General features: G+C 61.4%; 37 protein-coding genes and 2 pseudogenes. 19 read left to right on the plus strand and 20 right to left on the minus strand.

The genetic code is table 11. The annotated features are described in order from the left end of the window. Positions 1-122: 122 nt before the first annotated feature. Positions 123-360 (minus strand): annotated as a pseudogene (locus JJD66_RS21925) (DUF6124 family protein). 450 nt (positions 361-810) lie between these two features. Between JJD66_RS21925 and JJD66_RS21930 the strand changes: the two are divergent. Both JJD66_RS21930 and JJD66_RS21935 read left to right on the plus strand, forming a co-directional pair. Further along, positions 811-1,554 carry an ABC transporter permease gene (locus JJD66_RS21930; protein WP_200649019.1) on the plus strand — a complete coding sequence of 248 codons (744 nt, stop codon included), beginning with the start codon at positions 811-813 and terminating at the stop codon, positions 1,552-1,554. After that, positions 1,554-2,267 (plus strand): AAA family ATPase, encoded by a 714-nt coding sequence (locus tag JJD66_RS21935; RefSeq protein ID WP_198716469.1) that lies wholly within the window; start codon positions 1,554-1,556, stop codon positions 2,265-2,267. Before JJD66_RS21930 ends, JJD66_RS21935 begins: the two co-directional genes overlap by 1 nt. Positions 2,268-2,634: 367 nt before the next feature. Here the strand turns inward: JJD66_RS21935 and JJD66_RS28300 are convergent, their stop codons facing one another. The 4 genes from JJD66_RS28300 to JJD66_RS21950 all read right to left on the minus strand — a co-directional run bounded on the left by JJD66_RS28300 (position 2,635) and on the right by JJD66_RS21950 (position 6,854). Continuing rightward, a complete protein-coding gene (locus tag JJD66_RS28300) occupies positions 2,635-2,763 on the minus strand; it encodes a hypothetical protein (protein WP_267911480.1) in 129 nt (42 codons plus the stop codon). A 27-nt stretch (positions 2,764-2,790) separates the two neighbouring features. After that, entirely contained in the window at positions 2,791-4,308 is a 1,518-nt protein-coding gene (locus tag JJD66_RS21940) for an ArnT family glycosyltransferase (protein WP_200649020.1), read from the minus strand. Between the two features lie 28 nt (positions 4,309-4,336). Next, positions 4,337-5,992 (minus strand): lipid IV(A) 4-amino-4-deoxy-L-arabinosyltransferase, encoded by a 1,656-nt coding sequence (gene arnT / locus JJD66_RS21945; RefSeq protein WP_200649021.1) that lies wholly within the window; start codon positions 5,990-5,992, stop codon positions 4,337-4,339. Between the two features lie 181 nt (positions 5,993-6,173). After that, positions 6,174-6,854 carry a histidine phosphatase family protein gene (locus JJD66_RS21950; protein WP_034128177.1) on the minus strand — a complete coding sequence of 227 codons (681 nt, stop codon included), beginning with the start codon at positions 6,852-6,854 and terminating at the stop codon, positions 6,174-6,176. Positions 6,855-7,128: 274 nt separating this feature from the next. On the opposite strand from JJD66_RS21950, the gene JJD66_RS21955 reads away from it, so the two are divergent. The 7 genes from JJD66_RS21955 (at position 7,129) to JJD66_RS21985 (ending at position 14,900) form a co-directional block, all read left to right on the plus strand. Beyond that, entirely contained in the window at positions 7,129-7,797 is a 669-nt protein-coding gene (locus JJD66_RS21955) for an ABC transporter ATP-binding protein (protein ID WP_200649037.1), read from the plus strand. 1 nt (position 7,798) lies between these two features. Further along, positions 7,799-10,261 carry an ABC transporter permease gene (locus tag JJD66_RS21960; protein WP_200649022.1) on the plus strand — a complete coding sequence of 821 codons (2,463 nt, stop codon included), beginning with the start codon at positions 7,799-7,801 and terminating at the stop codon, positions 10,259-10,261. After that, entirely contained in the window at positions 10,251-11,315 is a 1,065-nt protein-coding gene (locus JJD66_RS21965; RefSeq protein ID WP_200649023.1) for a lipocalin-like domain-containing protein, read from the plus strand. The genes JJD66_RS21960 and JJD66_RS21965 overlap by 11 nt, the downstream gene beginning before the upstream one ends. A gap of 137 nt (positions 11,316-11,452) precedes the next feature. Next, positions 11,453-12,445 carry a hypothetical protein gene (locus tag JJD66_RS21970; RefSeq protein WP_200649024.1) on the plus strand — a complete coding sequence of 331 codons (993 nt, stop codon included), beginning with the start codon at positions 11,453-11,455 and terminating at the stop codon, positions 12,443-12,445. A 2-nt stretch (positions 12,446-12,447) separates the two neighbouring features. After that, complete coding sequence (locus tag JJD66_RS21975) at positions 12,448-12,828, plus strand: hypothetical protein (RefSeq protein ID WP_034128173.1); 381 nt, start codon at positions 12,448-12,450, stop codon at positions 12,826-12,828. 126 nt (positions 12,829-12,954) lie between these two features. Further along, the gene (locus JJD66_RS21980; protein ID WP_105229158.1) at positions 12,955-13,311 is read left to right on the plus strand and encodes a hypothetical protein; all 357 of its coding nucleotides are present in this window, start codon (positions 12,955-12,957) and stop codon (positions 13,309-13,311) included. 152 nt (positions 13,312-13,463) lie between these two features. Beyond that, positions 13,464-14,900 carry a hypothetical protein gene (locus tag JJD66_RS21985; protein WP_200649025.1) on the plus strand — a complete coding sequence of 479 codons (1,437 nt, stop codon included), beginning with the start codon at positions 13,464-13,466 and terminating at the stop codon, positions 14,898-14,900. Between the two features lie 65 nt (positions 14,901-14,965). Here JJD66_RS21985 and JJD66_RS21990 read toward each other — a convergent pair whose 3' ends face one another. Next, positions 14,966-15,637, minus strand: coding sequence for a sterol desaturase family protein (locus tag JJD66_RS21990; protein WP_198716477.1), 672 nt, complete (start codon positions 15,635-15,637; stop codon positions 14,966-14,968). Between the two features lie 294 nt (positions 15,638-15,931). On the opposite strand from JJD66_RS21990, the gene JJD66_RS21995 reads away from it, so the two are divergent. From JJD66_RS21995 to JJD66_RS22020, 6 genes are all read left to right on the plus strand, one after another. Further along, positions 15,932-16,855 (plus strand): substrate-binding domain-containing protein, encoded by a 924-nt coding sequence (locus JJD66_RS21995; protein ID WP_200649026.1) that lies wholly within the window; start codon positions 15,932-15,934, stop codon positions 16,853-16,855. A gap of 63 nt (positions 16,856-16,918) precedes the next feature. Continuing rightward, positions 16,919-18,427: a sugar ABC transporter ATP-binding protein gene (locus tag JJD66_RS22000; protein ID WP_200649027.1), complete on the plus strand. Its 1,509-nt coding sequence runs from the start codon at positions 16,919-16,921 to the stop codon at positions 18,425-18,427. Continuing rightward, positions 18,393-19,385, plus strand: a complete 993-nt coding sequence (locus tag JJD66_RS22005; protein WP_054897444.1) for an ABC transporter permease — start codon at positions 18,393-18,395, stop codon at positions 19,383-19,385. Before JJD66_RS22000 ends, JJD66_RS22005 begins: the two co-directional genes overlap by 35 nt. 25 nt (positions 19,386-19,410) lie before the next feature. Beyond that, entirely contained in the window at positions 19,411-20,490 is a 1,080-nt protein-coding gene (locus JJD66_RS22010) for an alcohol dehydrogenase catalytic domain-containing protein (protein WP_200649028.1), read from the plus strand. Position 20,491: 1 nt separating this feature from the next. Continuing rightward, positions 20,492-22,024: an FGGY-family carbohydrate kinase gene (locus JJD66_RS22015; protein WP_198716480.1), complete on the plus strand. Its 1,533-nt coding sequence runs from the start codon at positions 20,492-20,494 to the stop codon at positions 22,022-22,024. 41 nt (positions 22,025-22,065) lie between these two features. Further along, entirely contained in the window at positions 22,066-22,791 is a 726-nt protein-coding gene (locus JJD66_RS22020) for an SDR family oxidoreductase (protein WP_200649029.1), read from the plus strand. Here the strand turns inward: JJD66_RS22020 and JJD66_RS22025 are convergent. The 14 genes and pseudogenes from JJD66_RS22025 to JJD66_RS22090 form a co-directional block, all read right to left on the minus strand. After that, a complete protein-coding gene (locus tag JJD66_RS22025; RefSeq protein ID WP_054897430.1) occupies positions 22,788-23,792 on the minus strand; it encodes a LacI family DNA-binding transcriptional regulator in 1,005 nt (334 codons plus the stop codon). The genes JJD66_RS22020 and JJD66_RS22025 overlap by 4 nt on opposite strands. 58 nt (positions 23,793-23,850) lie before the next feature. Then, the gene (locus tag JJD66_RS22030) at positions 23,851-24,714 is read right to left on the minus strand and encodes a LysR family transcriptional regulator (RefSeq protein ID WP_200649030.1); all 864 of its coding nucleotides are present in this window, start codon (positions 24,712-24,714) and stop codon (positions 23,851-23,853) included. 545 nt (positions 24,715-25,259) lie between these two features. Continuing rightward, positions 25,260-26,663 (minus strand): amidase, encoded by a 1,404-nt coding sequence (locus JJD66_RS22035; protein WP_200649031.1) that lies wholly within the window; start codon positions 26,661-26,663, stop codon positions 25,260-25,262. After that, on the minus strand, positions 26,660-27,928 hold the full coding sequence (locus JJD66_RS22040) for a Zn-dependent hydrolase (protein ID WP_200649032.1): 1,269 nt from the start codon (positions 27,926-27,928) through the stop codon (positions 26,660-26,662). Before JJD66_RS22040 ends, JJD66_RS22035 begins: the two co-directional genes overlap by 4 nt. 13 nt (positions 27,929-27,941) lie before the next feature. Continuing rightward, positions 27,942-28,637 (minus strand): ABC transporter ATP-binding protein, encoded by a 696-nt coding sequence (locus tag JJD66_RS22045; protein ID WP_003192343.1) that lies wholly within the window; start codon positions 28,635-28,637, stop codon positions 27,942-27,944. After that, complete coding sequence (locus JJD66_RS22050) at positions 28,637-29,386, minus strand: ABC transporter ATP-binding protein (protein ID WP_014719039.1); 750 nt, start codon at positions 29,384-29,386, stop codon at positions 28,637-28,639. The genes JJD66_RS22045 and JJD66_RS22050 overlap by 1 nt, the downstream gene beginning before the upstream one ends. Continuing rightward, positions 29,383-30,393: a branched-chain amino acid ABC transporter permease gene (locus tag JJD66_RS22055; RefSeq protein ID WP_096143775.1), complete on the minus strand. Its 1,011-nt coding sequence runs from the start codon at positions 30,391-30,393 to the stop codon at positions 29,383-29,385. Before JJD66_RS22055 ends, JJD66_RS22050 begins: the two co-directional genes overlap by 4 nt. A gap of 1 nt (position 30,394) precedes the next feature. After that, positions 30,395-31,255 carry a branched-chain amino acid ABC transporter permease gene (locus tag JJD66_RS22060; RefSeq protein ID WP_003192337.1) on the minus strand — a complete coding sequence of 287 codons (861 nt, stop codon included), beginning with the start codon at positions 31,253-31,255 and terminating at the stop codon, positions 30,395-30,397. A gap of 57 nt (positions 31,256-31,312) precedes the next feature. Then, positions 31,313-32,515, minus strand: coding sequence for an ABC transporter substrate-binding protein (locus tag JJD66_RS22065; RefSeq protein ID WP_105227249.1), 1,203 nt, complete (start codon positions 32,513-32,515; stop codon positions 31,313-31,315). A 237-nt stretch (positions 32,516-32,752) separates the two neighbouring features. Beyond that, the gene (locus JJD66_RS22070) at positions 32,753-33,520 is read right to left on the minus strand and encodes a FadR/GntR family transcriptional regulator (RefSeq protein WP_034127984.1); all 768 of its coding nucleotides are present in this window, start codon (positions 33,518-33,520) and stop codon (positions 32,753-32,755) included. 112 nt (positions 33,521-33,632) lie between these two features. Continuing rightward, complete coding sequence (locus JJD66_RS22075; RefSeq protein WP_057975027.1) at positions 33,633-34,388, minus strand: hypothetical protein; 756 nt, start codon at positions 34,386-34,388, stop codon at positions 33,633-33,635. A 107-nt stretch (positions 34,389-34,495) separates the two neighbouring features. Next, complete coding sequence (locus JJD66_RS22080; protein ID WP_200649033.1) at positions 34,496-35,908, minus strand: efflux transporter outer membrane subunit; 1,413 nt, start codon at positions 35,906-35,908, stop codon at positions 34,496-34,498. Further along, a pseudogene (locus JJD66_RS22085) lies at positions 35,901-37,884 on the minus strand (MacB family efflux pump subunit). Before JJD66_RS22085 ends, JJD66_RS22080 begins: the two are co-directional and overlap by 8 nt. Beyond that, a complete protein-coding gene (locus tag JJD66_RS22090) occupies positions 37,874-39,043 on the minus strand; it encodes an efflux RND transporter periplasmic adaptor subunit (protein ID WP_200649034.1) in 1,170 nt (389 codons plus the stop codon). The pseudogene JJD66_RS22085 and the gene JJD66_RS22090 overlap by 11 nt, the downstream one beginning before the upstream one ends. A 326-nt stretch (positions 39,044-39,369) precedes the next feature. Here JJD66_RS22090 and JJD66_RS22095 point away from each other — a divergent pair, with 326 nt between their 5' ends. From JJD66_RS22095 to JJD66_RS22110, 4 genes are all read left to right on the plus strand, one after another. Continuing rightward, the gene (locus tag JJD66_RS22095; RefSeq protein WP_105227245.1) at positions 39,370-39,852 is read left to right on the plus strand and encodes a sigma-70 family RNA polymerase sigma factor; all 483 of its coding nucleotides are present in this window, start codon (positions 39,370-39,372) and stop codon (positions 39,850-39,852) included. Between the two features lie 119 nt (positions 39,853-39,971). Next, positions 39,972-41,309, plus strand: a complete 1,338-nt coding sequence (locus JJD66_RS22100) for a lysine N(6)-hydroxylase/L-ornithine N(5)-oxygenase family protein (protein ID WP_054897439.1) — start codon at positions 39,972-39,974, stop codon at positions 41,307-41,309. Positions 41,310-41,496: 187 nt separating this feature from the next. Continuing rightward, on the plus strand, positions 41,497-42,717 hold the full coding sequence (locus JJD66_RS22105; protein ID WP_200649035.1) for a putative DNA modification/repair radical SAM protein: 1,221 nt from the start codon (positions 41,497-41,499) through the stop codon (positions 42,715-42,717). Continuing rightward, positions 42,714-43,595 carry a TIGR03915 family putative DNA repair protein gene (locus JJD66_RS22110; RefSeq protein WP_200649036.1) on the plus strand — a complete coding sequence of 294 codons (882 nt, stop codon included), beginning with the start codon at positions 42,714-42,716 and terminating at the stop codon, positions 43,593-43,595. The genes JJD66_RS22105 and JJD66_RS22110 overlap by 4 nt, the downstream gene beginning before the upstream one ends. Positions 43,596-43,732: the final 137 nt, after the last annotated feature.

Here is a 43,732-nt window from a genome sequence, read left to right on the forward strand (position 1 = left end):
TCGGCTGACAAAGACTGATTGATCGTCGTATGCTTTTTCATGGGCTCGCCCTCGCTGTCGTTGGCTTCTATAAGAATGCCACCGTGGCGCATAGACGCCTCGGCTTGGGCGAGTCCATCTAATTACAGAGAGCGATCTACCGTCGTCTTGGCAATCTCCAACAAATGCCACACCGCCAGAATCTTCGCCCGCCCCGGGCTATCCAGCAGCTCACCACAATCAAGCGCCGTGGCCGAAGCGCTGTCGATCAAGCTGGCGGTGTAGAGCAAGGCATCTTCAAACCAGGTCGTCGATGGCGCGGTTGAATGTGGCACGTTCTTTTGCGGGATCGAGGGGTGGATCGGGTAGGACTTTATTCATGTTGTAGCTCCGCTTTGGATAGGAGACGACACCCGCCGCGTCTAAACGAGGGACACGGCTTGCTGGCCTTTTAAAGTGTTTGAAGGCGCTAACTCGGCGGACCACTTGTCGGATTTATTACCTTTTTATTTGTAATTTTACGTCGCTTCCTATGGAGAACTCGCCAGGGAAGGGTTGTTGAATTCCGAAGTTGGCAACTTCTAAGATGTTATTTTATGAGGAAATAATTTGGTGTGTGAAAGTTCATTGATTGTGTCTTCTTTATGGCAATTGTTGGTTTTCTGATTTTAATGAGTGAAAGTTCTTAAATGGGCGTGACCGAATTCCTACAAGAGTAAATTGTTTTTGTTGCATGTTTCTTTTTGTCTACTAGATTATGGGTGGTACTTCAGTTCGCATTTTTGTTTTCGTCTCGCTTGGATAAAATGGTGCCATTTCATGAGGTGAACTATGCGTATCTACCCATTATCTAAGCCTTTCTTGCTGGCAAAGCTTTTTATTAAGGAACAATTGAAAGAGCCGGTCGCCCTATTGTGGATCGTAATATCCCCAGTGGTAACCTTCTACTTGATTACTTACGCTGGGTACACTGGCGGAGAATCTTTACGTGACTACGCATCTGCCACTTCATGGTTTTACGCTTTCATTTCTTCAAGCGTTGCACTGTTTGGTTTGGCGTTTTATATAGTAGGGCGAAGAGAAAGTGGTTTTTTGCGCTCCTTTGTGTATACAAAGCGTACTAAGATCACCTTTCTCGCTGGGCAGTTTTTAGCGTACTCATTTATGTCGCTGATTTATTGTTCGGTATTTTATGTGCTGACGCGGGGCTATTTTGGTTTGATGGCCTTGGAAGAGTGGTTGGTTATTGTTGGTCGTTTCTATATGTGTTTTTTGCTTTTCTCTACTCCATCCTTATTGTTGACGCTGGTGCCCATAGGCTTTCAAAATACTAATACTCTTTTTTCCATATTATCAGTCTCTATGTTGGCGCTGGGTATCGGTAGCCTTAGCACCTCGTATTCACTATTTAACGTAATCGATCTTTTTAATCCGATGGGGTGGGCCAATCGCCTGATGTTGGTGGGGGTGACCGGGTCCGCTACATTGGTAGCGTCGATTTTAGGAATGATCATTGTCACAGGGTGGTTTGTGTTCCGATTTTTACTCATCAACCCCGTTTGGAGTCGGTACTGATGAAACGGCTAATCGTGGATGCACTGGACGTTAGGTACGGTCAGCATATTTTATTCAAGAGTGCCTCATTGGAAGTCGAGGCCGGCACAATGATAGGTTTATTGGGGCCTAATGGTTCCGGAAAAACTACGTTTTTTGACGTGATCTGTGGCCTGAAGAAATTGAATGGCGGTGAAGTGCAACATTCATTCTCCAAGCTACTTTACCTGTCACAGATCATCGCAACGCCTCCCGTATTTCGAATGTTCGATGTTTTTAACATGATGATGCTTTTTTGCTCCGATACGCGCGTAACCCAGCGGCACGCCTTGGAAAAAATTGAAAAGTGGAGCCCTGGTATTGCTGAACGCTATTGCGAAATCTGGAAGAAGAAATCATCCCTTTGCAGCTATGGCGAAAAGCGTTGGTTTTTCACCTTGTCGTTATTGTCCGTTAACGCAGACCTGGTGATTTTGGATGAGCCCACTGCGGGGGTTGACCCGGAATTTCGGTACCACATTTGGCGGTGTCTGGAGGGTGCGGCGGCGGAAGGTGTGGCGATACTTGTGTCGTCGCATAACATTGACGAGATCGTCACTCACTGCGATGACTTTTACATGCTAAGCCAACAACGCTTTAATCGGTTTTCCAATGCCGAGGGATTTTTGAGCAGGTACGGCGGCAGTACTTTGGATGAGGCATTTATTCACGCGGCGAGTCTGCCCAGAACTTGAGATGCTGGTATCGGTGTCTGAATGCCTGCGAGATGGGAACGGGTTTCTCCGCGATAGTGGTCCTCGATGGAGCTATCACCATAGCGTGCAAGCCTGACGCTTATCAGTTGAGACTGACCGGTAACTGTCCGGCTCTTTTCAACAGTGACCCGCTGTAAAAGCGGAACCAATAGCAGCCATTACCGCAGGAACCGATATGTACGCGGTCTGACCCGAGATACTGGTCGGATTTAAGGCCGCCTTCGCAGGCAAGCCAGCTCCCACATTGGATCGCGGGGCATCAGTTATATCAGCGTCGGCTGTCAGGCCGTCGCGGGAGCAAGCTCCCTCGCCACAGGTCCTGCGTCGCGTTAAAGTTGTGTAGATATTATGCTGCGATGGCATCGACCCGGTTCGCCTGAACTACCAAGGTATTTGCATCAATACCAAGGTAGGAGCAATCCACCGTAGTCTTGGCAATCGCCAACAAATGCCACACCGCCAGAATCTTCGCCATGAAAAAAGGCCAGCAAGCAACAGTACCTCAGCGTATCCCCGGAACAAACGCCACACTCCCTCCCTCACGCGCCTTGAACAACCGCTCCCCATTATCTGGTTGCGTCGTCACCACTTGATGATCCACCCCCAGGAACGCCAACGGCGCGGGCTCGTCCTTGGAATACTGCGCGACGATTATCGTGCGTTGCGGATCAAACCCCTGGCCGCTGGTTTTCTCCAGCCAGGCCATGAACGCGGCGCTGTCGCCCTGGCGCGGGAAGTCCTGGTTTTCGCTGATGTAGTAGAAAGGTTTGCCGTGGTTTTGCAGGTACATGGGCAGTTTGTTGTCGACCTCTACCAGCACCAGTTGCCATTGGTTCCAGGGTGCGCGTTTTTCTGCCTGGGCTTGCAGGTCGGCGGCGAAGCGGGTGACGCCGCCGTTGCCGTTGGTCCAGGGGTAGATCACGCCCAGCACCAGCAAGAGCAGGCCTGCGCTGAGGCCAATGCCTGTTTGCCAGCGCGGCCAGCTCGAAGGTTTTTTGTGCAGGCGTTCACTCAGCCACCAGGCGGCGAGCAGTTGGGCGAAGGGCACCAGCGGCAACACGTAGTAGCTGCGGCGGCTGCCGCTGGCGGTGAAGAATACAAACAACAGGCCCAGGCCCCACACCAGCCAGCGTACGTTGGGCGGCGCCTTGCGCCAGTTGCGCACGGCCAGCCACAGGCCAAGTAACCAGCAGGGTGCCCAGGGCAGGGTGTAGACCGGCAAGTAGATCAGGTAGGTGTAGATCGGCCCCATATGGTCGAAGGGGTCGAAGAAACGCACCACGTTTTCGCGAAACACCAGCTCCAGGCCGCTCTCGCCGTAAGTGGGGGCGCCGTAGCGGTGGGACAGTACAAAGGGAATCGCGTACACGATGCCTGCGATGAGCAGGGCCAGCACCAAGCGCAGGTTGAGGTGGCGTTTGTAGCGGTGTTCGCTGAGCAAGTGTGGCAACAGCACCAGGCCCGGCAGCACCACACCGATCAAGCCCTTGAACAGTGAGGTGGCGGCCAGCAACAGAAAAAACACCGTATAGCGCCCCAACCGCGTGTCATCCGGCCCACGCCAATACCACCACACCGCTGCCAGCACGCCGCACACGGTGAGGACATCGGCGGTGGCCACGCGGGCCCAGAACAGGAAGTAGAAGGTGGTGGCGAGCATCCACCCGGCAATCAGCCCGGTGCCTTTTCGAAACAGGCGTTCACCGATCAGGTACACCAGCCAAATGCTCAACCACGCGGCAATCACCGATGACAGGCGCAGCGACCACGGGCCGAGGCCGCCGAGCAGATGGGCAAACCCGGTGATCAGCCAGTAGGAGGGCAGGGGTTTGTCGTAATACGGCGTGCCTTTGAGGTATGGGTCGAAATAGTCACCGCTTTGCAGCATCTGCAAGGCGATATTCGCCCAGCGCGTTTCCGGCCCCCACAGGTCGCGGCTGCCCAGGCCCAGCAAGAGCAGCAAGGCCGAGGTACCCAGCAGTAACACCAGGGCGCCGCGTTCGGTTTTCCAGAAACTCATGGGATGTTCCCCGTGGCAGGCGCTGCATTCAAGGTTGTTGGGGGTAAATCGTCAGTACCAGGTTGCCTTTGCGATAGCGTTTGCCGCCGGGGGGCAACTGCCCTTCTTCGCGGTGTTCGCTGGTGCTCTTGACCTGCATCAGCACGCCGACCGACCCGTGTTGGCGGTTTTCGGCTAGCCAGGCCTGGACGCTGTCCGGCGTGACCTTGCGCTGTGCCGCGTCTTCGTAGTTCAAGCCATAGCGCAGCTCGCCCTGGGTGTTATAAAACGCCACATCGGGCCGGCGCAGGCGCCAGGTCAAGGCCGATGCCAGGCCCAGGTCATTGCTCAGCAAAGCACGGGTAGGTTGCAGTTCGTCCAGATGTTCCAGCACGAACTGGTCGGGCATCTCGTTATCTTCGATCAGGGCCGGCATGCCCGCCGGCAGCAGTGCCACCAGCAAACCAATGCCCAGGGCGGGCATCGCCCACAACGTCAGCGGGCGCACCGCTTGCAGCAGGTTGGCGAGGATCCAGCCCAGCAGCACGATAAACGTCAGGGACAGGTTGAACATCTCCGCATGGCTATTGCCGTACAGCGGGCGGGTGATTTGCAGGTAGATCAGCGCCACCATGGCTGTCATGCCAAGCACGAAATTGAGCGCGCCGTTGATGACTAGGGTGCGGGCCTTGCCTTGCTTGATCAGGTCGATCAAACCGTGGCCCATCAACAAGGCCAGGGGCAACAGGCACGGCATGATGTAGGTCGGCAATTTGCCTTTGCTCAGGCTGAAAAAGCCCAGGGGCAGCAACAGCCACAGGGCGAGAAAGGCAATCGCCGGCTGGCGCTTTTCCTGCCAGGTTTTTAGCAGGGTGCCGGGTAGCAAGGCGGCCCATGGCAGGCACGCCACCACCATGATTGGCAGGAAGAACCACAGCGGCCGCGCATGCTGTGCGTTGTCGGCGGCAAAGCGGCGGATGTGCTCATGCCAAAAAAAGAAATGCCAGTAATCCGGTTCCCGCAGGTGGATCGCCAGGGCCCATGGCAGGCACACCAGCACGGCAACCAGTACCGCCAGCGGCCCGTAGCGCATCAACTCACCGACGCGACGCTGCCAGACCAGGTAGGGCACGGCGATCAAGACCGGCAACAGCCAGGCCAGGAACCCCTTGGTCATGAACCCCATGGCGCAGGCCACGCCCAACACTGCCCAGGCACCCAGGCGTTCCCATGGCGTGCGGCAGTCCAGGGCAAACCACAACGCCACCAGGCTCAGGTTCACCCACAGAGTGAATTGCGGGTCGAGGTTGGCATACCCGGCTTGCCCGGCCACCAGGCCAAAACTCAGGTAGAGCAGGGCGCAGGCAAAGCTCTTGCGCGGCTCGTTCCACACGCGACGGGCGAGCAGGTAGGCCAGCACCACACTCAGGCCCGTGCTCAGCACTGAGGCGATACGCACGCCGAACAGGTTTTCACCGAACACCGCCTGGCCAAGGGCGATCAGCCAATAGCCGGCGGCGGGCTTCTCGAAATAACGCACACCCATGAAGTGCGGCGCCACCCAGTTGCCGCTCATCAGCATTTCCTGGCTGACCTGGGCGTAGCGGGTTTCGTCCGGCGTCCATAAACCGTGAAAGCCCAGGGGCAACAGGAAGAACACGGCAACGCCCAGCAATAGCCAGGACACAGGGTTTATGCGAGGCATGCGCACATCGCTCCATAACGTTCAAGTACGGGCAATGGCGGTATTAACTTAATAGGGCGAAGCATCGTAAGGGTCACTAAGTTGTTGTTGGAGAGCATAACTAACAGACGTGGCTAAACATGCCAGAGTGGGGCTGTCGTTTTGCTGAACGTCTCAAGGCTTAATATGTAAACAAGTGTAATTAAAGTTGTTTAAGTGCGGCGGTCCACTCTTCGCTGTTCATGGTGCCCATGGCCTTGAAGGTGCCGTTGGGTAGTACCTTGACGAACAGTGCGCTGCCGTACTCTGCAGCGGCTGCGTGAGGGAAGCCGAGGCTGGTCTGGAAGTCGCTCATGCAGGCGCTGTGGGTGATCAGCATCAGGTTGCGTCCCGGCTGTTTGTGGCCGAGGATTTCACCGCCCATGGCGTCGCCGCAGATGGCCAGCGGGCCGGGGGACAGCTCGGTCTTGCCGAACATGAACAGTGACGTCTGGGCGGTTCGCGTGGTCGGGCTGCTGAGCACGTCGGTCAGAGCCATGCCCAATGAATCAAAGGCTTTGCCCAGTTCAACGGCGCGTTCAGTGCCGTTGATGGTTAGGCCATCGGCAGGGCCGAAGCAGGGGTTGGCCGAGCGGTCGCAGCGCTCCTCATGGCGCACCAGCACCACCAGCTCACCCTCACGCCAACTGGCGAGCACCCCGGAGGTCACCAGGCGATTGCCCACGCCCAGGTCCAGGGGCGAGCTGGGCCAGAATAAAAAGCCCGTCAACAACAAGGCGGTAACGCTGATGCCAAGCAGGTGCAGGCGGTATTTTCTCAGGCGTTTTAACCTTGACCTTTTGGGTTGGGGGTTGGCCAGGATCATGTCTGCCACGCGGTTCATCCTCGGCACTGTTTATTGTGTTTATAAAAGGGCTGCACGATTGGGCAGTTGCCCTTGGTGAGGCAGGAGACTGTCACAGCACCGCTGTCTTTTTGCTGAACACTTGCATGTTAAGAGTGTCACTTGGATTAACTAATAAGTTGTGAGTCACCACGAGTTGGCGGGCACTTTAAAGTTCGGTGGATGGGCAGACGGTGAAATCCATGTGAAAAATTTGCGTGGGCAGGAGCGTCAGCCGTTATTCTCGTTGCTGGTCCTTCAGATGAGCGTTCTTATGTTGCAGGTGCACGGTGTTGTTAAAAACTACGCGACCCCGCAAGGCCCGCTGACCGTCCTGGCCGGCGTCGACCTGCACCTGGGTGAGCGCAGCAGCCTGGCGTTGATGGGCGAATCGGGCAGCGGCAAAAGCACCTTGCTGCACCTGGTGGCCGGGTTGGACCGAGTGGGCGCCGGCAGCATCCGCATCGGCGAGCAGCGCCTTGACCAACTCAACGAAGGGCAACTGGCCCATTGGCGCCGCACGCAAATCGGCCTGGTCTTCCAGCAGTTCAACCTGATCGGCAGCTTGCGCGTGGAAGACAACCTGGCGTTCCAGGCGCGGCTGGCGGGGCGTTTCGACCCGCACTGGCAAGCGCAATTGGTCGAGCGCCTGGGGCTGGGCGACTTGCTCCGGCGTTACCCCGAGCAACTCTCCGGTGGCCAGCAGCAACGGGTTGCCGTCGGGCGGGCGCTGGCCTCGCGACCGGGTTTGTTGCTGGCCGACGAACCCACCGGCAACCTCGACGAAGCCACCAGCGATGAAGTGCTGCAACTGCTGTTGGACCTGCTGCGGGACAGCCCCACCAGCCTGCTGATGGTCACCCACAGCCCGCGCCTGGCCGCACGGCTTGACCGGCAAGTGGTGCTGCACCGTGGGCGTGTCGTGCCGATGGACGCTCGCTGAGATGGCGCTGTTTTACTGGACGCTGCGCGCGTTGCTGAGCCACTGGCGGCGTCATCCGGTGCAATTTTTCAGCGTGCTCACCGGCCTGTGGCTGGCCACCGCGCTACTGACCGGCGTGCAGGCCCTCAACAGCCAGGCGCGGGACAGCTACGCACGCGCCAGCCAATTGATCGGTGGCGAACCCCAAGCCAGCCTGGTTGCGCCGGACGCCGCCAGTTTCCCCCAGGCACTGTTTGCCGAGCTGCGCCGCGCCGGCTGGCCGGTATCCCCGGTGGTGCAGGGGCGAGTGGTGCTCCAGGGGCGTGACCAACAGCGTCTGCAACTGATGGGCATCGACCCGGTGTCGTTGCCCGGCAGCGGCAGCGTGGCGGGGCAACGCTTGAGCCAGGCGCAGATGCTGGCGTTTTTCGAGCCGCCGGGGCGTACCTGGGTCGCTGCGCAAACGTTAGAGGCGCTGGGGTTGCAGGCGGGCGAGCAGCCGCTGACGTCCACCGGGCAACGCCTGCCACCGTTGCAGGTACAGGCCGATATGGCGCCCGGCCTGCTGCTGACCGATATCGGCTTTGCCCAACCCCTGCTCAACATGCCTGGGCGCCTGTCGCGCCTACTGTTGGACAACACCTTCGCCGCCCGCCACCCCACGCCGCCCGCCGCGTTGCAACTCAAGCAGGGCGAGGACAGCAACCTGTCACGCCTCACCGAAAGCTTTCACCTGAACCTGGATGCGGTGGGTTTTTTATCCTTTGTGGTGGGGCTGTTTATCGTGCATGCGGCCATCGGCCTGGCCCTGGAACAGCGCCGCGGCCTGCTGCGAACCTTGCGCGCCTGCGGAGTCAGCGCACGCATGCTGATCCTGAGCCTGGGCGTCGAATTGGGCGCTTTGGCGGTGTTGAGCGGTGTGCTCGGTATCGCCAGCGGCTACCTGCTGGCCAGCCTGTTGCTGCCGGATGTCGCCGCCAGTTTGCGCGGCCTGTACGGCGCCGAAGTCGCCGGCCAATTGAACTTGAGCCCCTGGTGGTGGCTGGCCGGCCTGGGCGTGAGCCTGCTCGGTGCGTTGCTCGCCGGAGCCAGCAGCCTGTGGCGCGCAGCGCGTTTGCCGTTACTGGCGCTGGCCAACGCCCAAGCCTGGCATCAAGCCCATGGGCGCTGGCTGCGGCGCCAGGGGTGGGTGGCGTGCGCGGCCCTGGCGATCGCGTTGTTGGCGCTGTGGCTGGGCGATAGCCTGGCCGCCGGGTTTGTGCTGATGGCGGCCTTGCTGTTGGGCGCGGCGTTGGCATTACCGGTGCTGCTCAACGGGTTATTGAAAGCCGTGCTGGGGCGTAGTCGCTCGGTACTGGGCCAGTGGTTCCTGGCCGATTGCCGCCAGCAACTGCCGGCCTTGAGCCTGGCGCTGATGGCGTTGCTGTTGGCCCTGGCGGCGAATATCGGCGCCGGCTCCATGACCTCGGGCTTTCGCCAGACCTTCACCCATTGGCTGGAGCAACGTCTCACCGCCGAGCTGTACCTCAACCCGCAAAATCCGCAGCAGGCCGAGCAACTGAAGACGTGGTTGACCCGCCAGCCCCTGGTGCAGGCCGTATTGCCCGCCTGGCAGGTGGCGGTGCAACTGCAAGGCTGGCCCGCCGAGGTGTTCGGCGTGGTCGACAACCCCACTTATCGTCAACACTGGCCGTTGCTGGAGGCGGTGGACGCGCCCTGGGACCGTTTGCTGCAAGACGACAGCCTGATGCTCAGCGAACAACTGGCGCGACGCCTGAAGGTGCAACTGGGTGATACGGTTTCCATCCCCACCCCGCAGGGCACCTGGGCGCCGAAGATCGTCGGCATCTACGCCGACTACGGCAACCCCAAGGGCCATCTGCTGGTCAATGCCCGGCACCTGTTGGCGCATTGGCCGACGCTCTCACCGGCACGCTTCAACCTGCGGGTAGCGCCCGCCGACGTGCCGTCGCTGATACGTGAAGTGCAGCGTGAGTTCGCCCTGGAAGACAGCCGCATCGTCGACCAACAGCAACTCAAGGGCTGGTCCAGCCAGGTCTTCGAACGCACCTTCGCTGCCACCGCCGCGTTGAACAGCCTGACCCTTGGCGTCGCCGGCGTGGCGTTGTTCATCAGCCTGCTGACCCAGAGCCAAAGCCGACTCGGCCAACTCGCGCCGTTGTGGGCGCTGGGCGTGACGCGCCGACAATTGATGCTGCTCAACCTCGGCCAGACCTGGCTGCTGGCGGTACTCACGTTGATCCTGGCGTTGCCGCTGGGGCTGTTGCTGGCGTGGTGCCTGGATGCGGTGATCAACGTGCAGGCCTTCGGCTGGCGCCTGCCGCTGCAGGTATTCCCCGGGCAGCTCGCGCAATTGCTGGGGCTGGCGATGCTTGCCACCTTGCTCGCGTCGGCCTGGCCCTTATGGCAGTTGTACCGCAGCCGTCCGGCGGATTTGTTGAGGACGTTCGCCCATGAAGATTAAGGCATTGGCGTGCATCGCCTGGTTACTGCTGAGCGGCTGCGACCAGGCGCCCGCACCCGAGGACAGTTTCGCCGGGCTGGGCAGCGATGCGGCGGACTTTGCCCAGGTGGTGCCCGGCAAAGTCTTCAGCTTCCCCGAGGACCACGGGCCCCACGACGGCTTTCGTATCGAATGGTGGTACGTCACGGCCAACCTCAAGGATGCCCAGGGCAATGTCTTCGGCGTGCAATGGACGCTGTTTCGCAACGCATTGAAGGCCGGCCCCGTCCAACCGGGCTGGCGCGATTCAACCGTGTGGCTCGGCCACGCCGCCGTCACCTCCGCCACCCGCCACTGCGCCGCCGAACGCCTGGCCCGGGGTGGCGTGGGGCAAGCCGGGGCCCAGGCAGAGCCGTTCAACGCCTGGATCGACGACTGGAACTTCGCCAGCCGCCCCGGCGCCGCCAGCCCCCTGGCCGACATGCAACTCAAGGCCAGTGGCGCGCAATTTGCCTACGACCTGCACCTGACCTCCAGCCGCCCGCTGGTGCTGCAAGGCGACCATGGCTACAGCCGCAAATCCGACCAGGGCCAGGCGTCGTACTACTACAGCCAGCCGTTTTTCACCGCCAGCGGCAGCGTCAGCCTCGACGGCCACACCTACCAGGTCAGCGGCCCAGCGTGGCTCGACCGCGAATGGAGCAGCCAACCCCTTGCCGCCAGCCAGACCGGCTGGGACTGGTTCTCCTTGCACCTGGACCGCGGCGCGCAACTGATGCTGTTTCGCGTGCGGCAGAAAGACGGCGCCGGTTACCTCACCGGCACCTGGATCGACGCCCAGGGCCACACCGAGACCTTGCACAACCGCGACATCCAGCTCACACCGCTGACTACCACGGCCATCGACGGGCGCAGTATTCCCACACGCTGGTCGCTGAAAATTCCCGGCAAACAGCTGGACATCACCACCGAGGCCGTCAACCCGAAGGCGTGGATGGACCTGGGTATTCCGTACTGGGAAGGGCCGGTGCGGTTTGAGGGTGGGGTGGGGTATTTGGAGATGACGGGGTATTAGGGGCGCTTTCTGTAGGCGTTCATCTTTTGCTGTGTAGGCAACTTCCCAAACGTAATTTTTGACCCCCGCCTGCTTGTGTCCGGGTTGTAGGTGCTTGCTTATATTTCGATGCCTTTCTCGGTATCGGAATCCAGGACATGGCGTACGGTTACATCAATCAACAGGCTTCACCTTACCCGTTTTTGAAATCACGGCTATGGCGCGGAGGCGTGTTGCAGGGCCGAGATCATTTCGATGTGCTGAATCGGCACCTGAGCCACGAATTGGTAAGGCCGGGTGAGTTAGTAATTGTTCCAGAGGCGTCTAGCGTCAATTGTTCTATCGAGGAAGCCTGGTTGATGCGCCACGCTGAAGAGATTCGTCAGCAACTGGACCAGGTTATGCCCCTCGATAGGGCTGGAAACAAAAACTATGACCTGGCGCAGAGCATTCTGGCGTATGGATCGATTGGGATAGGCAGCGTAACGTCGGCGTGGAGCCGGCACCTGCAGGCGGTCGCACATACTTTGGAGGAAATCGAGCAGTTGCATCGGCAATTGAAGGACGGTGGTTTGGACAAAGAGTCGTTTATACGACAGCGTCAAAGGATGTTTGGCGTTTTGGATATGCAACTGCAAGGGGCTGCACGATTTGGTTCTGGATTGCGTGGCAATCAACCGCTTAAGGAGGCGCTTGGGATCTCGACCAAAAGTTATTTGCATCAAGGCGAGATTGCGGGGTATGCGCAACGGGTTCAGACGATTACGCAGATGTCGAGATGGTTAAAGCAAGGAACATATCTGGGGTTGGCGTTGGATGTAGGCGTGGCGGGTTTGGAAATCAAGGAGGCGTGTGTGGTGGGAAGGGAGGCGCAGTGTCGGCGGGCGAAGTATGTGGAGACGGGGAGGTTGCTGGGTGGAGTATTTGGGGCTGCTGTTTTGGGCAAGCGTGGAGCAACTATTGCTCGCAGTGCATGCCGGATTGCATTGGGTGTTTCACTGAAAGGCAACGGTGAACTGGCTTGTGGAATTATCGGAGGGGCTGTGGGTGGGGCGGCGGGAGGCGCTTTTTTTGGTGAGTTTGGTGGGTTTTTGGGGGGAAGAATATTGGCAGTCGACGGCGATCTGATATTCCAACCCGAGGGCACATAACGATGTCCCTTTTTCTTGTGTATAGCATTGTGATGTTCGCTTGGGTGTTTGTCGTCTTCGTACTGATAGTGTTTGCTGAATACGCAAAGTTGGATGAACTGGAAAGTTACTTCAGTGAGAACGAGAAGGTTCTTAGACATAAGCGTTTCAGGGAAGGATATGATCCGATCGATAGATATCATCGAATGAGCCTGATGATCGACATCCTGTCAGGGCCGAAAGCTTTTCTGAAGGCAGGCCTTGTGACCGAAGCCGAGCTGGCGTCTGTCCCCTTGACGCTTAAGCGCTGGGCCTTGTGGCCGTATCGCCTCGCGGATGTTTGTATCATCGAAATGATTGTGTGGGAAGTATGGCGCAGATGGTGCGATATCCCAATTCCATAGAACTAGGCCTCACTCGCGAAAACACCTCATGAGTTGGCAATTGGTAGACGTGCGCGAACCTGCAGGCGGTCATTACGGGGCGTTATAGATCAAGAGTGATTCGATTTTCCCACCTAGGGCATGACAATGTCGTTTTTTCTCGCTTACACCCTGGTGATGGTGGTTGGAGCGTTCGTCATTTTGGGATTAATGCTCTTTGTCGAACGAACAAAACTCGAGGCGTTGGAAGGTTACTTCATTGAAAACGTGCAGGTGCGTAAATATCAGCAACGCTGGGGACGAAACCAGCGACTCGTCAGATTTCATCGCATGTGTCTCATGATTGATATCCTCCGCGCGCCAGAACGCTCCGTGAAAGAAGGTTACATGACCGAGGCAGAGCTAGCCGTCATTCCGCCAGCGCTCAAGCGTTGGGCTGTATGGCCCTATCGGCTCGCGATAATGTGGGCGATCAGTTGGGGCTATTGGTGCACCTGGCTTTAGAGGTGCTCTCGCTTCTTGAGCCTGAATTCCAGGCTCACATTTTTTAGAAAAAGTGCTGAACATGCATACAGTCTTATCCTACAGTCCATCCCAGGTGACCGGATGTCACCGGTTACCTGAGCTTCAATTTTTTAACTATGGATGGATAAAAAATGAAATCGAAAAAAGCCTTTATGCTAGGCGCGGCCATGATGGCCTCCTGCTTCGTTTCGGCCTTTGCCCTGGCTGATCAAGCGCCTGCGAAACTCAGTGCCGAAGCGGTCAAGCAGGCCGTGAACAAAGCGCTCAAGTCCGGCGGCAAGCTGGACGCCTCGAAGGTTTCGACCGAACTCAAGAAAAAACTGCGGGTGGCCAAGTCTGGTCAGTCCAAGGCCGTGACCCGATCCCTCAAGTCCGAGCCGTTCGACAGCGTGGTGAGTGAGTTGAAAAAGCCGGCGCAAGGCGCGTTGAAAGGTGCGGCTATCGCGGCGTTTGAACCGCTGTTTCCAACCCTGGATATCAACACGCTTTACACCGTCGATGCGGTGCAGGCCGGTAACGAGTTTGCCTACCACTTCAACCTGCCGCAGAACGCACGAGTGCAGGTGCAACTGGTCAACCAGAGTGCAGGCGCGGATATGTCGCTGACCCTGTTTCAGGATGACGGCCAGGGCAACCTGAGTGTGGTCGGTTCGTCGGATGCCGCAGGCAATGCCGATGAATACCTCAACGGTGTGCTGCCGGCCGGCGACTACTACTGGTACATGGTGGCCAAGGTCGCCGATAACGCGCAGTTCAGTTTCGGCGTGGCGGTGGACAACAACATCGACGCGTTCGAGCCCAACGACAGCGCGCAAACCGCGTTCGTATTGCCCGATTCGATGAACAAGGTCAGCGGCAATCTCGACAGCGCCAACGATGTCGATTACTTCGACTTCACGGCGGTCCGTGGCCAAAGCGTGAGCATGTACCTGGCGGGCGACGAGAACGGCAGCCGAAACCAGTGGATCTTCGACCGCTTTGATGGCGCCAACTGGGTCACCGTGCCGGCCGGTTCTACCTCGACCTACCCGAGCGTCGCGCCGGGCACCACGGTGAAGGTGCGTGTACGGGCCAACCCGGCGGTGGCGCAGGACCCGAGCAAGTATTACCAACTGAGCCTGGGTTCCACACCGCGCTTGAACACCAGCAGTGTCAAAGGTGACAACATCGTGCGGGTGACGGAAGTGTGGCTGGCCACGCAAACCGCTCGGCTGTTGAACTGGTCGACCCAATGGTCGGACTCCACCGGCGCGCCGTTGCTGGCGGTCACGCCGGTATTGCGCGTCGATAACCACTTCGTCGACTTGAACTACCGTTGGGTTGACTACAAAGCGACTACCAACAGCGCGGGTGTATCAGAGGCCACGGCTAATATCGGTACGTGCTTCGGTGACTACACAACGGTGATCAACGACAGCAGCACCGGTGTGCCGTACAAGTGGAGAACCACCTACAACGAGGGTGGCTGGCGCATTGAGCTGGCTGAGTTCCCTGGTGTGGGCGTTGGCGGTGAGAATGTGCAATACGTCAGCCTGGGGCATATCTGCACTCAGGACATCATCCACTGATAGCGTGATGTGAAGCAGAAGGGGCGGCCTCTAGAGGCCGCCCCTTTTTTGTGGCTTTTTCCTGATCATTTCTGGCTATCGTGAGGACGCGGCTCCCAATACAAAGTGCCAAACAGATAGTCCATCAACGGCAGCACGATATTGAAATTACGCCCCTGCATCAGCTCACGACGGTGGTGCAAGGCATGCAGGCGGTGCATCTGGCGAATCCATGGCAGGCGTGCCACCGGGTGTTCGGCAGGCAGGTGTTCGCAGGCATGGAACACTTCGTAGAGCAGGTAGCCAAGGATCATGCAGCCTGCAAACAACCCGGCAACGTTGGGGCTCAGTTGGCTGAGCAGCCACCAGGCGGGAAGGGTGATGGCCAGGCTGTGCAGCATGATCAGCCAGGCTGGAAAGAGGATGACGCGCCAGTCCCGAGGGCTGTCGTAGGTCATGTGGTCGGGGGTGAAGAAGCTGTGGTGATCGCCGGTGTGGCGTGCATAGAACAGCCGGGCGAATGCATGTTTGTGATGGCCCAGGTGGCGGTGCACGAGGTAGATGCACAGGTTGAAGAACAGCAGGGTCAGGGGCACGGTCAGCCACTGGAGGGCGGTGATATCGGCGGTGGAGGACCAGGCCAGCGTGATGCAGGCGATGCCGTAGCCAAGCACGAATGCGGCGTGCAGCCAGGGGTTGTAACGCGGGTTGACGCTTGCGCGGTAACGGTCGCGGAAAGTCTCGGTCGGGTGGGGCATGGCCGGCTGCTCGCTGTGTTTTTATTTGAGGCTGAGCTTAGTTGGCGTAAGCGGATGTGCGAGTTTTTACTGACCACCTCATCCCCCTGTGGGAGCTGGCTTGCCTGCGATGGCGGTGTATCAGGGCCAGATAAGTAGACTGACACTGCGCCATCGCAGGCAAGCCAACTCCCACATTTTTGCCCGAGACCGACCAGTGGAGGCTTGCACAGGTCTGAATTACTTGTTAGTTTCTGGCAAAATGTTAACGATAACATTTGCTCTAAAAATAAAAACAAAACAGAGACCCACGCCATGAAAATGCTCCCAAAAACCCTGTGTTTACTGGCTGCCAGCATCACCCTGGGCAGCGCGACCCCCGCGTTTGCCGACGCTGCCAAGCCCATCCGCATCGGCGCCTCGTTCCAGGAAATCAACAACCCCTATTTCGTCACCATGAAAAACGCCCTGGAAGAAGCCGGCGCGACCATCGGTGCCAAGTTGATCATCACCGACGCCCGCCACGACGTGTCCAAGCAGGTCAGTGATGTCGAAGACATGCTGCAAAAGGGCATCGACATCCTGCTGATCAACCCCACTGATTCGGTCGGCGTGCAATCGGCCGTCAAGTCGGCCCATGCTGCCGGTGTCGTAGTGGTGGCGGTGGATGCCCAGGCAGATGGCCCGTTGGATTCATTCGTGGGGTCGAAGAACTTCGACGCCGGTTTCCAGGCCTGTGAGTACCTGGCTAAAACCATCGGTGACAAAGGCAATATCGCCGTCCTTGACGGCATCGCCGTGGTGCCGATCCTCGAACGTGTGCGCGGCTGCAAAGAGGCGGTGGCCAAGCACCCGGACATCAAGATCGTCAGCATCCAGAACGGCAAACAGGAACGCGATCAGGCCCTCACCGTCACCGAAAACATGTTGCAGGCCCAGCCTACCCTCAAGGGCATTTTCAGCGTGAATGACAATGGCTCTCTCGGCGCGCTGTCGGCCATCGAAGCCAGCGGTATGGACGTGAAGCTGGTCAGCGTCGACGGTGCGCCGGAAGCGATCAAGGCGATCCAGAAACCCGGCAGCCATTTCATCGCCACCTCGGCCCAATACCCCCGCGACCAGATCCGCCTAGCCCTTGGCATTGCCCTGGCCAAGAAGTGGGGCGCCCAAGTACCGGCCAGCGTGCCGGTGGACATCACCCTGATCGACCAGGCCAAGGCCAAGGACTTCAGCTGGTAAACCCAACAGGCCCCGCGTAGTTCGTGGGGCCCAGGTCTTCCTTCTGAGTGCGAGGTCGGCGGTATGAGCAGTCTTCTGAAGCTGGAAAACATCTGTAAGCGTTACCCGGGGGTGCAGGCCCTCAAGGCCATCAACCTGCAAGTGGAGCGTGGCGAAATCCACGCCTTGCTCGGCGAAAATGGCGCGGGCAAATCCACCCTGATGAAGATTCTGGGCGGTGTCGAGCATCAGGACGAAGGGCAGATCCTTATCGACGGGCAGGCCCGAAAATTTGCGACCTATCGGGATGCGATTGCCGCCGGGATTGGCATTGTGTTCCAGGAGTTCAGCCTGATTCCCTACCTCACGGCGGTAGAAAATATCTTCCTCGGCCATGAACTGAGCAACCGCTTCGGCCTGTTGCGCAAGCGCGAAATGGCCGAGGCCGCGCAGGCGTTGTTCGAGCGCCTCGGGGTCAGCATCGATCTGCACTGCGCGGTCAAGCACCTGAGCGTGGCCGAGCAGCAGTTTGTCGAAATCGCCAAGGCCCTGGCTTTGGACGCACGCCTGCTGGTGCTCGATGAGCCGACCGCGACGCTGACTCCCAGTGAGGCCGAGTTGCTGTTCGACATCATGCGCGAACTCAAGCGCCAGGGTGTGGCGGTGATTTTTATCTCGCATCACCTGGAAGAGATTTTTCAGGTCTGCGACCGCATCAGCGTGCTGCGCGACGGCGGCAATGCAGGCGTCACCGAGGTGGCTGACAGCGACATCGACCGCCTGGTCGAGATGATGGTCGGCCGCCGCCTGGAGTGCAGCTTTCCGCCTAAACCCGCTACTGCACGCGGCCCCTTGCTGTTGGAGGTCAAGGACATCCAGCTGGTGCGCAACGGCCCCCACAACCGTTTCAATGTGCACAAGGGCGAGATCCTGGGCTTCGCCGGTCTGGTGGGCTCGGGCCGCACTGAACTGGCCCTGGGCATGATGGGCGCGCTGCCCACGGTGAGCAAAGACGTGTGGCTGCGTGGGGAAAAAGTCAGCCTCGATGACCCGGCCCAAGCCCTGGCCTGCGGCATCGGCCTGCTCCCCGAAAGCCGCAAGAGCGAAGGGCTGATCACCGCCTTCAGCATTCGCGAAAATATCTCGCTGAACAATTTGCCCAAGTATCAGCACGCCTCGGGCCTGATCGACAAGGCCCGCGAGTGCGCCAGCGTCGAAGCGCTGATGCGCCAGCTGTCGATCAAGGCGCCCAGTGGCGAAAGCCTTGTGGTGAACCTCAGCGGCGGCAACCAGCAAAAAGTCGTGATCGCCCGCTGGATCAACCACCACTGCGATGTGCTGGTGTTCGACGAACCCACTCGCGGCATCGACGTGGGTGCCAAGGCGCAGATCTACGCGTTGATGCGCAGCCTCACCGAACAGGGCTACGCGATCATCATGATTTCCTCCGAGCTGCCCGAAGTCATCGGCATGTGCGACCGCGTCGCCGTGTTCCACAAGGGCGCCATCGTCAAGGTACTGGAAGCGTCCGCCGTCAATCCTCAAGAGGTCATGCGCCATGCAACAGGGGGCTCAAGTGAATACGTCCATTAACACCGCCGGCACCGGCCGCTTGCGCCTGAATCTGGCGCGGCTGCTGCGTTCGCCGGCGTTTTATCCCTTTGTCGGGCTGGTGGTGGTGACCCTGGTGATGATCCTCGCCAGTGACACCTTCCTCACTGCCAGCAATCTCTCCAACATCGCCCGCCAGGTGTCGATCAACGCGATCATCGCAGTGGGCATGACCTGCGTGATTCTCACCGGTGGCATCGACTTGTCGGTGGGGCCGGTGATGGCGTTGTCCGGCACCTTGACCGCCGGGCTGATGGTCGCCGGGTTGCCGCCGGGCCTGGCGATTGGCGCCGGGCTGCTGGTGGGCGTGGCCTTCGGCATCGGCAACGGGCTGTTCGTAGCGTACCTGCATATGCCGCCGATCATCGTCACCCTGGCGACCATGGGCATCGCCCGCGGGTTCGGGCTGATGTACACCGACGGCTACCCGATTTCCGGCTTGCCAGAGTGGTTCGCGTTCTTCGGTCGCGCCAGTGTGTTTGGCCTGCAGGTGCCGATCCTGATCATGCTGATCACCTACCTGGCGGCCTATGTGCTGCTGCAACACACCCGCATCGGCCGCTACATCTACGCCATCGGCGGCAATGAAGAAGCGGTGCGCTTGTCCGGGGTGCGAGCGGCGCGTTTCAAGCTGCTGGTGTATGGCATCAGCGGCTTCACCGCCGCGATTGCCGGGCTGGTGCTCACCTCGCGCTTGATGAGCGGCCAGCCGAATGCCGGCGTGTCGTTCGAGCTGGATGCGATTGCCGCCGTGGTACTGGGTGGTGCGTCGATTGCCGGCGGCCGCGGCGTGATTATCGGCACCTTGCTCGGCGCCATGCTGCTGGGCGTGTTGAACAACGGTTTGAACATGCTTGGCGTGTCGCCCTACGTCCAGAGCGTGATCAAGGGCGGGATCATCTTGCTGGCGATTTTTATCAGCCGTCAGCGCCATCGTTAATACCTCACTACACAGGACCGAACACATGGACAAGCACACTCACATGCAAGCCGTCGTCTGCCACGGCCCGAAAGACTACCGCCTGGAGCGCATCGGCAAACCCCAGGCGCGTGCCAATGAGCTGGTGATCCGTATCGCCGCCTGCGGCATCTGCGCCAGTGACTGCAAGTGCCACTCGGGCGCGGCGATGTTCTGGGGCGGCGACAACCCCTGGGTCAAGGCACCGGTAGTACCGGGCCACGAATTTTTCGGCTACGTGGTCGAAGCCGGCGAGGGTGCCGAGGAGCACTTTGAGGTCAAGGTCGGTGACAAGGTCATCGCCGAACAGATCGTGCCGTGTGGCAAGTGCCGCTTCTGCAAATCAGGCAAATACTGGATGTGCGAAGTGCACAACATCTTCGGCTTCCAGCGCGAAGTGGCCGAAGGCGGCATGGCCCAGTACATGCGCATTCCCAAGACCGCCATCGTGCACAAGATCCCTGAGTCGGTGTCCCTGGAAGACTCGGCGCTGGTGGAGCCGATGGCCTGCTCGATCCATACCGTCAACCGTGGCGATATCCAGCTCGACGACGTGGTGGTGATTGCCGGCGCGGGTACCCTGGGCCTGTGCATGGTCCAGGTCGCTGCGCTGAAGACCCCGAAAAAACTGGTGGTGATCGACATGGTCGATGAACGCCTGGAGCTGGCGAAAAAGTTCGGCGCCGATGTGGTGATCAACCCCGCCCGTGACAACGCTCGCGAGATCATCAACGGCCTCACGGACAACTACGGCTGCGACGTCTATATCGAAACCACCGGCGTACCGGCCGGCGTCACCCAGGGCCTGGACCTGATCCGCAAGCTCGGGCGCTTTGTCGAGTTCAGCGTGTTTGGCGCCGAGACCAGCGCGGACTGGTCGATCATCGGCGACCGCAAGGAGCTCGACGTACGCGGCGCGCACCTGGGCCCGTATTGCTACCCCATCGCCATCGACCTGTTCGAGCGTGGCCTGGTCACCTCCCAAGGCATCGTCACCCATGATTTCCCGCTGGACGACTGGGCCGAGGCGTTTGAACTGGCCAACTCGACCAAGTCGATCAAGGTGCTGTTGAAGCCGGTGCTCTGAGATGGACTACGTCATCGGTGTAGACATTGGCACCCAGAGCACCAAGGCGCTGCTGGTGGATGCCCAGGGCACGATCATCGCCCAGCACAGCCACGGCTACCGGGTGGGCACCCCGAAAGTGCGCTGGGCCGAGCAGTGGCCGCAGGTGTGGCTGGATGCTGTCGAAACTTGCGTGGCCCAGTGCATGGCTAAGGCCGGGGTGCCGGCGCCGCAGGTCAAGGCGCTGTGCATCAGCAGTTTGTACGGTGGTTCGGGCATTGCCGTGGATGCGCAGATGACGCCGCTGCACCCGTGCCTGATCTGGATGGACCGCCGCGCCGGCGAGCAGGTGGCGTGGGTGCGTGAACAGGTGGACCTGGAGCGCTTGTTCGCCATCACCGGCAACTCGCTGGACAGCTACTACGGCTTCACCAAGATGCTCTGGCTCAAGCAGCACCAGCCCCAGGTGTGGGCGAATACCCGTTACCTGTTGCCGCCCAACAGCTACATCAATTGGTGCCTGACCGGCGAGTTGGCGGTGGACCACAGCAGCGCCGGGAATATCGGCGGTGTCTACGACGTGGCGGCGCGCAACTGGTCAGGCGAGATGCTGGATGCGCTGGGTATCGCGCAGTCGATGATGCCCGAGCGGTTGCTGTATTCCGGCGAGGTGGTGGGTGGTTTGCTTGCAGACTGGGCCGCACGCCTGGGCTTGCAGGCGGGCACGCCGATCCTCGCTGGGGGCGTGGACGCGGCCATGGCGACCCTGGCGGCGGGTGTCACTCAGCCAGGCAATCATGTGGCGATGATCGGCACCAGCATGTGCTGGGGCTATCTGAACCAGCAGGTGGATGCACGTCACGGTTTGGTGAGCATGCCCCACGTCTACAACGGCCACCGCGACCTGTACATCTTCGGCGGTGCGATCACCGCCGGGGCCTCGGTCAGCTGGTTTCGCGAGCAGTTCTGCCAGGCCGAAGAACAGCAGGCCCAGGCCACGGGGCAAGACAGCCTGGCACTGCTGGAGCAGAGCGCGATGAAGATTCCGGCAGGCAGCGAAGGCGTGGTGTTTTTGCCTTACTTGATGGGCGAACGCAGCCCGGTATGGGATGACCGCGCCAGCGGCAGTTTTGTCGGGCTCAACCTCTACCACAGCCGCTTTCACCTGTACCGCGCAGTGCTGGAGGGCGTGAGTTTTGCCCTGCGCCACAATATCGAAGCGGGCAGCCAGGGCGCGCATTCCCTGGACCCGCGCCTGATTGTGGTGGGCGGGGCCAGCCATTCGGACCTGTGGATGCAGATCATTGCCGATGTCACGCGCTATCCGGTGTACACCATCGTGCAAGAGGTAGAAGCGGCCTTGGGCGCGGCGTTGTTGGCGGCGCATACGGTGGGGCTGGTGAGTGATGGGCAGATGGACACCGGCTGGGTGCAGTTGCAATTGCGGGCGCAGCCCAAGCGGGAGAATGTCATGACCTATGACCGGGCGTTTGCCGAGTACCTCAAGCTGTATCCGGCCCTGAAACCGGTCATGCACAACCTGCAATCCACCTGATTCAACACAGTGGGTCTTCATTGGCTTTGAGATCTTTATTTATGACTACCACCTTCGACTTCTCGTACCAGCGCATCCTCGTCACCGGTGCCAGCAGCGGCATCGGTCGCGAAATTGCCCAGCAACTGATCGCCAGCGGCGCCGAAGTCTTCGCTCTCGGTCGCGATGCCCAGGCGTTGGCGGCATTGGGGTGCCGCACCTTGTGCGTGGATATCGCTGACAGCATCGCCCTCGATAAAACCCTGCAAGATTTGCCGCCTCTGCACGGCCTGGTCAACTGCGCCGGTATCTCACGCCTGGAGCCCGCCGCTGCCATCAGCGCCAACGCCTTCGACCAGGTAATGCACGTCAATGCCCGCGCCGCTGCGCAAGTGGCCAGCCGGGTCGCGGCAAAGATGATCGAGGCGAATATGGCCGGCAGCATCGTCAACGTCTCCAGCCAGGCGTCGTTGGTGGCGCTGGACGATCACCTGAGCTACTGCGCCTCCAAGGCTGCACTGGATGCGATCACCCGCGTGCAATGCGCCGAGTGGGGCCGTTTTGGCATACGCGTCAACAGCGTCAACCCCACCGTGACCTTGACGGCCATGGCGACGATGGCCTGGTCCGACCCGGCCAAGCGCGACCCGGCGCTGGCAGCGATTCCGTTGGGGCGTTTTGCGCAACCGGCGGAAGTGGCGCTGCCGGTGCTGTTTTTGCTTAGCGACGCGGCGAGCATGATCAGTGGCGTGAGCCTGCCTGTGGACGGCGGCTACACCAGCCGCTAGCCGTTTTCCAACTGCCCGGCGATGACCACTTTGTCCCGTGGCTTGTGCGGGTCTTGCAGGCGATCAAGCAGCAGGCGCACCGCACTGCTGCCGGCCAGGGACGCGTCGTGGGCCACGCAGGCAATCGGCACGCCAAAGATATCGGCGAAGGGCAGACGGTCGATGCCGCAGATGGTCAGGCTGTCATGGGCGATGTTGTGCATGCGCAACGCGCGCAGGGCGCCCAGGGTGATCAACTGGTTGAAACCCATGATCGCGTCCGGTGCCGAGTGTGCGGCCAGGTAATCGAGGGTATGCAGGTAAGCCGGCATCAGCGTGTAGTCGCCCGCCTGCACCTCGACCTGGATGTCGGGATGTTCGGCTAGCACTTCCCGCAGGCCTTTGAGGCGCTCCACGCTGATACGCGAGTGCTCGGGGCCGGTCAGCACCAGCAGGCGCTTGAGGTTCGGGGTTTGGCGTAACAGGTAGTGCGCGGCTTGCAGGCCGCTGTGGTAGTTGTCGAGCACCACACGGCTGAACGGGCTGTCGTGGATCGTGCGATCAAGCAACACCACCGGGGTCTTGCCGTTGCCCAGACGCTCCAGGTAGTCGGGCTGGTAGCTCGGTTCGTCGGAGACCGGCGACAGGATGATCCCCGCCACGCGATACCCCAGCAGCGTATCGACCGCCTTGCTTTCGAGTTCTTCCAGCTCATCGGTGTCCACCAGCATGATGGTGTAGCCGTGCTTTTTCGCCTCGCGGGAAATCGCCTTGATCATCTCGCTGTAGAACGGGTTGTCTACTGATGCGGTGATGACCCCGATGATCAGGCTTTCACTGCGCTTGAGCCCACGGGCGAAGGCGTTGGGCACGTAGTCCAGCTCGCGTGCCACTTCCAGGATGCGCGCCAGGGTGGCGGGTTTGACCAGGTCGGGTTTGCTTAAAGCGCGGGACACCGTAATGGTGGTCATGCCGACCCGTTTGGCAATGTCGCTGATAGTGACGGACTTTTTCTTGTTCATCGGTAAGGCTGCGAGGGGAAACACCAGCAGGCTAGCATGTGCGCAAGCGTAGAGTGATTCAAATCAGCGGATCCCAGCGTTGCGACCAGTCGCCTTCGGCCTTCACCACCTCGCGCAGCAGTTCCAAGGCCTGCTGCAACACCGCTGAATCTCGCGCCCGCGAATATACCAGGTAGGTCGGAAAGCTGAATTCCGGCGCCTTGGGCACGCGCTGCATGACGCCGCTGTCCAGGTAGCTCTGCACCACCCGCGTGCGGAAGTAGCCAGCCCCGCCATTCTCCAGGATGTACTGCAACGCCAGCGGCCCCAGGTTGAAACTCAGCGCGGCACGCGCATGGTCGGGCAGGGCGGCGTCGTGTTGCTGGCGAAAACCCTGGCCCCAGTCGATATACACGTAGGGCGAGGGTTTGCTCGCCAGTTGCACCAGAATCAGTTTTTCTTCCAGCACCTGCTCCACCTGCAAGCCCGGCCAGTATTGCGGCTGGAACACCAAGGCAGCGTCGAGCACACCCAGCTCCAGTTGGCGCAGCAGGTACTCGCCTTCACGCACTTCGGTGCGCAGCGCGTGCCCCGGTATCTGCTCGCGCAGCGCCTTGGCCCAGCCGAGCATCAACGGGTTGCACAGGCTGACCTCCCCGCCGATATGCAGCACATTGCGATAGCCGTCCGGCAATGGCAGGTCACGGCGGGCGGCTTCCCAGGTTTGCAGCAACTGGTTGGCGTACACCACGAAGGCCTCGCCGTCGGCGGTCAGCCGCGCACCGGCACGGTTGCGCACAAACAGCGTGCAGCCGAGCTGGTTCTCAAGGTTTTTGACACGAGCGGTGATAGCGGTCTGGGTGACGTGCAGTTTCTCGGCCGCCGCGGCCAGGCTGCCGCAGCGGGTGATTTCGAGGAAAGTGCGTGCCAGTTCGATGTCCATGAAGCCCCCGGGGATGAATGGGGGACAGTGTAAAGGAATGCGGTCAAACCTGTGGGAGCTGGCTTGCTCGCGAAGGCGGCCTGGCAGTCAACACAGTTGGATGGTGTACATATCCATTGCTGCGGTAACGGCCACTTAGGGTTCCGCCCTGACGGCGGCTCACTTTGCAAAAGCGGCAAAGTAAGCAAAACGCTCTTGCCCCACCACTCGGCACCTCGCTTAGGCTCGGTGTGCCCGTAATCCGCCAGTGATTTGGGGGGCCGCCGCCACGCGCCATCCATGGCGCGGGGCGGCTAAACCGGCATCCCTGCCGGTTTACCCCCCAAATCACTGTCGAATTCCGGCCAGCGTGGTTTAACGGGGCGCCTGAGATCAAAAGCAGATCAAGATCAAGAGCGACTCGCTTCGCATCGTGGTTACCGTGTGCTGCTACAGCCCACAACGTTGTGTAGATATCTATGCTGCGACGGCGGTGTGTCAGAGGCCAATGTGCTGACTGAACCAGCGCTATCGCAGGCAAGCCAGCTCCCACAGTTGCGGGTATTTCAGGTCGGGCTTCTCGGTGTGTGCAAGTGTTCTGTGGGGAATGCCTGTGCATACGCGTGACACACCCTCAACACCTGCTCATCGGCAAACCGCGCACCTACCACATGCAAGCCCACCGGCAGGCCATTCGCTGCCAACCCGCAGGGCACTGACGCCGCCGGTTGCTGGGTGAGGTTGAACGGGTAGGTGAACGGCGTCCATTCCATCCACTCAGTCATTCCCGAATCCGGCGGTACGTTGTGCCCGGCTTCGAACGCGGTGATCGGCATCATCGGTGACACCAACACATCGTAATGCTCATGGAAGGCTGCCATCCGTGCAACCAGCGCCGCCCGGGCTTCCAGGGCTGCGTTGAAATTGTCCAGGCTCAAGCGCTCGCCCCGTTGCGCAATGCGTAGCAGCCCAGGGTCCAGCAGTTGCTTTTGCGCCTCGCTCATCGTGCCGGTCAGGCGAGCGGCACCGGCGGCCCACAAGGTGCTGAAGACATCCAATGGGTCGCTGAAGCCAGGGTCGATCTGCTCGACATGGGCGCCCAGTTGCACCAGGCCCTGCACAGCCTGATCCACCACCTGGGCGACTTTCGGGTCGACTTTCACATAGCCGAACGTGGGGCTATAGGCGATACGCAACCCTTTCAAGTCCGTCCCTGGAACGAGCCAGGGCGTGGTTCGCGGCGCGCCGATCAAGCCGTCCCGTGCATCCGGTCGCGCCACGGCTTGCAGCATCAGCACACTGTCTTGCACGGTGCGCGTCATCGGCCCCAGGTGCGACAGGATTGTCATGGAGCTGGCCGGCCATTGCGGCACATAGCCGAACGTCGGCTTGATCCCGAAGGTGCCGGTAAACGCACAGGGAATACGGATCGAGCCGCCGGCGTCGCTGCCCTGGTGCAGCACGCCCAGGTTCAACGCCGCTGCCGCAGCGGCGCCCCCGGACGAGCCACCGGCGGTGGTGCGCGTGTCCCACGGGTTGCGGGTGATGCCGTACAGCGGGTTGTCGGTCACGCCTTTCCAGCCGAATTCCGGGGTGGTGGTCTTGCCCAGCAGCACCGCGCCGGCCTTGCGCATGAAGGCCGAGAAGGGCGCGTCCACGTCCCACGGGCCCTCGGCACTGGAGGTGCGCGAGCCTTTGCGCGTGGGCATGCCGACTGTCAGCGTGAGGTCCTTGATCGACGCCGGCACGCCATCCAGGGCGCCGCAAGGTTCGCCCTTGAACCAGCGTTGTTCCGACGCCCGCGCAGCGTCCAGGGCGCCTTGCGGGTCGACATGGCAGTAAGCATTCACCACCGGGTTGTAGCGCTCGATGCGCAGCAACGCGTCTTCGGTGACCTCCACGGGCGACAAGGTCTTGTCGCGAAAGTGCTGCAGCAGTTGCACCGCCGTCAATTGGCCGATCTCACTCATGTTGGAACTCCCTGCGCCGCGTTGACCATGGAGCGCAGCAACACCGCGCAGCCTGCGGCCAGATCATCCGGCGCGGCGTTTTCGATTTCGTTATGGCTGATGCCGCCTTCGCACGGCACAAAGATCATCCCGGCCGGGCCCAGTTCAGCAACGAAGATCGCGTCATGCCCGGCGCCGCTGACAATGTCCATATGGCTCAAGCCCAATGCCTGGGCAGCCTCGCGCACGGCATTGACGCAGGCAGGGTGGAAGTCCAGCGGCGGGAAGTCGGCAGTCGGCGTCAGTTCAAACGTCAAGCCGTGGCGGGCGGCCGCGTCTTCGATCACTGCGCGCACTTCATCGACCATGGCTTGCAGCTTGTCGGCGTGCAGGTGACGCAGGTCGATGGTCATGTGCACCTGGCCGGGGATCACGTTGCGCGAGCCAGGGTGCAGGTTAAGGCAGCCGACGGTGCCGCAGGCGTGAGGCTGATGCTGATGAGCGATACGGTTGACCGCGCTGACCACCTCGGCAGCGCCCACCAGGGCATCCTTGCGCAGGTGCATGGGCGTAGGGCCCGCATGCGCCTCTACGCCGGTGAGGGTCAGGTCGAACCACTTCTGGCCCAGGCAGCCCATCACCACGCCCAGGGTAATCGCCTGGTCCTCCAACACCGGGCCTTGCTCGATATGCGCCTCGAAATAAGCGCCCACCGGATGGCCCAGCACCGCACGCGCACCGGCATAGCCGATGCGCTGCAATTCGCTGCCCACCGACAGGCCTTGATCGTCGAGCTTGTCGAGGGTCTCCTGCAAGTCGAACTTCCCGGCAAATACCCCGGAGCCCATCATGCACGGCGGGAAGCGCGAGCCTTCTTCGTTGGTCCACACCACCACTTCGATGGGGGCCTGGGTTTCGATCTGCAAGTCATTGAGCGTGCGGATCACTTCCAGCCCGGCCATTACCCCGTAGCAACCGTCGAACTTGCCGCCGGTGGGCTGGGTGTCGATGTGGCTGCCGGTCATGACCGGGGGCAGGGTGGGGTTGCGTCCAGGGCGCCGCGCGAAAATATTGCCGATGGCATCCACACTGACGCTGCACCCGGCGGCTTCGCACCACTGCACGAACAGGTCGCGGGCCTGGCGGTCCAGGTCGGTGAGGGCCAGGCGACACACGCCGCCCTTGGCCGTGGCGCCGAGCTGGGCCAGGTCCATCAGTGACTGCCACAAGCGGTCGCGGTTGATCAGCGGGGCATCGCTCTGGAGCGGTTGCGCAAGACTATTCATCAGGAATCTCCACTCAGGCACTCAAGGCCAGGTAACGGTTTTTGATCGTCGGGTCGGCGCGGAAGTCAGCGGCGCTGCCCTCGTACACCACGCGGCCCTGTTCGAGCACGTAATGGCGGTCGGCGAGCTTGTCGCAGACCATCAGGTTCTGTTCCACCAGCAACACCGGCAGGCCCTCGTCCTTGACCTTGCGCAGGATCTTCACCAGCTCGTCGACGATCACCGGGGCCAGGCCTTCAGTGGGTTCGTCGAGGATCAGCAGCTTGGGGTCGTTCAGCAGGGCGCGGGCGATGGCGAGCATCTGCTGTTCGCCGCCGGACAACGCATGGCCGGCGTTTTTGCGCCGCTCCTTGAGGCGCGGGAACATGGCGTACACGTCTTCCAGCTGCCAGCGGCTGTGCTTGCGGGCGGCGATGCGCAAGTTTTCCTCCACCGTCAGCAGGCGGAAAATCCCGCGGTTTTCCGGTACCAGCGCCAAGCCCTGGCGCGCAATTTCAAAGATCTTTTGCCCCACCAGCGCCTGGCCGTTGAAGTGGATCTGACCCTGGCGCGGGCAGATGATGCCGAGGATGCTGCGCAGGGTGGTGGTCTTGCCGGCACCGTTACGGCCGAGCAGGGTCACCAGTTCGCCAGGGTTGACGCTCAGCGACACGCCCTCAAGCACATGGCTTTTGTCGTAGTAGGAATGGATATTCTCGACGATCAGCATCAGGCAGCCTCCCCAAGATAGGCAGTACGCACACGTTCATCGGCGCGCACGAACTCCGGCGTGCCTTCCACCAGAATCTGCCCATGGCTCATCACCGTGATGCGTTGGCTGATGGACATGACGATGCTCATGTTGTGTTCGATCAACAGCACCGTATGGTCGCGCCCAAGGTCGCTGATCAGTTGGGTCATGATCGGGATATCGTCGATGCCCATGCCCGATGTGGGCTCGTCGAGCATCAACAGTTTGGGTTTGGAGCAGATCGACATGCCCACCTCCAGCACCCGTTGCTGGCCGTGGGACAACTCACCGGCCAGGGTGTCGGCGCGTGCCGTGAGTTGCAGGCGTTCCAGCACCTGGTCGGCCATCTCCAGGTGTTCGCGCTGGCTGTCCACTCGACGCCAGAAGTTCAAGGCACGCGAGCCATCGCGGCCCTGGGCGGCCAGGCGCAGGTTTTCGCGCACGCTGAGGTTCTGGAACAGGCTGGTGAGTTGGAACGAGCGCGCCATGCCCAGGCCGACGCGGCCGTGGGCGGGCTTGCGCATCAGGTTCTTGCCGTCGAAATGGATCGCCCCGGCGGTGGCCTGGCGTTCACCTGTCAGGCAGTGGAACAGGCTGGTCTTGCCCGCGCCGTTGGGGCCGATGATGGTGTGGATGGTGCCGGCTTCAACCTTGAGGTTGACGCCATTGACCGCATGGAACGCGCCGTAGGCCAGCTCCAGGTTCTGGGTTTCAAGCAAGATACTCATAGCCCGTCCTCCTTGGCGACGACCGCGGGTTTGCGCGCGCCGCGCACTTTCTCGAATAGAGACGCGAGGCCGCCCCACAAACCGCCGCGCATGAAGATCACCACCAGGATCAGGATTACCCCCAGCAGCATCAGCCAGCGCGGCCACAGGTCGGACAGAAAGTCGCCCAGCAGCACGATGGAGCCGGCGCCCAGCAGCGAGCCGAACAGCGAGCCGGTGCCGCCGACGATGGTCATGATCAGGATGTTCTCGGACATCGCCAGGTCGATATTCGACAGCGGCACAAAGTGCAGCAGCATGGCGTACAACGCCCCGGCAATCCCGGTGACCGCACCGGACAGCACGAACACCAGGATCTTGAAGTGGCGCGTGTCGTAGCCGATGGCCGAGGCGCGGGTTTCGTTCTCGCGGATCGCCATCAGCGTGCTGCCAAACGGCGAAGCGATGACCCGGCGTGCGCCGATGAAGATCAGCAGGAACAGCACCGCGACAAAACCATAGAAGGCACGGGCGTCGGCCAGGGACAGCAGCACGGTGTCGCCCACACGAATTTCCGGGCGCGGCACGCTGAGCAGGCCGTTGTCGCCGCCGGTCCAGTCGCTCAGGGTGTAGGCGACGAAGTACGCCATCTGGCTGAACGCCAACGTGAGCATCACGAAGTAAATGCCCGTGCGCCGAATTGCCAGGGCGCCCACCAGCAGCGCCAGGAAACCACCGGCAATCGCCGCGCCGAGCAACGCGGTGAACAGGCCCAGTTGCAGGTGGATCATCAACAGCGCCGCACAATAGGCACCGGCACCAAAGAAGATGCCTTGGCCGAAGGACAGCAGCCCGGTATAGCCCAGCAGCAGGTTGCAGGCCAGGGCGGCCATGGCAAAGATCAGGATCTCGGTGGCCAGGGTCGCCGAGGGCAACACCAACGGCAGGCCGATCAGCACGGCCAACACCCACAGCAACATGGCTCTGGATTGGGTCTTGGCAAACGGCAGCGGGTTTTTATCGCTCATGTCAGGCTCTCCCGAACAGGCCATAAGGGCGTACCAGAATCACCACGGCCATCGCACCGTAGATCATCAGGCTCGCACCCTGGGGCCAAAGTGTGGTCATCAGGCTTTGCACCACGCCCACCAGCAAACCGCCGACCAGCGCACCGCTGAACGAGCCCATGCCGCCGATCACCACCACCACGAAGGCGATGCCCAGAATCTCCGGGCCGACAAAGGGCTGGGCGCCGCGCAAGGGCGCAAACAACACCCCAGCGACACCGGCCAGGGCGACACCAAGGGCGAAGGTCATGGAGAACAGGCGGAAAATATTGGTGCCCAGCAGCGACACGGTTTCGGTGCTTTCACTGCCAGCGCGCACCAGAGCACCGAAGCGCGTACGTTCCAGCAGCAGCCACAGGCCCAGGCCCACCAGCCCGGAAAACACGATAAGGAACAGGCGGTAGTAGGGGTAGACGAAATCACCCACCACCAGCACGCCGCGCAACAGCTCCGGCACGGCGACGCTTTTGCCCACCGGGCCCCAGATCATCACGCTGGCTTCCTGGATGATCAGGGCGATCCCCAGGGTCACCAGAATCTGGAACATGTGGGGCAAGTGGTAGATGCGCTGGATCAGCAAGCGCTCGATCACCCAGGCCAGTGCGGCCACCACCAGCGGCGCGATCAGCAGCGCCAGCCAGAAGTTGCCGGTGAGGCTCACCGCGGTGTAGCAGATGTAGGCACCGAGCAGGAAAAACGCGCCGTGGGCGAAATTGACGAAGTTGAGCAGGCCGAAAATGATCGTCAGCCCCACTGCGATCAGGAAGTAGATCATCCCCAGCCCAAGGCCGTTGAGAATCTGGAACAGGTACAAATTAAGCATGCAGGCACCCTCCGCAGACGGCCGCTTGCACGGCCCTGCGCGACAAAAGTTAAGCGGTCAGCCGAGCGTGCAGCCCGTCGCCTCGACTGCGGGGAACGATTGGCCAGCGCTGAGCACTTTGGCCAGGTCGTCCTTGTCGGCCATGTCGCCGCTGGCCTTGCCGATCAGCAGGTAGTAGTCCTTGATCACCTGGTGGTCGCCGGCGCGGATCGACTCCTTGCCGGTCGGGCCTTCGTAGCTCAAGCCTTGCAGGGCCTTGGCCACGGTCGGGCCGTCGAAGCTGCCGGTGGCAATGATGGTGTCGAGCATGACTTTGGTGCTGATGTAGTCGGCGGCCAGCGGGTAGGTGGGGTTGATGCCGTACTTGGCCTGGGTCAGTTTGACCAGTTCACGGTTGAGCGGGGTGTCGACCTGGTGCCAGTACTGTGCGCCGAGGTACACGCCCTCGAGCACATCGCTGCCCAGTTCCTGGAACTGATCCAGGCCGGCAGACCACACCAGCAGCACCTTCATGCGCTCCTTGATGCCGAAGTTCACGGCCTGGCGCAGGGTGTTGGACGATTGGCTGCCAAAGTTGAGCAGCACCAGCACATCGGGCTTGGTGGAAATGGCGTTGGTCAGGTAACCGGAGAATTCCTGTTCCTGCAGCGAGTGGTAGCTGTTGCCCACGTGTTCCAGGCCATGTTCCTTGAGTACGCTTTTGGCGCCTTCGAGCAAGGCTTCGCCGAACACGTATTGCGGGGTGATGGTGTACCAGCGCTTGGCGTCCGGCAGCAGCTTGATCAGCGGCACCATGGTTTCGCGTATCGCGCCGTAGGTGGGCACCGACCAGCGGAAGGTCGCCTTGTTGCAGTCCTTGCCGGTGACTTCATCGGCGCCCACCGGGGTCATGAACACGCCGCCGACCTTGTCCACTTCCTTGGCCACTGCCAGCGCGGAAGACGACAGCGTGCAGCCCTGGAAGAACCGTGCGCCGTCCTGCGCGATGGCCTCCTGCACCTTGCGCACTGCCTTGCCGGCGTTGCCTTCGGTGTCGATGACCTTGTAGTTCAGTGGGCGGCCGAGCAATTGGGCGTGTTGCTGCACCGCCAGGCGCGAACCCATGTCGGCAAATTTGCCATAGCTGGCAAAGGCGCCAGACATGGACTTGAGGCCGTAAAAGGTAAAGGGCTCGGCGGCGAATGCCGAACGCACGCTCAGCGGAAGGCTGAGGGCGGCGGCCGCGGTGAGGCTGGCTTTCAATAACGTACGACGCTGCATGGGGTGACTCCCTGGTTTAGTTATTGGCAGGAGCGGCAAGGGCGATACGGTGGAGCAAGGGCCTGTGGGCAGGCTTGTTATTGGATAACTCGATTTCGCGGGTGAACGGGGTCAACTGTGGGAGCTGGCTTGCCTGCGATGGCATCGACTCGGTCCCTCTGTAACACCGAGGCGCCCGCATCGCAGGCAAGCCAGCTCCCACATTGATCGGGTTCCCACATTGGATTGTTGGCGTGTTTAAGGGTGGTCGAACTCCAAGAGGAAATGCGGGCTCACCTGGCCTTCCAGCGCGGTCATATGGTGTTCGGCATCGCACATGTGTTCATGCATCAAGCTGCGCACCGCGCTTTCGTCCCCGGCGCGAAAGGCGATCAGCAGTTGCTTGTGATAGTCGAGGTTGGCCGCGTCGAACTGCTTGCGCTTGGGCTTGTAGGCTTTTTTCAGCACTACCAGGTCGCGCAGCAAGTCATTGAGAAACTGCGCCATGAAGCTCAGCAGCGGGTTGGGGCAGGCCCGGGCCAGCAGGTTGTGGAACTCCAGTTCCGCCAGGCGTTGTTCGCGCTGGCCGGCTTCGCTGTCTTCGGGGGCGCTGCAAAAATCCACATTGGCTTGCAGGGCGGTGTAATCGTTTTCGCTCAAACGCCCGAGCACCGACACCGCCAATTCCACTTCGATGACCTTGCGCAGTTGGTAGACCTGCTCGCCGTCCAGGTGCTGGAAGTGCAGGTAATTGCGCAAGGCGCGGCTGGCCGGCTCGGTGCCGGCCTGGTTCAAGTAAGCCCCGCCGCTGGGGCCGGTGCGCGTGCTCACCAGGCCCTCCACTTCCAACGCCTTGAGCGCTTCGCGTGCCGAGCCTTTGGAACACTGGAAGCTTTCCATCAACTCGCGCTCGGTGGGCAGGCGGTCGCCGGGCTTCAAGGCGTCGGTGACGATCGAGCGCTTGACCGACTCGACAATCACATCGGACAGCTTCTGGCGTTTGCGGCGTAGCGGGCGAGTCAGCATGGCGGTGATTTATCGTATTAATACGGATAAATAGCACTTAATAACGATTGGGGAAGTGCGTCAACGCAGGCTGTCGTTTTTGGTGGCAAGAGGTCGTAAATGCGTGGGCTACTTACTCCCAGGCGCTGAGGTCGAGACAGCGCGTGGACGCCGGCGGTTGTCTACCATAGGCGAGAAAATCCCCCAGCCAGCGGTTGACACAGCCGTCGGCGCCTGCGCGCGCCGACTCCTTGAGCAAGAGTTGCTCGACACCGGTGGCGACTGCTTCGCCAGGCTCGGCATTGATCAGCACCATGCGCCCGACACGCTCGGGAAACAGCGTACCGTAGCGGCTGCCGAGGCGGGTGGCAGCGGCGTTGCCCAGGTAGTTGAGGCGCGCCTCGTCAAGTTGCCCGCGCACGAACTCCATGTCCCGCGCGGCCTGTTCCACGGCATTGCCCTCGCGCAGGTCGCGGGCGCTCAGCTCGATGACGTCATAACGGTCGACCAGGGTGCGATAGGCCTGGGTGGCAAGCGACTCCCAGCGGCTGGCGAGGTGAAGAACGAAAGGCGCGTCCTTGGCCTGGAGGGGTTCGCCGGCCTGGATGAACACGACACCTTCACGGTTGAGCGGTTGCCGTGCGCCTACCCGTGTCACGCTCAAGCTTAGGCGGCCGCGCTGGGGGGCGGCATGGTCGCGGGGAACGTTGACCAGGCCGCATTGGGTGCGGCCAACCACTTGCGGGTTCAAGTGCGCCGTCGTGGTGAGGGGGCAGTCCAGCAGCCAGTCGATTGCGGTGGGGGCGATCAAGGGCTTGGCCAGCGCCAGGTTCGGTATCAACCAGCAGCCAATGCAGGCCAGGCCTTTTACAACAACGCTGGGTTTCATCATGAGGTCCCGGGCTTCCGTGTGATAACGGCTTTTTTACCAAGGACCTTGAGGTGGAGAATGTAGGGTGAAGAAACAACTCGTGTATGAAATATGAGTTTCGTTTATCAGATGTTGGTTTTCCAGCCACCGCCTAATGCCTTGTACAGGGCGATGCTGGCTTGTAGGCGCGACAGGCGCAGTAGCACGTTCTGGTCCTGGGCGCCGTACAAAGTGCGCTGGGTTTCCAGCACCGTGAGCAGGTCTTCGGCACCGGCTTCGTAGCGGCTCTGGGCAATCTGAAACGCGGTCTGCGCCTGTTGCAGCTCCTCGCTTTGCCACTGGCGTTGCTGGTCAAGGCGGGTGATGCTGCTGAGGGCTTTCTCCACATCGGCAAAGCCATTGATGATCGCTCCGCGGTAGGTTTGCAGCAGTTCATCCTGGCGTGCCCGCGCCTTGTCGCGTTCGGCGCTCAGCCGACCATTGTTGAAGATTGGCGCCATCAGGCCCGAGGTCAGGGTGTAGAAGGGGCTGCGCAGGACCTCTTGGGCCTTGTATGCGCCAGAGCCGAGGGTCGCGCCCAATGTCACTGAAGGCAGCATCGCTGCACGGGCCACCGTGACGTCGGCACGGGCCGCTGCCAACTGGGCCTCGGCCTGGGCGAGGTCGGGGCGCCGGCTCAATAACTGGCTCGGTACACCGGGCCCGATACTCGGCCAGGTCAATGCCTGGAAGGGTTCAGCGCCCAGTTCCAGAGCCTGTACCGGTTGACCGAGCAAGGCGGCCAAAGTGATTTGCGACTCTTCGACCGATTGCTGGATCAGCGGCAACTGCCGTTGCTGGCTGGCCACCAGGCTCTTCTGTTGTGCCAGTTCCAGGGCCGTGGCGGAACCTGCGTCGTGGCGGGTCTGTACCAGGTTCAGCACATTGCGTGCATTGGCCAGGTTGAGCTCGGCAATCTGCAGGCGCTGGCGTGCGGCCAGGGTTTGCGCGTAGCGGTCGGCGACATTGCTGAGCAGGGTCAGCTCCACGTTGGCCTGATCGAACTCACTGGCGTGCAGGCTGTGCACGGCGCTGTCGCGCGCAGCGGCGCGGCCCCCCCAGAAGTCGATTTCATAGCTGGCGGTGAGGCTGGCGTCATAGCTGTTGACGGTCCGGTTGCTTTCGGTGGCGTCCAGGTCCGAGTTGCCGCTGCCGCGCAACAGCCTTTGCCGGTTGGCGGTGAGGTTGAACTTCAGTTCCGGCAGCAGCGGTGCGCCGGCAATCACCGCCGTGGCCTGGGCCTGACGGACCCGCGCCATGGCGGCCGCTACGTCGAAACTGTCACGACGGGCCTGGTCGATCAGGCGGTTCAACGCCGGGCTGCCAAACTGCGTCCACCAGCGCTGGTTGATGGCTTGGGTCGCTTCGCGTTCTGCATAGTGCCAGGTGGCGGGCGCGGCGAGGCCGCTATCAATGGCGGGCGGGTTAGCGCCACAGGCCGTGAGCAACAGGCACAGGCTGAGCGCTGACAGCGGCGGGGTGATTGATCGTTTATTCACTGGTCAACGCCTTAACCGGATCGAGCCGGGCAGCTTTACGGGCCGGCATAAAGCCGAATACGACGCCGGTCACCAGCGCACAGCCAAACGCGCCGAGCACCGCCACCAGGGAAAACTGCACCGCCACTTCAGCCAGCACCAGCACGCCGCCCACCAGCAATGCCAGGGCAATACCGAACAGGCCGCCGACCACCGAGAGCATCACCGCCTCGGTGAGGAACTGGCGCAGGATGTCGCGCTGGCGCGCCCCGGTGGCCATGCGGATGCCGATTTCACGGGTGCGTTCGCGCACGGTCATCAACATGATATTCATCACGCCGATGCCGCCCACCAGCAGGGAAATCGCCGCAATCGAGCCGAGCATCAGCGACAGGGTGTTCTGGGTGCGGGCTTCGGCCTGAATCATCGCGGCATTGTTGGTCAGCTCGTAGTCGCGCTTGCCGTTATGTAGCTTCAGCATCAGTTGGTCGATGGCGCGTTCGGCTTCATGCACCTTGCGTGCATCGGTGGTGGCAATCGCCACGTATTCGGGGTTGTAGCTGCCGAACAGGCGGACACTGGCGGCGCTGTAGGGAATGGCGACACGGTCGTCACTGTCCTTGTTGCCGGAGCTTGAGCCTTTTTCCGCGAGCACGCCGACCACCTGGAAGGGTACGTTCTCGATCAGGATGTACTGGCCGATAGGGTTGGCCACGTCCTTGAACAATTTTTGGCGGATGCGCGCGCCGATCACGGCGACCGTGGCGGCGGCGCGTTCGTCGGCCTCGGTGAAGTAGCTGCCCTCGACCACCGGCCAGTTGAAGATCTCCGGGAAGTTGGTGTCGTTGCCCCCCACGTAAGCCATGTAGTCGACGTTGCCGAAGCGCACTCCCGCGTCGGTGCCGTTGACCGGCATGATGCGCTTGACCTGAGGCAGCGTCGCCAGGGCCGCGACATCGTTGAGGGACACGATACCCAGCGGCGTACGCGGGTTGGGCGAAGACCCGCTGAGGTAGATGATATTGGAGCCGAACGCGCCCCATCTGCGCCATGACCTGGCGCTTGCTGCCTTCGCCCACTGCCAGCATCACCACCACCGACGCGACGCCGATGATGATGCCCAGCAGCGTCAGCGCCGTGCGAAAACGGTTGATCCACATCACCCGCCAGGCGGCCTGCACGGCGTCCAGCAATTCGGCTTTCCAGGCACCATTGTGCTCGGCGCCGTCGACCAGCCGTTGACGCAGGTCCACGGCGTGCAAGGCGCCGGCCGCCACGCTGGGTGTGGCCGCGCGGGTGTCAGCCGAATCGCTGATGATCTGGCCGTCGCGAATCTCAATGATGCGGTTGGCTCGCGCCGCCACTTCACGGTCGTGGGTAATCAGGATGACCACATGGCCCTGGCTCGCCAGTTCGTCGAGCAAGGCCATGACCTCGGCGCCGCTATGGCTGTCGAGGGCGCCGGTGGGTTCGTCGGCGAGGATGATATGGCCGCCGTTCATCAGGGCGCGGGCGATGGACACCCGTTGCTGTTGCCCACCCGACAGCTGGTGCGGCCGATTGCCGGTGCGCTCGGCCAGGCCCAGGCGGGTGAGCAGGGCGCTGGCGCGGGCATGGCGTTCGGCGGCGCTGATGCCGGCATAGATCGCCGGCATCTCGACGTTTTCCTGGGCGGAGCCTGAGGGAATCAAGTGGTAGCCCTGAAACACAAAACCGAAGGCTTCGCGGCGTAGCCAGGCCAGTTCGTCGCTGCCCAGGTGGGCGACGTTTTCCCCGGCGAACAGATAGTCGCCCTCGGTGGGGCGGTCGAGGCAGCCGAGGATGTTCATCAGCGTCGATTTACCCGAGCCCGACGCGCCGACAATGGCGACGAACTCGCCGGCATGGATCGACAGGTCGATGCCGCGCAACACATCGACCTGCGGGCTGTCGCCGCCGCCGTAGGATTTGCGGATGCCTTTGAGTTCAATCAGGGGCGTGGTCATTTCAGCCCCCATGGCTATCAACCGGGCCGATCAACAGGTGGTCGCCCTCGCTCAACCCCTCGAGCACTTCCACCCGCAGGCGGTCGCTGATGCCCAGGCGCACTTCACGGTCTTCGATGGCTCCGTTTTTGGCGACCACCCGGGCGATTTGCGCTGCGGAGCCGGGCACGCTTTGCAAGGCGGCGACGGGTACGGAGAGGGCGTCCTTGACTTGGCTGGCGACGAAAAAGACCTGGGTGGTCATCTCGGCCATCAGCGCGTTGTCGGCGTTGTCCACGTCCAGCAGCACCGTGTACAGCACCACTCGGCCAGTGCCGCTCTTGCTGGTGCTGCTCGGGCTGCCGCTGCCCTGGGTTTCGTTCAAGGGCTTGGGCGGGATCGGCAGGATCTGGCGCACGGTGCTGGTCCAGCGCCGGCTGCCACCGCTCAGGGTGGTGAAATACGCGCTCATGCCGGGTTTGACATGGCCGATGTCGGCTTCGGAGACTTCCGCCCACACCGTCATGGGCGACAGCTTGGCGATGCGCAGGATCAGCGGGGTTTGCTGTTGCGCGTTGAGGGTCTGGCCGACGCGCGCGTCCACGGCCACCACGGTACCGGTCATCGGCGCGTAGATGCGCGTGTAGCCCAACTCGGCCTCATCGCTGCGCAGGCTGGCCTGGGCCTGGCGGATCTGTGCCTGGAACATCTGGACCCGCGCCTGGGTCGCGCGCAGTTCTGCCTTGGCGGTCTGCACGTCTTCCTCGCGGGTGGCGTTGCCGGCACTCAGGCGCTGCTGACGCTGGTACTTCTGGTGGGCCAGTTGGTGCTGGGCTTTCTGCTCCTGCAACTGGGCCTGCAGGTTTTCGATGGCATAGCGGCTGGCGTCGAGCTTGGCTTTTTGCGTGGCGGGGTCGATCTCCACCAGCAATTGGCCCTCTTGGACCTGGTCGCCGGCCTCGACGTGGATCTTGCGGATCTGCCCGGAGGCCTGGGCGCCGACGTCTACGTAACGTCGCGGTTGCAGGGTGCCCAGGGCGGTGACACTGTTTTCGATGTCGGCGCGGGTCACGGTGACGGTGGCCAGGGCGTCGCGGCCCGGCGTCAGGCCCTGCCAGGTGGCAAACGCAACGATGGGAATCAGGCACGCCACCACAAGCAGGGCGCGTCGGGCAGGTCGAGGGCGTTTCATGGGTAGCTTCCAGCCAGGAAAGTTCGGGGCGCAGTCGCGCAGAGCTGACAGGTAAACGAGGAAAATGCTCCGGAATTTAGGCTGTTACATAAGTAGTTACAGCGCCAATTGCGAAAAAAACCGACCGCTGATGAGAGAGTTCTTTAAAAGTAGATGAGAATTACTATAAATTGCACGCACTCAAACTGCCATCATCGGTGATGGCTAAACCGCCAATGATTGCGGGCGCATCCAGATAAGGGGGTGCGCTCTTGGGTTTTTCGCGAGCAAGCTCGCTCCTACAGGGGCTGGGTGTCGTTTGTACCAAGGCCGTGGGGTCAGGAGTCATGTTGGAAAACTACTATCGCGAGCTGGTGTGTTTCCTCAACGCCAAGCTGGGCAACCGTCAGGTGGCCGAAGATGTGGTGCATGACGCTTATGTGCGGGTGCTCGAGCGCGCAAGCGACACCCCGATCGAACAGCCCCGCGCCTTCCTGTACCGCACCGCCTTGAACCTGGTGATCGACGGCCATCGGCGCAACGCCTTGCGTCAGGTCGAGCCCCTGGAGGTGCTGGACAGCGAAGAGCGCTTCGCCGCCTGTTCCCCCCACGCCAGCCACGACCAGGGCCAGCGCCTGGAGATGCTCGAGCGCGCCTTGGCCGAGCTGCCGGCGGCCTGTCGCGACAGTTTTCTGTTGCGCAAACTCGAAGGCCTGTCCCATCTGCAAATCGCTGAACGCCTGAACATTTCCCGCAGCCTGGTGGAAAAACACATCGTCAACGCGATGAAGCACTGCCGGGTGCGCATGCGCGAGTGGGAAGCGCACTGATCGGCTGTTAGTTAAATTTTATTTCACTGTCCTCGTTTCCTATCAACACACGGCCTGTTGTTCAGGCCATGAAGGTATTCCCGCCCCACCGCCATGGGGCTTATCCAGAGGACACTGGAATGACACAGGCAATTGCTTCGCCCGCGGTTCATGACCTGATCGGGATCGGTTTCGGCCCTTCGAACCTGGCGCTGGCCATCGCCCTGCAGGAGCGTGAAAAGGCCCAGGGCAAGCTGGACGTGCTGTTTCTCGACAAACAAGCCGACTACCGCTGGCACGGCAATACCCTGGTGACCCAGAGTGAACTGCAGATTTCCTTCCTCAAGGACCTGGTGACCCTGCGCAACCCCACCAGCCCGTACTCCTTCGTCAACTACCTCAAGGCCCACGACCGCCTGGTGGACTTCATCAACCTGGGCACCTTTTACCCTTGCCGCATGGAGTACAACGACTACCTGCGCTGGGTGGCGGGGCAGTTCCAGGCTCAGGCCAACTACGGCGAGGAAGTGCTGGCCATCGAGCCGATCCTGCATCAGCAGCAGGTCGAGGCATTGCGTGTGATCTCCCGTGATGCCCAGGGCGAGCAGCATGTGCGCACCACCCGTTCGGTGGTGGTCAGCGCCGGCGGCACACCGCGCATCCCCGAGGCATTCAAGGCGCTCAAGGGTGATAGCCGGGTGTTTCACCATTCCCAGTACCTGGAGCGCATGGCCAGCCAGCCGTGCGTAGACGGCAAGCCGATGCGCATCGCCGTGATCGGCGGCGGCCAGAGCGCGGCCGAAGCTTTTATTGACCTCAATGACAGCTTCCCGTCGGTGCAGGTCGATATGATCCTGCGCGGTTCGGCGCTCAAACCGGCCGACGACAGCCCGTTCGTCAACGAAGTGTTCTCGCCGGCCTTTACTGACCTGGTGTTCCAGCAAGTCGGTGCCGAGCGTGAGCGTTTGGTCGCCGAATACCAGAACACCAACTACTCGGTGGTGGACCTGGACCTGATCGAGCGAATCTACGGGATTTTCTACCGCCAGAAAGTCTCCGGCATCGCCCGCCAGGCGTTCCGCACCCTGACCGTAGTGGAGAAGGCCACCCCAGGCCCGCTGGGTATCGAACTGGCCCTGCGCAATAGCGCCACCGGCGAAACCAGCCTCAACCATTACGACGCGGTAATCCTGGCCACCGGCTACGAGCGCCAGATGCACCGTGAACTGCTGGCGCCGCTGCAAGCCTACATGGGCGACTTCGAAGTGGCCCGCGACTACCGCATCGTCACCGACGAGCGCTGCAAGGCTGGCATCTACATCCAGGGCTTCAGCCAGGCCAGCCATGGCTTGAGCGATACCTTGCTGTCGGTGCTGCCGATCCGGGCCGATGAGATTGCGGCGTCGTTGTATGCGCTGGATCATCACCGTGGCAAGGCGCGTTCGGTGCAGGACTTGCTGCTGGCAACCGCCAGCTGACCGATCCCCTTATTGTGGCGAGGGAGCTTGCTCCCGTTCGGGTGCGCAGCGCCCGCAAGCTTTTGGGGCCGCTTCGCAGCCCAGCGGGAGCAAGCTCCCTCGCCACAAGAGCTCGCTCCTACAGACGGCACTTGTGACAAAGTGTGGCTATTGGTACTGTACAAAAAACCAGTATAGGTAGCCCTCCATGCAGTTGATCGAAAAACTCAGCATCCTCGCCGACGCCGCCAAGTACGACGCGTCCTGCGCCAGCAGTGGCGCGCCCAAGCGCAGTTCCGAGGGCAAGGCGGGGCTGGGTTCCACCAATGGCATGGGCATCTGCCACAGCTACACGCCCGATGGCCGTTGCGTGTCGTTGCTCAAGGTGTTGCTCACCAACTTCTGCCTCTACGACTGCCAATACTGCGTCAACCGCCGCTCCAGCGACGTGCCCCGTGCGCGCTTCAGCCCGGAGGAGGTGGTCACCCTGACCCTGGATTTCTACAAGCGCAATTGCGTCAGTGGGCTGTTCCTCAGTTCCGGCATCATCCGTTCGTCGGACTACACCATGGAGCAACTGGTGCGGGTCGCCAAACTGCTGCGCGAAGAGCATGACTTTCGCGGTTATATCCACCTCAAGACCATCCCCGATGCGGACCCGACCCTGATCGCCGAGGCTGGCCGTTATGCCGATCGCCTCAGCGTGAATATCGAACTGCCCACCGACGCCAGCCTGCAGACCCTGGCGCCCGAGAAGCAGATCGGCTCGATCAAGCAGGCCATGCAGACCATCTACACCGGCGAACAGACGGTGCTCAACGAACCCCGTGCGCCACGTTTTGCCCCGGCCGGGCAGAGCACGCAGATGATCGTCGGTGCCGACGACACCGACGACAGCACCATCCTGCACGGTGCCGAGGCGTTGTACGGTAATTTCAAGCTGCGCCGCGTGTATTACTCGGCGTTCAGCCCCATCCCCAACAGCCCGAAAAGCGTACCCCTGGCCGCGCCGCCCTTGATGCGCGAGCACCGCTTGTACCAGGCTGATTTCCTGCTGCGCAGCTACGGTTTCAGCGCCAATGAGCTGTTCGCCGGCCCCGGTGACCTGGCACTGGATATCGACCCCAAGCTGGCCTGGGCCCTGGAGCATCGTGAGGTGTTCCCCCTGGACCTGAACCGCGCCGAGCCGACCCTGATCGCACGTATTCCCGGCATCGGCCTGCGCACCACCCAGCGCCTGGTCGACCTGCGCCGTGAACGCAAGATCCGCTTCGAAGACCTGGCGCGCATGCGCTGCGTGCTGGCCAAGGCTAAGCCGTTTTTCATCACCAGCGACTACCACCCGCAACAGGCCGACAGCACCAGTGTGTTGTTGCGCGAACAACTGCGTGACCGCCCGCAGCCGCAACAGATGGGGCTGTGGGGATGATCAGCCTGGAGTGCGACAACCTGTTCAGCACCTGGCGCGAACAGGCACGCTGGTTGCTCAGCCATCAGGTCGACCCCAGCCAAGTCAGCTGGGGCGAGGTGCAGGCGGCGGACCTGTTCGCTACCGATGAACCGATCCCACCAGGGTTGGGGCCGTTTCAGGCGCGCATACCCAAGGCGTTGTTGCAATTGTTGGAGTCCGCTGCCTGTTATCACGGTGATCAGCGCTGGAGCCTGTTGTATGAAGTGCTGTGGCGGGTCAGCCATGGTGATCGCACGGCCATGCTCGCGGGGGACAAGCTTGGCAGCGAATTGCAGCGGCGCATCAAGCAAGTCAGCCGGGAAGCCCACCACTTGCATGCGTTTGTGCGCTTCATCGCGCTGCCGGACGGGGCCGGGCCGGAACTGCCGGAGTACGTGGCCTGGCATGAGCCGGCCCATGACATTCTCAAGAGCGCCAGCGAGCATTTTATCGGGCGCATGGGCCGCCATCGCTGGATGATCGCCACGCCCCTGGACGGGGTGTATTACGACGGCGAGCAACTGATTCATCAGCGCCAGTGCCCCGAGGCCTGGCAGCAACTGGCACAGAATGTTGAAGATCCCCACAGCGCCATGTGGCTGACCTACTACAGTCACATCTTCAACCCGGCGCGGCTGAATCCCAAGGTGATGGAAGGGCACTTGCCCAGCCGCTTCTGGAAGAATTTGCCGGAGGGCAAGTTGATCCCGGGGCTGATCAGCGAAGCCCGCACGGGCAAGCAGAAGGATGGGCAGGCGAAGCTGGTGGGGGCCAAGCCAGGTAAAAGAATTGTAAACCCGGTCAATGTGGGAGCTGGCTTGCCTGCGATGGCGGTCGACCAGTCAGATGTGGGGTGACTGATTGATCGTTCCCACGCAGAGTGAACTGACCCCCAAAGGTTGGACACAACCTTGGGGGTGTCATGGGTAAGTACACAGAGCAAGCAAAACTCGCAGCCGTGCAGGACTATTGTTCCGGTAGCGCGGGTTTGAGG

The organism is Pseudomonas sp. MF6751 (genome assembly GCF_016613265.1).
Taxonomy (GTDB): domain Bacteria; phylum Pseudomonadota; class Gammaproteobacteria; order Pseudomonadales; family Pseudomonadaceae; genus Aquipseudomonas; species Aquipseudomonas fluorescens_BV.

Excerpts from the sequence above, each read along its gene's own strand:
- JJD66_RS21930 (WP_200649019.1), top strand. The coding sequence starts at position 811 with ATGCGTATCTACCCATTATCTAAGCCTTTCTTGCTGGCAAAGCTTTTT.
- JJD66_RS21935 (WP_198716469.1), top strand. The coding sequence starts at position 1,554 with ATGAAACGGCTAATCGTGGATGCACTGGACGTTAGGTACGGTCAGCAT.
- JJD66_RS28300 (WP_267911480.1), bottom strand. The coding sequence starts at position 2,763 with ATGGCGAAGATTCTGGCGGTGTGGCATTTGTTGGCGATTGCCAAGACT.
- JJD66_RS21940 (WP_200649020.1), bottom strand. The coding sequence starts at position 4,308 with ATGAGTTTCTGGAAAACCGAACGCGGCGCCCTGGTGTTACTGCTGGGT.
- arnT (WP_200649021.1), bottom strand. The coding sequence starts at position 5,992 with ATGCCTCGCATAAACCCTGTGTCCTGGCTATTGCTGGGCGTTGCCGTG.
- JJD66_RS21950 (WP_034128177.1), bottom strand. The coding sequence starts at position 6,854 with ATGAACCGCGTGGCAGACATGATCCTGGCCAACCCCCAACCCAAAAGG.
- JJD66_RS21955 (WP_200649037.1), top strand. The coding sequence starts at position 7,129 with ATGTTGCAGGTGCACGGTGTTGTTAAAAACTACGCGACCCCGCAAGGC.
- JJD66_RS21960 (WP_200649022.1), top strand. The coding sequence starts at position 7,799 with ATGGCGCTGTTTTACTGGACGCTGCGCGCGTTGCTGAGCCACTGGCGG.
- JJD66_RS21965 (WP_200649023.1), top strand. The coding sequence starts at position 10,251 with ATGAAGATTAAGGCATTGGCGTGCATCGCCTGGTTACTGCTGAGCGGC.
- JJD66_RS21970 (WP_200649024.1), top strand. The coding sequence starts at position 11,453 with ATGGCGTACGGTTACATCAATCAACAGGCTTCACCTTACCCGTTTTTG.
- JJD66_RS21975 (WP_034128173.1), top strand. The coding sequence starts at position 12,448 with ATGTCCCTTTTTCTTGTGTATAGCATTGTGATGTTCGCTTGGGTGTTT.
- JJD66_RS21980 (WP_105229158.1), top strand. The coding sequence starts at position 12,955 with ATGTCGTTTTTTCTCGCTTACACCCTGGTGATGGTGGTTGGAGCGTTC.
- JJD66_RS21985 (WP_200649025.1), top strand. The coding sequence starts at position 13,464 with ATGAAATCGAAAAAAGCCTTTATGCTAGGCGCGGCCATGATGGCCTCC.
- JJD66_RS21990 (WP_198716477.1), bottom strand. The coding sequence starts at position 15,637 with ATGCCCCACCCGACCGAGACTTTCCGCGACCGTTACCGCGCAAGCGTC.
- JJD66_RS21995 (WP_200649026.1), top strand. The coding sequence starts at position 15,932 with ATGAAAATGCTCCCAAAAACCCTGTGTTTACTGGCTGCCAGCATCACC.
- JJD66_RS22000 (WP_200649027.1), top strand. The coding sequence starts at position 16,919 with ATGAGCAGTCTTCTGAAGCTGGAAAACATCTGTAAGCGTTACCCGGGG.
- JJD66_RS22005 (WP_054897444.1), top strand. The coding sequence starts at position 18,393 with ATGCAACAGGGGGCTCAAGTGAATACGTCCATTAACACCGCCGGCACC.
- JJD66_RS22010 (WP_200649028.1), top strand. The coding sequence starts at position 19,411 with ATGGACAAGCACACTCACATGCAAGCCGTCGTCTGCCACGGCCCGAAA.
- JJD66_RS22015 (WP_198716480.1), top strand. The coding sequence starts at position 20,492 with ATGGACTACGTCATCGGTGTAGACATTGGCACCCAGAGCACCAAGGCG.
- JJD66_RS22020 (WP_200649029.1), top strand. The coding sequence starts at position 22,066 with ATGACTACCACCTTCGACTTCTCGTACCAGCGCATCCTCGTCACCGGT.
- JJD66_RS22025 (WP_054897430.1), bottom strand. The coding sequence starts at position 23,792 with ATGAACAAGAAAAAGTCCGTCACTATCAGCGACATTGCCAAACGGGTC.
- JJD66_RS22030 (WP_200649030.1), bottom strand. The coding sequence starts at position 24,714 with ATGGACATCGAACTGGCACGCACTTTCCTCGAAATCACCCGCTGCGGC.
- JJD66_RS22035 (WP_200649031.1), bottom strand. The coding sequence starts at position 26,663 with ATGAGTGAGATCGGCCAATTGACGGCGGTGCAACTGCTGCAGCACTTT.
- JJD66_RS22040 (WP_200649032.1), bottom strand. The coding sequence starts at position 27,928 with ATGAATAGTCTTGCGCAACCGCTCCAGAGCGATGCCCCGCTGATCAAC.
- JJD66_RS22045 (WP_003192343.1), bottom strand. The coding sequence starts at position 28,637 with ATGCTGATCGTCGAGAATATCCATTCCTACTACGACAAAAGCCATGTG.
- JJD66_RS22050 (WP_014719039.1), bottom strand. The coding sequence starts at position 29,386 with ATGAGTATCTTGCTTGAAACCCAGAACCTGGAGCTGGCCTACGGCGCG.
- JJD66_RS22055 (WP_096143775.1), bottom strand. The coding sequence starts at position 30,393 with ATGAGCGATAAAAACCCGCTGCCGTTTGCCAAGACCCAATCCAGAGCC.
- JJD66_RS22060 (WP_003192337.1), bottom strand. The coding sequence starts at position 31,255 with ATGCTTAATTTGTACCTGTTCCAGATTCTCAACGGCCTTGGGCTGGGG.
- JJD66_RS22065 (WP_105227249.1), bottom strand. The coding sequence starts at position 32,515 with ATGCAGCGTCGTACGTTATTGAAAGCCAGCCTCACCGCGGCCGCCGCC.
- JJD66_RS22070 (WP_034127984.1), bottom strand. The coding sequence starts at position 33,520 with ATGCTGACTCGCCCGCTACGCCGCAAACGCCAGAAGCTGTCCGATGTG.
- JJD66_RS22075 (WP_057975027.1), bottom strand. The coding sequence starts at position 34,388 with ATGAAACCCAGCGTTGTTGTAAAAGGCCTGGCCTGCATTGGCTGCTGG.
- JJD66_RS22090 (WP_200649034.1), bottom strand. The coding sequence starts at position 39,043 with ATGAAACGCCCTCGACCTGCCCGACGCGCCCTGCTTGTGGTGGCGTGC.
- JJD66_RS22095 (WP_105227245.1), top strand. The coding sequence starts at position 39,370 with ATGTTGGAAAACTACTATCGCGAGCTGGTGTGTTTCCTCAACGCCAAG.
- JJD66_RS22100 (WP_054897439.1), top strand. The coding sequence starts at position 39,972 with ATGACACAGGCAATTGCTTCGCCCGCGGTTCATGACCTGATCGGGATC.
- JJD66_RS22105 (WP_200649035.1), top strand. The coding sequence starts at position 41,497 with ATGCAGTTGATCGAAAAACTCAGCATCCTCGCCGACGCCGCCAAGTAC.
- JJD66_RS22110 (WP_200649036.1), top strand. The coding sequence starts at position 42,714 with ATGATCAGCCTGGAGTGCGACAACCTGTTCAGCACCTGGCGCGAACAG.